Here is a 57,671-nt window from a genome sequence, read left to right on the forward strand (position 1 = left end):
CGGCTGGATCACCTCCTTTCTAAGGATAAGAGTTTGGTTTGAACGGTTGGCTTTGGCCAGAACAAGATTCAAAGCAACGGAGTATCCGATGGTCGATACTCATAACCATACTAACGCTTGCACTGTTTAGTTTTTAGAGAAACAAGAGGTTGGAGGACTTCCAACCTCTTTTTGCATGGTGCAGACACATGGTTGCAGCCCCTAACAAGTCAAATATCTGCGCTGTTGTTGTCACATATCACCCCGACAACAATTTCCCGAAAAGACTTCTTGCTGTGGCGTCTCAAATTGATGCTGTGGTCATCGTAGACAATGCGTCTGGTGAGGATGCTGTAGAGACGCTCAGGAATGCGGTTTCGGATGTTGGTGCACATATCCTGCAGAACCCCAAAAACATAGGTATTGCGTCAGCATTGAATCGAGGTGTGATCTGGGCAAAAGAGCACGGCTATGACTGGGTTCTGACGCTGGACCAGGACACGATATTGCTCGATGATGATGTTGTAGGTACATTTGCCGATGTCTATGACTCCTGCGGCATGAAGCTGAATATTGCATGCATAGGCTCAAATTATATAGATAAGCTCCAAGAGAAGCCTTTTATAGATGAAAAGGGCGAGGATGATGAGCCTTGGGCGGACGCACCGACGGTCATAACCTCCGGCACCCTCTTATCCATTGCAGCAGCAGAGAAAATCGGTCCTTTCAGGGATGAGTTTTTTATCGACCATGTGGACGATGAATACTGTCTACGAGCACGTCGATTCGACTTTGTCTGCATAATGACAAGACGTCCGTTGATGGTCCACACATCCGGTGCTCCCAGATATCACGAATTTCGCGGCAGGCGACTAATCACTTCCCATCTACCGGCAATACGGCGGTATTACAGGACCCGCAATTTGGTGACCCTTATCCGCGAATACAGACATACAAACCCGGACTGGATACGCTTTGCCGTCACTGTCCGCTACAAAGAGACTCTTCTGATGCTGCTGTTTGAGAGAGATAAGTTCCAAAAAACGTTGGCGGTGCTGCTGGGAATATTTCATGGTCTCATCGGCAGAACAGGACCACTGAACAAAAAATAATCCGATCACAGCCCACGTGACAATTGCAATGCATAGTGCTAAACTATTGAAGTTCACCAGGTCTATGTAACCTGGTGTTTATTTTTGTTAATGCTGTGTGCTGTCACAATATAATCGGCATGCTTGCACGAGGGTCTGTATACCGTGTAAACTGTGACAGTATAGTTTGGAGGTATTCATTCTTGTTATCCATAATCAGGCGGCTTCTTTTCGGCAGACCGCTGCCCACATCCAGGCAAAAACATGAGCGTTTGCCGAAGTTTTTAGCTTTGCCGGTGTTTGCTTCGGATGCGCTTTCATCAAATGCGTATGCAACTGAAGAAATTTTGCTGGCTTTCGCTCTGTTGGGAGCCGGCGCCGTAGCCTGGCAGGCGGTTATCTGGATAACACTGGCGATTGTTGCCCTTTTATGGATCGTCGTAATCTCATATAGGCTCACGATATTCTCGTATCCGCAGGGTGGCGGCAGCTATATAGTGACCAAGGAGAATCTGGGTCTGACGCCGGGATTGTTTGCAGCCGCTTCACTGCTTACGGATTATGTTTTGACTGTTGCCGTAAGTATTTCGGCTGGTGTTGCTGCGATTGTGTCGGCATACCCTCAACTTGCGGAGGATCGTGTGCTGATCGGAGTGCTGGCAGTAGCGATTGTAGCGCTGGCGAACCTCAGGGGCTTGCGTGAGTCAGGAGCGCTTTTTGCTGTGCCGACATACTCGTTTGTGCTCACTGTGGGCACGATGATTATTGTGGGTCTTATAAAGGTGGCTACCGGTCATGCGCATCCTGTCCATGAGACATTTGGTGAAGTCACCCGTCCCATTACAGGACTAGCGTTTTATCTTTTGATCATGCGGGCATTTGCAAGTGGGTGTGCGGCTATGACAGGGACCGAGGCTGTCGCAGATGGCATTCCTGCATTCAAGCCGCCTGAGTCCAAAAATGCTGCTGCCACACTGGTGATTATGGCCACGATTTTGGGATTTCTTTTTATAGGGATCAGCATTCTGGCAAAAGCATATCAGGCTGTTCCTTATGAGAGCGGTCATCCGACTGTCGTGTCACAGATTGCGCAGGGTGTTTTCGGCAGGGGCTGGTTTTATTTGGCCATCCAGATAGCTACGGCTGCTATTTTGATACTGGCTGCAAACACGGCATATCAGGACTTTCCGAGGCTAAGCTCGATCCTGGCACGTGACAGGGTTGCTCCAAGACAGTTTGCCGGCATCGGCGACAGGTTGGTTTTTTCAAACGGAATACTTATGCTGAGTCTTCTTGCAGCTTTGTTGATCGTGATCTTCCATGCAGACACATCGTCTCTGATCCCGCTGTATGCTGTCGGGGTATTCATATCATTCACGCTGTCGCAGTTTAGTATGAGCAAGCGTCTGAGGTTACTCAAGCAGCCACATTGGAGAATATATTCGAGCATCAGCCTGTTCGGTTCCATCGTAACCGGCATTGTGTCCGTGGTGATTGCAGTAATGAAGTTCACTGCCGGGCCGCGGATACCGCTTGGTCCAATATACATACCGACCGGCGCATATATAGTTCTGCTGCTGATACCTGCAATCGTGTATGTTCTGCTGAGGATCCATCAGCATTACATTGAGCTCGGCGATCAGCTCAGGATAACCGAGTTTGTTGAGCCGGAGCCGGTGCGCACGACTGCGATTGTGTTGACATCAGGCATTCACAAGGGAATTTTGCAGGCGCTGGAATATGCGCGAACTCTTTCTCATGACTGCCGTGCGCTATATATAGAGATCGACCCAAATGACACTCCGCTCATACGTGACCGTTGGGAGCAATTTGGTCTTGGGGTGCCGCTGGTCATTTTGGAATCTCCTTTCAGATCGGTTATAGGTCCGACTCTGGCTTATCTTGAGGAGGCGAAGAAGGAGCGTCCTGGGCATATTGTGACGGTTGTCGTGCCGGAGTTTGTGCCGCTCAAGTGGTGGCATAAAGCTTTGCATGGCCAGTCGGGATTTTTCCTTAAGGTTGCTTTAATGTTCAGACGCGATATCGTAGTGACCAACGTCAGGTATTATCTGGAGAGATAATGATTATTGAAGCAAGAGAAGACACAATAACCCTTCGTGGGAGCATAAAGAGCAACATATGGCCTGCCATCCAGGCTGCCGCTGCGCTTTTATTGGAGAATCATCCGACGGGGATAATAATCGACTGCTCTGCGCTGGTAAAGATTACTGCCAAAGGTGCGGAGACATTTGCTGATGCGTTCAAATACATCAGGGAGCGCAATGCACGCATAATTGTTGCGGCGCTTTCACCTGAGTCTATAGAGATAGGCAAGGAGGTGCCTGGTGTAAGGTCGCAGCTTCCCATAGCCGAGACGGTAGCAGAGGCACGCGCATCACTTGAGCTTGAGGAACTGACACCCGAGCGCGGCAAGGCAAGGCTGGCGGCTGTGGTGCCGATGCTGGGCTTATGGCAGAGCGCTGTCAGTCATGCATGCAGACTGGCTGTCGGGAAAAGCATTGAGGTGCATCTTGTCGATCTAATAAAAGTTCCGAGGTCGATGCCTATAGGCACTCCACTGCCCGAACGTGAGTCCGAGGGTCAGGAAAGATTGGATCAGGCAAAGGCAATGGTTTCGGAGTTGGGATTTAAGGTATTCGGACATGTTGAGCGTGTAAGAGCCAAGTCAACAGGCTTGATCGAGTTTGTTGGCCGACTCAACGCAGATTACGCGGTAGTCAGCATTGACGATTCTGATCCGACAGTGCCGCGAATGGATGAGTCTGATGCGATGTCTCTTGTTGAGGCCGCGAGTTTTGAAGTGTCTTTGGTCAAAGGGGCTGTTGCCGAAAACTCAGCTCATTCCAAACATGCCGTTGTACCTGCGGTAGGTTCGTGGGTTCATGCTCTTGAGCATGCTTGCAGACTGGCCAAGGGTGAGGGTGCGTTGATAACTGTTGTCTCACTGATAGTTGTGCCCCGTACGGAGCCCATAGACGCTCCTCGTCCGGATGCCGAGGCTGCTGCGGCGGATGCTGCCAGGGAATCGAGCAGAATCGGTAAGCAGTATGGTGTCAAGGTCGAGCATGTCATCGAGCGTGTGCGCGATCCCATTATCGGTTTTATGAAGATGTTCGATACGGGCAAGATAGACCTGACCGTTGTGGGGATTATGCGTGAGACAGTTGGGGACTATCATGTTGCCCATGCCATAGCACAGAGCTTGCTGCAGGAACCGCCGTGTGAAACAATTTTCCTTCGCACAGGCAAATAACCAAGACACTATGACGTTATGAGGGAAAGACAGTAGTCAAGAGGAAGTAATGACGCAAGACAGAACATGTGAAGAGTGGACTAAACTGGTGGAGACGGTTGCAAAACTGCGCGGACCCGACGGCTGCCCTTGGGATCGCCAGCAGACCCATGAATCTCTCAGAAAGTATGCAATAGAGGAGACCTACGAGGTCGTCGAGGCAATTGAGACAGGTGACCCGGTCAAAATTGAGGATGAACTCGGCGATATGCTGCTGCAGGTGCTTTTGCATGCCCAGATAGCGAGCGAGTGTGGTCAGTTCGATATCGCCGGTGTTTGCAAGGGTATTCGCGAGAAGCTCCAGCGCAGGCATCCGCATGTATTCGCCGATACGCAGATATCTGGTGTGGAAGATGTGCTCACAAACTGGGACAAGATCAAGCATACCGAACCGGGTTATGAAGACAGGAAATCGCTGCTTGATGGTGTTCCAAAGAGTCTTCCGGCTCTTATGCGTGCGGCCAAGATGAGTAAGAAAGCAGCCAAGACAGGTTTCGACTGGCCGGATGTACATTCCATTTTCGGCAAGATCGAGGAAGAGACCGACGAACTCAAAGAAGCGATTGCCGGCAATGATAAAGCAAAAGTAAAGGAAGAGATAGGCGATCTGCTCTTTACAATAGTAAATGTCGCCAGGCATGAGGAGATCGACCCGGAGGAGTCCCTTCGTGCAATGCTCGACAAGTTCAGGGAGCGCTTCACTCAAATAGAGGATCATGCCAGGCAGGCTGGTCTGAGTGTCAGTGACCTATCCTTAGAAGAGATGGACTGCATCTGGAATAAGGCGAAGGCAGGAAACAGGCAATAGGGGTTAGGAAATAGATTGGGATGGCAAGGCTCCTGCCGAGCCACTGATCGGGTGCGATATCTGATCACACCGGAAGTAGAATCCAATCCAGGAGGTGTAATTATGATTCCGCGGTTCCTGATTACAGCGTTTATTGTGCTGGGTTCGACTTCGATCCCTGCGCATGAGGCATATCCCAGTGGTTTGCTTCAGGGTGTCAAGACCTCTGCCGACAGCTATGCCGTGAGTGCGCCCGTTGAGTTCACATTTGTCGTACGCAACACCACCGACAAGCCGATCACATACACATTTCCAAGTAGTAAACAGTTTGATCTATGGATCACTCTATCAGACCGTGAAATATACACTCTGAGCAAGCACAGAGTATATCTTCAAATGTTAACGAGCCTTACTCTCCAACCCGACGAGGTTAAGACATTCACTGCCACCTGGGACCAGAAAGACGATAAGGGAAAAGCAGTTGGTCCAGGAACCTACGCTGTGAGCGTTCAGTTGACGCCTAATGGTGACAAACCGCCTGCAGTAAGCGTAAAGTTCACAGTGGACGAGAAGACGCCGGCACTGGTTCCATTGACTGTGAAGGAAGTCGTCAAGCGTGTAAAAGAGTTTGAGGGCAGACGAGTTCGGATAGACGGAACTTACAGAGGTTTCCGGCCTGATCCGAATGATGCAAACACAAAGAATGGCCCTCCGGTAACCAGAAGTGACTGGGCGGTATGCGATTCCACCGGCTGTATATATGTTACTGGCCGGGCTGAGCTTGACCCTGAGAATGACATCGGCAAAAAGATCAGCGTGACAGGCAGAGTCAAAAAGACCGAAAAAGGACAGGTCTATCTGGTTCTCGATAGCATAACTTGATTTAGTATTTGATATTGTATATTGATTATTGTTTTCATTTGAGATGCAAAACGTACGTATTTCCCGTCTAGTATTGCTCAGTATTGCAGGTGCACTGGCCGGATTGATGGTCTTTTTGATCTTCAATCCGTCATACGTCCAGCAAGAGTCAAGCACTAATATGCCGATGCCCGGTGCGGCAAAAAATGTGTTTATTAGTGCTGTGCTGCTTGGCGCATCTTTTGCGGCGATGCTTGGTGGGGTGCTGCTTGTCGCGGATGAACTCACCTCGCCACCCAAACGGGTCATCATTAAAATGGCGACTGCGGCAGCGATAGGCGCTCTGGCGGGAACAATCGCAGGCATCATCGGCCAGCTTGCATTTTCTGCTATGGCTCTCACTCTTCCTGTGCTGGGAGTCATAATCGGCAGGACAATCGGCTGGGCAGTGATCGGCGCGGGTGGGGGCATGGGCGTCGGGTTTGCTATGGGTTCATGGCGGCGCGCCAGGATGAGCATGCTCGGTGGTCTGATTGGAGGCGCTGCGGGTGGATTTCTGTTTGATATGATCGCTTCAGTGACCGACGGCGGCAGTGCAAGCAGGTTTATCGGGTTTATCCTTATGGGCGCTGCAACAGGCGCGGCAGTCGCACTTGTCGAGGATATAGCCAAGCAGAACTGGGTCACAGTCCTCAGCGGACCCAAGGAGGGCAAGAGCTTTATCCTTACCAAGCCGACCACCATTATCGGCCGCGACGAGCTTGCCGACATACCTCTCTTCGGCGACCCATCACTCGCCAAACAGCATGCATATTTGCTGCTTCAAAACAACGATGTGACCGTGCAGAGCGCGAATGGAGTGAGTGTGGGCGTAAATGGTTCTGTAACACAGTCGTCTCAACTCAGGGACGGCGATCTGCTCACACTCGGACGGTTCAATCTACGATTCCATCAAAAAGCGGGCGCATATACGAGTTCGCTAAAATCGACCCCGCAGTCCCAACAGAGGTGGTTCGATAATCAGCCTCAATCGCAGTCAATCCCGACATATACGGCTCCGCAGCAGACGATTGTCCAACCGACTGCGACAGGAAGCCTTTCCTTGACAGTGATCGGCGGTCCTCATATGGATCAACAGTTCAGGTTCGGACCCGGCTCGATCAAGATAGGCCGTGAGGCAGGATGTGATATACTGCTTATTCAGGACACTATGGTCAGCCGCAGTCATGCCGAGATCATCTGGGACGGAACAGCCTGGAATATCAAAGACCTCGGCAGTAAAAACGGTCTATGGGTCGGAGGCCGGAGAGTGCGGGAACACAGGCTGCAAATCGGCGATCAAATAGGTGTCGGCCAGAGCATTTTGAGGGTCGATTCTATTTGACGCTGTATCATTTCCAATGCTATCATGTCTATGGTAAAATTGCTCCACAACTTTAAGGCAGGCGCATATGTTGACTTCCGAGACAAAACAGGATGTATCCTCTCTGGGTTCGCCAGGCTGCGAAATCGATCCCGCATTCAAGCAAAAGATCGCTGAGATATGCGGCGAGAACGTGATGAGCTGCTATCAGTGCGGCGAGTGCACAGCGGGATGCCCGGCGGCATTTAGTATGGATATTGCTCCCAATCAAGTAATGCGTATGGCTCAGCTAGGCATGAAGGACGAAGTGCTTGAAAGCTCGACCATCTGGCTATGCGCCGGTTGCGAGACCTGTGCCACACGCTGTCCGCGTGGAGTTGCTCTTTCCAAGGTGATGGATGCCTGCCGCCAGATAGCCGTCAAAGAGGGCAAGCATATCAAGCAGCCGAATGTATTGAAGTTTCACAAAGAATTTTTGAGGCAGGTAACCTGGCATGGCCGTGCACATGAGATCGGCCTTATGGGAATCTACAAGGTCAGGACCCTCGACTTTTTTTCTGATGTTTTCTCTGGAATCATAATGTTTCTTAAAGGCAAGCTCGGCCTGATTCCCAGTAGAGTGAAAGGACTTACCGAGGTGCGAGGGCTGTTCAAGAAGAGCTGAGAGCCAAGAGCCCAGAGTGGAGAGTGGAAAGCTGAAAGTGGAAAGTCCGGACTAGAATGCGAGACGTCTCAGTTTCAGTCATTCTAAAGCTGGAAAGCGAGACGTTCCAAATATGTCATTCTGAGCGCAGCGAAGAATCTGCTTTGACCCAATGTGATGACTAAAAAGCAGTTCTATATATACATACTGGCAAACAAGTCAAGAACGCTTTATGTGGGTGTCACGTCAGACCTGCTAAGGCGTGTATATGAGCACAAACACAAGCTGATTGATGGTTTCACGAGCAAATACAATGTTGACCGGCTTGTTTATTTTGAAGAATGCGGCGATGCGATCAGTGCAATCGAACGCGAAAAGCAAATAAAATCTTGGATCAGGGCAAAGAAAATTTCTATGATAGAAAATGTCAATGCGACTTGGAACGACTTGAGTGATAGCTGGTATGAACAGCAGATTCCTCGTCGTTCCTCCTCGGAATGACAGAGGCAGGACGTCTAATTATACATTATTCGATTAGCAAATGATGAAACGTACCAAATAAGTCATTCTGAGCGCAGCGAAGAATCTGCTTTTGACCGACGACCGTCAACCGACAACTGAGGACTAACAATCGATGAAATACGCATATTTCCCAGGCTGCAGCCTGGAATCGACAGGAAAAGAGTTCAACGAGAGCACCAAAATTGTTGCGGAGGACCTTGGGATTGAGCTGATCGAGATACCCGACTGGAACTGCTGCGGTGCAACATCCGCTCACAGCCTCGACCACAGGCTCAGTATAGCTCTTCCGGCGCGAAACCTCGGAATAGCCGAGAGCATGGGTCTGGATGTGGTTGCACCATGTGCAGCGTGCTATAATCGCATGCGCAGCGCCGAGGTCGAGATGAAAGCGAATTCCGACCTTCGCGACCAGATCAATTCAGAGTTGGCAAAGCCATATACAGGCAAGATAGGCGTCAAGTCTGCTCTGGAAGTCTTTTCCTATCCAGAAGTGCTCGAAAAGGTTGCCGAAAAGACCAGCCGAAAGCTATCTGGACTTAAACCTGCGTGCTATTACGGGTGTCTGTTAATCCGCCCACCCAAGGTGCTTGGTTTTGACGATCCTGAAAGCCCGAAGAGTCTGGATACGGCCATGGAGATGGTGGGCGCGGAGCCTGTGGAGTGGTATTTCAAAAACGAGTGCTGCGGCGCCAGTTTCGGTATTGCCAAGAGCGATATGGTAGTCAAGCTAGTTGGCGACATTATTTCGAATGCCAAGAAGCACGGTGCGAACTGTATCGTGACTGCATGCCCATTGTGTATGACCAATCTCGAAATGCGTCAGGCAGCCGCAGGCAAACTTCGTGGAGAAGACCTGACCATGCCGGTTTTCTATTTCACCGAGCTTTTGGGTCTAGCGATGGAGTCGCAGGGCGTGAAGAAGTGCTTTGCGAGTCACTTAGTGGATGTGAACTCTGCGCTGGATGCTATAGGCAAGTCTGATAGTCTGATGGTTGGATAGTTAGGAGGTAGCAATGAAGTATACTGTTATTCTGGAACGCGAAGATGATGGCGGATTTCATGCATTTGTTCCTGCACTTCATGGCTGTCACAGTCAGGGCGATACATTGGAAGAGGCTGTCGAGAATATACATGAGGCCATGGAAGCCTATGTGGAGAGCTTGAAAGCAGCTAACGAACCGCTGCCTGATGAGGATATATATGTCAAGCCTGTGGAGGTAGCTGCTTGAGTCCGGCGATACCGGCTATTACCGGAAAACAAGCTTCGGGAGCTGCAGAACGGGCAGGCTTCAGGCTGGATCGTCAAAAAGGGAGCCACAAGGTTTATTTGCGGGATTCGGATAAGAGGCGTGTGGTTATTCCCGACCACGCCGGCAAAATACTCAAGCGTAAGACTCTGACTGGTATTATTCAGGATATGGGCTTAACCGTTGATGACTTTATCGCTCTGCTTTAGCTTTGGCGATTTCGGGACTGAAGTCCCGAAACACCTCAATATAGCCAGCATTATTAGGCAAGCCGGCAGCAAGCAAGAGTTTGAAAAGGCCAGGAGGGAAAAATGAAGCGGTTTACGGTTGTGATTGAGCGAGACCCATCGGGCACGTTTACACTTACGGTTCCCGCCTTGCCGGGATATGTAGCCTGCGGATGTTCGGAAGAAGAAGTACTGGAGTTGGCACACGAGGGGATCCTATTCCATTTGGAGTGTCTGGCTGAGGAAGGTATTGAGCCTCCGTCTGCCGATAGTGCTGCTGCTAAGGTGATAAGTTTGGAGGTTGCGGCATAGCTCGTTCAGTCCCGAAACGAAACAATTGGAGGTAAGAGATGTCAAATGATCTTGAATCACGTGTTGCCTCGCTAGAGAAAGAACTGGAAATGCTGCGCAAGGCTGTGACATCGTTATCGCTGGATAGCGTCAGCGGTAACCTCAATGTGAGCTACAATATGCCGGCTGAGGAGTTTATTCTCCGAGTTAACGATGTCGGCGGTGACTCCAAAGTTGAGATATCTGGGAACGCGGAGCGTGTCAGTGTTGATTTAGATGATGTGGGAGGCGACTTTGAACTTAACTGTTCTGCCTCCGTTGAATCGATACATGTTTCGACTGAAGATGTTGGTGGCGACCTTGTATGCCATTCGAGTGGTAAAGCATCAGTAACAGCCGGAAGTGTGGGCGGTAATGTAACACAAAATGAATAGACTGCAGAAGCGTCTCGGCTGTTTCGGACTCACAGAATGTAGGGCTCGAGAGTAGAGTGTTTATCTGCGCTGGATATCCCTTGAACCAATTATCAACCTAGAACTAATAACCAAAAACTAAGAACTGAGAACTAATATGCGAATTGGCGTTTTTGTTTGCTGGTGTGGATCGAATATAGCTAAGACTGTGGATGTGGAGGCCGTGGCTGAGGCTGCGAAGGAATTTCCTGGGGTAGTATACTCGACGAACTACAAGTATATGTGCTCCGAGCCTGGTCAGAACATGGTCAAGGACGCGGTCAAGGAGCACAAGCTCGACCGGATTGTTATAGCTTCCTGTTCGCCCAGACTCCATGAGCCTACTTTTCAGCGGTGCATTGGCGATGCGGGTCTGAATCCGTATATGGTCGAGATGGCGAATCTGCGCGAGCACTGCTCATGGGTTCACGAGAAGACTCCCGAAACCACTGAAAAGGCTATCGAGCTTGTGCGGATGGCCGTGGCTAAGGTTTCCAAGGATCAACCTCTCTTTAGGAATGATATAGGCATTGAGAAGCGAGCACTGGTTATCGGCGGAGGAATTGCCGGTATTCAGGCTGCACTGGATATAGCCGATGCGGGTCATCCGGTGGTCTTGGTCGAGCGGACGCCATCTATTGGCGGGCACATGGCCCAGTATGATAAGACCTTCCCCACACTCGACTGCGCCGCATGCATTCTCACACCTAAGATGGTAGACTGTGCCAGCCACCCTCTGATCGATATATGGAGCTACTCCGAAGTCGAGAAGGTGGAAGGTTTCGTCGGCAACTTCGAGGTCACGATTCGCAAAAAGGCCAAGAGTGTGGACGAGAGCAAGTGCACAGGCTGCGGTCTATGTCTGGAGAAGTGCCCGATGAAGGGCATTCCGAGTGAATTCGACGAGAACGTGGGCACTCGCCGCGCGATATATAGGCCGTTTCCGCAGGCGGTTCCGAATAAGCCTGTGATCGACCGCGAGAATTGTCGTATGTTTCAAACCGGCAAGTGCGGGGTCTGCCAGAAGATGTGCCCGACCGGCGCCATTGACTACGAACAAGAGGATCAACTGCTCACTGAGAAGTTCGGCGCGATAGTGGTAGCGACCGGTTTCAAACTTTGGGACCATGCCAAGCTGGGCGAATACGGCTACGGTAAGTATCCCGATGTGATTTCAGCGATCCAGTTCGAGAGGATCATGAATGCATCCGGTCCGACCGACGGCCATATAGTGCGCCCATCCGACGGAAAGACACCCAAGTCGATTGCGTTTATATCATGCGTCGGCAGCCGGGATGACGAGCATGGCCACGCATATTGTTCCAAGGTCTGCTGCATGTATAACGCCAAGCAGGCACTTCTGGTCAAGGACAAACTGCATGATGTCGAGACTTATGTCTTTTATATGGACATCCGAGCCAACGGCAAGGGTTATGAGGAGTTCGTGCGACGGACAATTGAAGACTTCGGCGCAAACTATATACGCGGCCGCGTGAGCAAGATATATCCTGACGACGGTCAGATGGTGGTGCGTGGAGTCGATACCCTGCTCGGCAAGCCAGTTGAGGTTCGAGCCGATCTTGTCGTATTGGCGACGGCCATGGAGCCGCAGGTCGATGCCAAGGATCTTGCGCGAAAGCTGGGAATCTCTAACGACCAGTATAATTGGTTCAGTGAGGCTCATCCCAAGCTCAAGCCTGTAGAAGTATTGACAGACGGCATATATCTGGCTGGAGCATGCCAGTATCCGAAAGATATTCCCGATACTGTCGCTCAGGCATCCGGCGCTGCGAGCAAGGTTACAGGTCTATTCAGCAAGCCTGCCATCAAGAGCGAGCCTATGATCGCATATATTAACGAAGACACTTGCGCGGGCTGCGGTTTGTGCGTTGGAGTCTGTCCATTTGGAGCGATTGATCTTGTCGAGGTGATGGACAGAGCCAAGTCAACTCGCGAGAACAAGGTGATGAAGACAGTCGCGTCTGTCAACGAGGGCGTTTGCAAGGGCTGCGGAACATGTTCAGCGGCCTGCCGGTCTCTCTCAGCTCGCCTGCGAGGTTTCGAGGGCAGCCAGATACTTGCGGAAATAGATGCTCTTGCAGATATGGCGAAAGTGGAGAAGTAGCCTTACAGGTCGAAACCGGAAGGGCGAGGCTCCCACCGAGCCGGTATAGCTGAGAGCATGATAGTGGAAAGTGGAAAGCTGAGAGTGGAAAGTCCAGACCAGGAGACTCGCGTTTTATACTAAGTATCGTGGATGGGAGGGCGAGGCTCCTGCCGAGCCGGTTCAGCGTTCTGCATATAGTCATTCCGAGCGGAGCGAACGCGGAGCCTAGGGATCTGCGTTTTGATCGTACGGCAGACAATTACCGGGCTACTTGGCGCGGCCAATTTTGCAATGGGAGAAAGTGCAAATGAATACAGTTTTTCTGTTATTGGCATTTGCAGTTTTGATTCCGTTAATTGTGATACTGGTTGGTTTCTTGTTGGTGAACAACGCTAGTAAATTTGCTATGTGGACGCAAAAGTGGGAAGCGCGAAAGCGCGAGCGCAGAAGAATTGGTGGACTAGTCTATCGTATTTATTGTGATTTATTGGGTGTTGTAATATTTATGGTAGCTCTTTTAGGATTGTATGTTGTTCAACACCCACCCTTTTTGCCTGCAAGTTCCAGACTACACGCAGTGTGGATAGCGAGCACTTTGCTAGAGTTTGTGCTCATTGTTGGTTTATGGCTTATAAATATGGTTCTCGACTACATATCAGATCAGCAGAGATGCACAAGAGAAGACAGCTAATATGTGTTAGGTGTTTCGGGACTTTAGTCCCAAAACGGCTGATAGTTCATACACATTGAAGCAACTGCCATAACATCAAAAGCAGAAAAGGCTGACATTGTTTGTCGCTGTGTTGGTTGGAATCGTAAGGCTTTCTGCTTGCGGCAGGTCGGATGAATGGTAGCGATGAGTAATAGGAGCAATATGTTGTCCAATAAATCGTTCCGATACATATTAATCGGTCTGGTCATGTTTGCACTTGTGGTACCTGTATTCGCCACGCCTGTGCCGATTATCTGCACACCCGGCAATAAGTTGGAGTACGACCGCTGGAAGCTGCTAAACGCGAGTATCCAGATTGGCGGCAAGACAGTCGCCACTATGTATGATACAAGTTCAGGCTCATCCGTGTATGAGGTCATATCCCAGGACGAGGGTGCATCTACCGTGGTCTATAATTACCGTGAAACATTGGATATGAAGTCGACCAGCGGCAGCAATTCGACTGATAGATCTGATTTGAAGATAACCAGTGGTCCTGATGGGCTGCACATACTTTCGATAGTCGAGGATTCCGCTGGCGAATCTGAGCCGGATAATCAGACCTATGACCCGCCGCTCTTTTATTTCAACACAGTCGCGGCCAATTCAGGCAAGTCATGGGATGTCGGCATGATGCGCACCGGTGATATAAAGGCATTTGTTTCAGCAAAGGGTGCGGGTAAAGAGGCTGTTACGGTTCCCGCTGGCACATTTAAGGATTGCTTAAAGCTGGTTTATACCAGTGACGATATATCCGGCACAGTGGATATGTGGGGCAAAACTTTTACGATAACCTCCGGCCACAGGCGTGGTACCTACTGGATCGCGGATGGAGTGGGGGTTGTAAAGGAGATGGAGGTTGTCACTTCAGGAGCCGAGGGAACGGGTCCTGACGGCAAGCCTGTCCAGCTCAACACTTCGCTGTGCAGCATAGGCGAACTCAAACCCGGATATGTTGTGAAGAAATAGTCAGCAGTTAGTGGTTGGCAATTGGCGGCTAAACCGATGTCGACAACCGATTTTGACTGCCAACAGCCGACACCCGACAGCCGACATAACAGAGAGATAATATGACACAAGAAACAGCAGTTATTGAGAATGCGACCCAAGATGCTGGCGCAAAGAGTGAGTGGCAGCCGAGAATACTCGGCATACTATGCAACTGGTGCAGCTATGCTGGTGCTGACCTTGCCGGGAGCGCGCGATTGCATTATCCTGAGACTATAAGGATCGTGCGTGTGCCGTGCTCCGGCCGTGTCGACCCGATGTTCGTATTGAAGGGCTTTCAGAAGGGTTTCGATGCAGTGATGGTGCTCGGATGTCATCCGGGCGACTGCCATTACGCCAAGGGTAACTATTATGCCCGCCGCCGGATAGCGCTCGTCAAGGATTTGCTGAAGAGCCTGGGAATCCCGGAGGAGAGGTTCCATTTCGAGTGGGTATCGGCCTCCGAGGGAAATCGGTTTGCCGAGCTTGTGACCGAGATGACCGAAAAAATCAAAAAATTAGGGCCATTTGAAGGTGTCACACCTTAGTTATCAGTTGACAGTTGACGGTTAGCCGATGGGCGACTGCCGACTGCTAACTGCCAATTGCCAACCAAGGAAACAATATGTCTGATATAGAGAACAAGATTCGAGAAGAAGCAAAAAAAGCGCTTGAAAGCAGTGATCTCAGCGTTGTCATAGGCTGGGGCGCGGGCAGCGTGCCGTTCAAGACTACGCCTGTGTTCATAGATAAGGCCGAGGATGTAGACAAACTCGTCTGGAATCCTGCATGCGTCAACAACCTGGCTATATATCTGCCTAAGTTGGCTGCAGACAAGAAAGTCGGTATAGTAGCCAAACCATGCGACATCAGGAGCATAATTGCTCTCATCCAGGAAAAGCAGATCAAGCGTGAGAACGTGTATATAATTGGTTTGGGATGTGCAGGTGTTGTGGATGCATTCAATCTCGACAGCCAGGACTTCCATCTGCAGGATGTAACAGGTCTGGATTGGACGAATGAAGGCCTGAAAGTCAGCACGACGAGCTGCGACTATACGCTTTCCTGTTCAGACTGCCTGCGCGATATGTGTCTTGTGTGCACCAAGCGTGAGCCTGCAATGTTCGATGTCAAGCTGGGTGAAGCCGCCAAGCCATCGGAAATCCGTGAGAGCCTGATCCCGGAGCTTGCCGAGGAGCGCAAAGCGTATTGGAATGAACAGTTCTCGAAATGCATTAGGTGCTATGCATGCCGCCAGGTCTGCCCTGCTTGTTACTGCAAGGTCTGCTTTGCCGACCGAGTCGAGCCTAAGTGGACCGCGAAGAAAGCAACTGCCGAAGAGGCATGGATGTTCCATGCCACCAGGATGATGCACTTAGTGGGACGATGCATAGGCTGCGGTGAATGCGAACGAGTGTGCCCGGTTGGCATACCCATAGCCGAGCTAGCTCGTGAGATGGCAGAGGCTGTCAAGAAGACATACGATTATGAGGCTGGCGACCCGAATCAGGAATCTCCCGTGCTGGGTCAGTATAATGAAAACGATTTTGACCCTGCGCATCATGGGTAGGTGTGAGGTTTCGGGTGCCGGGTGCTGGTAATGGGTGAGCGGATAATAAAATAGATGGCTGAAAACATTAAAAGTTATCGAGACTTGAGGGTTTGGCAATCCGGCATTGACCTGGTGGAACTGATTTATAAGGTCACAAGTGACTTTCCAAAATCTGAGACGTATGGTCTGGCGAGTCAGATGCAGCGAGCGGCCGTTTCCGTTCCATCCAATATTGCCGAGGGGCAAGCTCGCGAGCATTTGAAAGAGTACCTACATCATAATCAATGGCTCAGGGTTCCATTGCCGAACTCGATACTCAGACAGAGATAGCACTCAGGCTTGGATATATTGCATTTGACATCTCACAAGAGATTACAAAGCAATCAACAATGCTTGGAAAGCAGCTTTATGCTTTGCGTAATGCTTTATTAAGAAATGCAGGCTGATTGGAACGGGAATTCTGACACCCGGTACCCGACACCCGGCACCAAGAAGGTACATATGAGCGAGAAAATCATCTCAAAAGATAAAACTCAGGATTGGATAGCTGCACTGATGCAGTCACATATAATTGTGGCTCCTATGGAGCGTAAAGACGCACCTGCTGAGTTCAGGGAAATCAAGGCCGGTGACGAGCCGATTATCGACGGCAGCAAATCCATGATGCCGCCCAAAGACTGGTTCCTGCCGCGCTATGAGACTTTGTTCAAGGTCTGCAGAGGCGCTGAGGGACCGAAGGTCGAACCGGCAGTTCCAGAGTGTAAATCTACGGTTGTGCTGGGTATGTGGCTGCCCGATGCTGCGGCAATTCGTGTGTTGGATCAGGTGTTTCTGGATGACAAATTCAAAGATCCGTATTATGCTGCTCGCCGCGAGAACACAGTGCTGGTGGCCGTAATGCCTGCCGAAAAGCGTTGGAGTTGGTTCTGCAATTCTGTGGATGATGTCGAGAAATGGAAAGACAGTGTCGATGTGCTTATGTATGACCTCGGCGACAAATTCTATGTCGAGGGCATCAGCGCAAAGGGTGAGGAAATTATCACGGGGGCATATTTTGGTGAGCCGAGTGAGGCTGATACGATAGCTCGCAATCAAGTTTGGGACCTCTTCGCCAAGTGCGAGAAGCTGCCGTTTGCAGGCAAGGCGTTGTATGACAATCTCGCTTGGGAAGACCCGGTCTGGGACGAAATTTCGCAGAAGTGCATTGCCTGTGGAATGTGCAGCTATATGTGTCCGAGCTGCTCGTGCTTCGATATACAGGATGAGACCTGCGGCTCGTGCACCGAGCGCTATCGCTGCCGTGACACCTGCCAGTTTGAAGACTTTACACTTATGGGCGCCGGTCATAACCCGCGCAACAATCAGCTCCCGCGCTCACGCCAGAGGCTATTGCATAAGTTCAAGTATCAGCATGAGCAGTTCGGTGTAGTTGGCTGCACGGGCTGCGGTCGATGCGTGGAGTTGTGCCCGGTGAACGTGGACATCCGCGACGTGCTTACTCGTACATGCTCGAAAGAGCGTGCTGAGGAGCCGGTAAAAGCAGATTGAAGCATTAATCCTAAAGTTTTTGTTCACACATAGTAATTCCGAACTTATAATCCGAATTGCAGTATTGTATTGATTGAGATGTATCAGCAATTCGGATTAGTGAGGAATCTGCTTTGCGCGTGGTGGACGTTCGCTTGGAACAGTTTGCGGAGATGCTTCAGAACATGTTAGTTTCATCAATTTGTATCGGGAACAAGTTTCTGCTACACCGAGCGTGGTAATCTGATTCATGGTGTATAGGAGCTACAAATGAACAGAATCTTCACGTGGTTGCTGATTATTATGACAGTCGTTGTGGGCTTATATCTAGTATTGTTTCCTGTCGCTTTGGATTCGCATGCTAAGGATCCATCGAACTTCCATGCGAGGGAGAATCTGTTTCGTTTACTGCCAACAGACGCCAATATTTGGTTTATCCGGTGCCTTGGCATAATATTATTCACTTTTGGCGTTTTCTTAGCGCGATCAGAGATTGCGCAGGCAAGACGTCGTTAGATTGGGTGTAATAACATGACACAAACAACAACTGAAAAATCAAGCACGCATGCGTGCACATGCAATCCGTACGAGCCGAAGCTGGCCGTAATCGAGAAGATAATCGAGGAGACTTGGGACACAAAGACTTTCAGGGTGGTCTTCCAAGACGAGCAGCTTTGCGAGAGCTTCCATTACGAGCCCGGTCAGTTTCAGGAGGTCTCGGTGTTTGGGGTAGGGGAGTCTACATTCTGCCTGACCTCCAGCGCCACCCGCAAGGGCTATATCGAGTTCTCTGTGAAGAAAGTGGGGTCTGTAACGGAGGCTCTTCATGAGATGAGCGAGGGCGATATAGTGGGAATCCGTGCGCCGCTTGGTAACTGGTTCCCATATAACGAGTGGAAGGGCAAGAACCTGCTCTTTATAGGAGGCGGCATCGGCATGGCTCCTATGCGCTCGCTGCTCAATTTCTGCCTGGACAACCGCGCAGACTATGCGGATATCATGACCATATACGGCGCTCGCACTCCCGGTGATCTTTGCTACAAGTATGAGTATGACGAGTGGAATACCAAGGGCAAACTGTATTTGACGGTAGACCAGGGCGATGACGACTGGAAAGACCATGTCGGCCATGTTCCCGGTTATCTCAAGGAACTTGCTCCAAAACCGGAGAACACGATTGCTATCACGTGCGGTCCTCCCATTATGATAAAGTTCGCATTGGTGGAACTGGCCAATCTCGGGTTTACCAACGAGCAGATTTACACCACGCTCGAGATGAAGATGAAATGCGGCATAGGCAAGTGTGGGCGATGTAATATTGGCAGCAAATTTGTCTGCCTTGACGGTCCAGTCTTCTCATATGCCGAAATCAAGGAGCTTCCGCCTGAGTTCTAGTTTACGAAAACGGTTTAATGGTCGGATAGTTCATAGTCTTACGATCAAAAACACCTCGATTTTACGAGAGCAAATAGAGCTCAGAAGGAGTTTCCCTTCCCGGTAAGCTTATTACTGGGAGGGCGAAGCTCCTGCTGAGCCGAACTGAAACCTATCAAACCGAAATCCGACGCAGTATTCTACAATACCTTATCACCTGAAATTGTTGGTCCCGCGCCCGATGTATTATTGGCCGATTGATAGTCGTGTATAAATTCGTCAACTACTTCACCCACGGTATCGCTCAGATGCCCGACATTCTCCGGACTGACTACAGCCACAATCCCGCTTGCCCAGGTTGTTGCAGGGCAGGGTTTGTCCGGGTTGCGGGCAAGTGTAGTGACCTGAATCAGCTCTGCGTCGATGCTGCAGGCGTGCACTCCGGTCTTGCTCTTGATCGAACTCAGTGCAATCAAAAGAATGCCGTCCTTTGACGAGAGTGAATCGCTCTTAGGCAGCATTTTTATTCCGGCAGTGTTAAGTTTTTTTGTAACCGCCGATTTCAGCATATCAACTGTAAGCCCATCTTTCATAATTTCTGGGCTGATAGTCTGGACGATCACATATACTCCGTTCAGTCCGCGTAGTGAATCGAGTTCAAAGTCAGTGCGTGCTCCCCAGGCCATTCCCGAAGCCATAAGCCCGAGGAAAACTATTATGATAACAGCCGTAAGGCTCGTCTTTGCCCCAGCCATTTTCCACCTCCACGAGACGACTGTGGACACATCTCCAGTCGTCCTACAAAGATAGGTTACCCAATGGCGGGGCATGGTTTCTATGATATTTCACATTTTTTGCAATACGCTTGCCGGTTGATGCCGGACGGACGTATAATGCTACATAAAATATTATATAATATAGTTGCAGGCTATATGGGTAAAGCGTTATGCTTTATAGTATATTGCGCCGGGTTACAGCTTGAACCGGGCGGCAGGTTTTTCAGGGGGGATTGTAATGATAGTAGGTGTTCCAAAAGAGACGAAAGAGGGTGAGTATCGCGTATCTATGGTTCCTGCGATAGTGGAGTCACTGGTCAGTGGCGGCCATGATGTTGTGGTTGAGACCGATGCGGGTCGAGGGAGCGGTGTGGCGGATGATGCATACACCGAGGCCGGTGCGCGTATGGTCAGTCGAGCTGAGGAAGTATTCGCGGCTGCGGATATGATCGTGAAGGTAAAGGAACCAATCCCGAGCGAATACCCTTTGATACGCAAGGGCCAGGTGATTTTCACATTCTTTCATTTTGCCGCAAGTGAAGAGCTGACACGCGCCATGGTCGATAGTGAGGCAGTATGCATTGCGTATGAGACAATCGAGGAATCAGACGGTTCTCTGCCGATACTGACGCCGATGAGCGAGGTAGCGGGCCGTATGGCTGTTCAAGAAGGCGCAAAGTACCTTGAGAGGCCGATGGAGGGCAGGGGCATCCTGCTTGGCGGTGTGCCCGGTGTCGCTCCTGCAAATGTGGCGATAATAGGCGGAGGCATAGCCGGCTCCAACGCAGCCAAGATGGCCGCCGGGTTGGGTGCGAATGTGACAGTGCTTGATGTCAACCTGGACAGACTCAGATACCTGGACGATGTAATGCCTGCCAATGTCCGCACGATCATGTCGGACAGCTATAACATTCGCATGGTTTTGCGTGAATCTGACCTGGTTATTGGAGCGGTGCTGCGCCATGGTGCGCGCACGCCGGTTCTTGTCACTCGGGATATGCTCAGGCTGATGAAACCGAGGTCAGTGCTGGTCGATATTGCAGTCGACCAGGGTGGGATATTCGAGTCGAGCCGTCCGACGACGCATGCGAACCCAGTTTTTGTTGAGGAGGGTGTGGTGCACTACTGCGTCGCGAATATGCCTGGTGCGGTGGCAGGCACATCTACTTACGCGCTTACAAACAGCACTGGCCGATATATCATTGAGCTTGCGAACAAAGGCTGGCATCGTGCGATGCGAGAAAGCAGCCAGCTCAAGGGCGGTTTGAACATTGCGTGCGGCAGTGTTATATTGTCCGAGGTGGCTGAGCTTTTTAGCTACGAGCGCGCTGAGTTGGGCAGTATATGCAAAAAAGTTGTATAGGTCATTGACAAACAGCCGTATTGGAACCATAATAAGATTACTGGGAAATGAGCATTGTTGTGTGATGTGAGTGCATTTGTAACACAAAATAACAATCCATATTACTATATATAGAGCATACTTTTGCACTCGGGAGGGTTTTGTTATGAAAAAAGGGTTTACCTTAATCGAGTTGCTGGTTGTTATAGCGATAATTGCCATACTTGCGGCGATACTCTTTCCTGTGTTTACCAGCGCAAAACAGACTGCGAACCGTGCGTCATGTTTGAGCAACATAGGTCAGGTCGGCAAATCAATCCAGGCGTATGCCAGTGATAATAGTGGCAGGATACCCAAGTGGTATGATGGAACGCATACTTGGGACAAAGCTATCTGGGATTACCTGAAGAACAAGAAAGTGCTCACCTGTCCTGTCAACAAAAAGCCCGGCTACGAATATGTCCGTTCCTACGCGATGCCAAAAAACATCTCGGGTGAGGCCGTGGAGCAGGCGCCGAAAATCTCTGCGACAGTGCTGCTTTTTGAAAAAGGTTCTCGGGTAATATTCGAGATGGGAGACTCCTGCGGTGAGTGGTTCAGTCAAACGACCGGCGCCGATTTGGACCCATCGAACAAGTATTGGCATAACGGTGGCAAGACATTTGCTTTTTGCGATGGGCATGCGGCGTTCTTCAAGTATCCGGGAGGGCCTTTCAGTTACAACTACGAGAATAATTTCACAGCCTGGTCAGGTAACTATGTTCACAATCCGGGCTATGGCAGTCCCGGTTACTGTGGCTTTGCAGACTCAACGGGCGCGGGTGACGTTGGATCAGTTACGGGTGCAAATTTGCCGAGGTAGCAATATCATTCCGGTTCGATCAAGGTAACGCCATTGCCCGTCCTGGGCTTGACGAACAGCGCCAACATCACAGTCGCGATCAGTGAGGTAGCTGCGCCATAATAGAACGGCGCGCTGGGTCCGATTTTATCCCACAAGAAACCGGCTATGATGCTCGCCGGCAAAAGTGCGACTCCAGTGAAAGTATAGTATGCTCCGACAGCGGTTCCTCGGAGATTAGCAGGTGCCAGGTCTATTGCATAGGCTCTCAGGATGCCTTCTGTCATACCGTAGTATATTCCGTATATAGTGAACCATATCCACACGCCCATAGTGGTGTTAATACGTGCCATTGCCGCATAGACGATTGAGAAGACCAGCCACCCTGCTATAATGACGGGACGCCTGCCGATCTTGTCCGATATTATCCCGCTCCTGAGTGAGACCAGCGCGGAGACAGCATTGAATACGACATACACCCAGAGAAACTCAAGAAACCCCATATTGATGGGTGCGCTTCTTGCACGCAGGACCAGAAATGCGTCGCTTGAGTTGCCGATAGCGAACAGGGTTACTATTACAAGAAACAGCTTAAATCGTCTGTCCAGAGATGAAAGGTTGATATCTGGCCTTGTTGTGCTGTCTTTATGAGCCTTTTCAGGCACGAAGATTACCAACACCAGCCATGCCAGCACTGCCGGGACAGTCGCTGCAAGAAATATGACGTGATATATGCTTCTATTGCGTGTGCCGAGTGCATGGGGAGTTGCCCTGCCTATCAGCATCCAGACAATAATGAGTATAATCAGCGGACCCAATGCAGCTCCGGCAGTATCCATAGCTCTGTGCAATCCGAATGCTCTGCCCCGATTCGACTCATCGACCGCATCGGCGATAAGCACATCCCTGGGAGCGCTGCGGATTCCCTTGCCGAACCTGTCTGCAAACCTGATCCCCAGCACATCCGGCCATGATGCAGCCAGCAGGTAAAATGGTTTGGTCAGTGACGAGAGTCCATAGCCAATTGCGGTAAGCAGTTTCGGCCTGCCGGACTTGTCGGCCAAATATCCTGCCCATACACGCAATATTGATGCCGTGCTTTCGGCAATTCCTTCAATTAGCCCGATGCTGAGCGTCGAGGCTCCTATAACGAATTTCAGGAACTGCGGCACAATCGGGATCAACATCTCGCTGGAGACATCGGTGAGGAAGCTGACGATCCCCAGTGTGAAAACAGTTTTGCCTACCCCTAAAATTTTGCGTCTTTCATTCATGGCATCAAAGCAATTTACGCTATGTAAATTGCACGTCTCGGTTTGGATTCCGTATTCAGAAACATGTCTCTGGCCGTAATTTACTTAACACCATCCATATTCATATCCGGCTTCATACATGGCGACAACACCCCCGACAGGTCCCACAGATTTGATGTTGTGGCAAGGAGCAAGTATATAGCCTCCACCCTGCCCATGAAAGACCAGCTTGTCACCGAAGTCATTTTCGGTCATTCGCGTTCCATGCCTGAGGTGTTACCAAGACTTGATTAATCATCTTGAGGCATTCCACCTTCGCTCATGCGGAATAATCCTTCGCTTAGATGTGTGTTATGGGAGTGCGTCCTTCCCGCCGAGCATTCTTCTGAACTGATTTGTTATTATTGTATTGCCTCTGTTGCCGTGATACAATATGCGGAACAGGAGGCAGCCTGCAATATGACACCTAGAGAACGCTTCACCGCAATCATGAACTTCAAACGGCCCGACAAACCGTTCATTTGGAACTTCCCGATCCGCCAGGCCACGATGGACGAGTGGCTGAAACAGGGTCACCCTGAGGGTGTGAAAACGGAGGATCTCCTGGACTATGATTGGTTCGAAGGTATCCCTCTGTATGTTTCTCACTATCCTCTCTTCGAGAAGCAGGTCGTGGAGGAAAAGGACGGCCACGTGACCTATTATGACGAGGAGGGTGCGCTGCGCATGGACGGCATCGATGCGCAGGACAGCGGGTTCGTCACGCGCAAATGGCTGAAGTTTCCTGTCGAGAGCCGTGAAGACTTCATCAAGATGAAGGAACGCTACAACCCTGAAGACCCAGGCCGGAGGATGGATGGTTTCGACGACGCGATCCATGCCACCCACACATCCGAGCGGCCGTATCTGCTTGCAATAAAAGGGTTTTATTGGACGATGAGGCAGTGGCTTGGCTTTGAGGGGCTGTCAGTTGCGTTCTATGATATGCCCGATCTGATCGATGATATGCTCGACTTCATCTTGGACTACAATATCCGTCTTCTTCGAGCGCATGTCGCAGGTGCGAGGATAGACAATTTTATAATTGGTGAAGATATGGCGTATAAGACCGCATCGATGGTGTCACCGTCCGTGGTGCGTGAGAAGTTTGTTCCCAGGTACAAAGAGCTTATCCAGGAAGCCAGGAGACTGTGCGCGGAGACCGTCACCGTTGACTGTGACGGTCACATATCCGAGCTTATTCCTTTGTGGATCGAGTCAGGCATCGATGGCACCAGTCCCGTGGAGATTGCTTCCGAGCAGGATCTTGTGTCATACGCGGAGCAATTCCCGGGATTTAGCTTTTTTTGTGGAATCGACAAGCGTGTTTTGAGCCGTGGACGCAGTGAGGTCGAGGCGGAGATCGTGCCCAAGGCGAAGGCGCTATATTCGCGCGGCGGCTGGATTCCGGGAATAGATCACGCCGTTCCTGCCGATGCCAAGTTTGAGAATTTCAGGTATATGATCGAGTTGCTGAAGGAGCTATGGTAATCTGAGCTGAGATGGCTATGCGCAATAATTACACTTGACAACCTCCAGCGTCATCCGTTAAGTTATGCATGAGCTTTTATGTGAAGAATATGAGCAATACGCACAGGAGGAATCACTTGAAGAATTGGTTGGCAGTATTGATGTGCATCACTTTTGCTGTTCCGGCGTGCTCTGCTGAGTTCAGCTATGTCGATCTCGTAAAGAGATACACCGACCTTGAGGGGCTTGCGGCGCTTCCGGTTATGGGTGAGAAGTGTCAGCAGGCTTCCAGCTATGACCGTGCAAGTAAGTATGACGAGTCGACCGGCAAGTATGTGGCATGGGATGCAAATGGTGATGGCGGCGGCGTCATCCGAATGGAGGGTGATGAGTCGGTCTTTGCCGAGATGGAAGGTCCCGGCTGCATATGGCGCATATGGAGCGCATTGGCAGGCAGGGGGAAGCTAAAAATATATCTCGATGGGGCTCCCGAACCTGTAATCGACATGCCGTTCCACAGCTATTTTGACTACAGTGTTGATGCATTTGATCTGCCTTCACTTATCAACATTGTTGCTCTGGGCAGAAACTGGTATGTTCCGATCCCTTACCAGAGGTCCTGTAAGATCATGGCCGAGAAGGATTGGGGAGGCTATTTCCAGTTCACGTATACAACCTTTCCCAAGGACACAATCGTTCCGACATTCAAGAAAGATATGTCGCCCGAAGACAAGGCTGCTCTCAAGCAGACGGACAAGTTCATGACGTTCAGGCTCGGCCGTGACCCGGCTGGTGTCAGAAAAGGCGAGACATCGGAGACCAAGTCTCTGATCCTTGCGCCCGGGTCCAACAATGTCGTGACCAAACTCACCGGTCCCCGTGCAATAACAGCCATCAGACTGGCTATAGACCCTGCATGGGGCGAAAATGCAGAAAAGCAGCTTCGCGAGGTTGTATTGAAGATAAGTTGGGATGGCGAGAAGCTGCCCAGCGTATGGGTTCCGCTCGGCGATTTCTTTGGCGCGGCTCCCGGTATCCAGAAGTATAAATCTCTGCCGATGGGTGTGACCGACAAGGAGATGTATTGTCTGTGGTATATGCCTTTTGCAAAGGATGCGGCGATCGAGCTTCAAAATGATGGCGCAAAGGCATTCCCGGTCAAGCTGAGTATAGCCAGCGCTCCCCTCACACGCGACATTAATGATCTGATGCGCTTCCATGCGAAATGGCACAGGGACGCATTTCTTCCGACGGAGCCTGAACGCGCAATAGACTGGACCATGCTCAAGACAAGCGGCCGGGGTCGTTTTGTTGGAGTGATGCTGGATGTGCGCAATCCCAAAGGCGGCTGGTGGGGCGAAGGCGACGAGAAGTTCTTCATCGACGGCGAAAAGTTCCCGTCCACATTCGGCACCGGTTCTGAGGATTATTTCGGTTACGCCTGGTGCTCACCGGACTATTTCCAGGATGCATTTCATAATCAGACTCGCCAGGCTCCAGATAACAGGTGGGCCAGTCTGAACCGCTGGCAGATAGCGGACAGTGTGCCGTTCCAGAGGAGCTTCGAGGGCGATATCGAGAAATACTGGCCGAATGATCGCCCGACGCTATATGCGTCCACTGCATACTGGTATCTTGCAGTCGGCGGCGAGGATCCGTATGAGCCAGTCGAACCTGTTTCGGAGCGTACGGACTATTGCTCGTTGGATGATACAAAGTAACACAATCACCTATATAGAAATGCCGCTGGAATGGCAGAATAATATATAGAGAGTTCGGCATCCCTCCAGATGTATGCTTGGAGGGATTGCATTTATTTTTATAGACAGGTTGTTGACAGTGTGCCCGGCTGGTGATATACTCAGCCCAGGTATACTTCAAAATCCGCTTTATCCCGCCCGTGGGAGACACGAAATGCTAAAAGGCATCACTAAGGCTGACGGCGGCAATTCGCCTGAGGACCGATATGGGATTGTAGTTGCTCTTTCCAATTTGTCCAAGACTCTTGATGCTGCCGATGGCAGTGTCGCGTTTCCTGCTGCTGCGGAGGCAGGCGCGACTCTGCTGCGTGTCTCCAAGACAGTAGTCTTCATAAAAGATCAAAATGGCAAGCTTGTAGCGGTAGGCAATAATGGCCTGAGTAATAAACCTGGCTTACTTGCCACTGCAAAGTCTGTTGCCCGTGAATCGCTTGACTCGTCTGCCCCGGTGATCTACCCAAACTCTTACGGTAAGAACCAGAATTTGACGCTGAACCTGAAGAAGCTAGGGATATCCGCTGTTTTGAGCGTGCCTATGAGGGTTGGTGAGACAAATTTAGGCGCTTTCGTTGCCCTGTCGGAGGACTCGAGGACATTTGCTCCCGGTGACATTGAGCTTGCCCATGTTGTAGCCAGCCAAGCGGCTCTTGCGGCGTGGAAAAACATTGGCCCGAGCGCAGAAATGTCTGGTGCGGAGCCGAGCGATTTGATCAGTCTGGCAAATCGCAAGATTCAAGAGCTTTCGCTGGTCAATCAGGTCAGCCATGCAGTAAGTTCAACTCTGGACCTCGACAAGCTGCTGGATATCGCTCTTGAGCAGTCAATGGCGGCTGTTGGGGCGGATGCCGGTTCATTGATGCTCATAAGTGAGGAAACCGGCAGGCTGGAGATTGTGGCTTCTCGCGGCATTGCCCGAAAGTGGGTCGAGAATACCAAACAGCCTGTTGGATACAGTATAGCTGGGTGGGTTGCAGAACACGGTGAGAGTGTTCTGGTCAGTGATGCGCACAGCGATCTTCGTTTCCATATGCCTTTCTTTCGAGATAATATCACCTCGGCTGCGTCCGTTCCGCTCAAAGCCAAGGGTGTGATAATAGGTGTGCTCAATGTCAACACGACCGACCCGGAGAGAGTTTTTGATGAGCGCGACCTTGAACTGCTCAGCACTGTCGCCAACCAGATGGCGGTCGCAATAGTAAATGCCCGATTGTATGCCCGTGTCAATCGCCGCACCAAACAGCTCGACAGCCTTTTGCAGATATCGCGCACTGTGACATCCACTCTCAATCTGGACGAGGTAATGCACAGGGTATCGGAGGTTATCTGCCGTGTCTTCCAGCTTGAGGTATGTTCCATACTGCTCATGGACGAACTCAGCGGTCGTTTCCGGCTCGGGCATGGCCTTGGATTAAAGAGCAGGCGCAAATTTGTATATTATGATGTTGCTGCTCCATTTGCTCATCGAGTCAAAAAGACCAATATGAAGTTCACCGTACGTGATGTCAACAAGTCTGATCTTTTGCGTACGGACATCTCACGTGCTGAAAAGTTCAAGACTGCCGTCGCAATCCCTCTCAAGCATCATGGAAAAATTGTCGGGGTTGCGGTCGGTTTTTCCCGGGAGACCCGCACATTTGTAAAGTCACAGCAGGACCTCATGCGTCCTGTCGGTGAGCTTGCGGGCATTGCGATACGTCATGCCCGCATCTACAGGCAGAAGTATAAGATTGCGGAAATCCTTCAGCAGCGTCTGGTGCCTGCCGAGGCGCCAAAGATAAAAGGGCTGGATATAGGCCACAAATTCCTGCCAGCTCAGGAAGTAGGCGGTGATTATTATGACTTTATCAAAGTCGGACCGGATATGCTTGGGATCGCACTTGGGGATGTAGCCGGCAGCGACGTTGAAGCCGCCGAGTATACAACGATGGGTAAGCACGTGCTTCGCGCATATGCTCACGAATACGCGTATCCGGCAGATGTATTGGTGAAGACGAACAACATTGTCTGTGAGGATACTCGTTCGGACATGTTCATCAGTCTCTTCTATGGCATAATTGATCTCAAGTCGATGAAGCTGCATTATGCCAATGCGGGCTGCGAACCGGCTATTCACTACAGCGTCCGTACAGGCGAGTGTAAAGTGTTGCTCTCGGACGGCATTCTGCTTGGGATCAGGAAAGGCACGCAGTATGCCCAGCAAGAGATCGATCTTGAGCCGGGCGATGTGCTGATGGTCTATACTGACGGCTTGACCGAAGCCGGCGAAGAGGGTGAGAGATTCGGGACCCAGCGCGTAATGGACCTGCTTGCAGACTTTGCCCCCCTGAGCGCCCAGGAGATTGTGAACGGCGTGTATGATGCGCTCCTCGAGTTTGGCCATGGCCGCATCACAGACGATGTCGCGATGGTCGTCACCAAGATTGTCTGAAACCCCGAGTCGTGTTATGAAACGGCTAATCCAGTAAAAAACTATCAAAGCCCAACGATCCACACCAACCAATCGGTAAAATATTGGGGCTTATCAATTGGAGGACTGGACTTAACGGGTGATAGACTGGAAAAATAGTTTGGTACGGGCGCAGCAGGGCGATCTAGCAGCTTTCGATGCGGTGGTGAAACAATTCCAGGGCATGGCTGTAGGATATGCCTATTCCATTCTCCATGATTTTCAGCTTGCTGAAGATGCTGCACAGGAAGCTTTTATACAGGCTTATATGGATCGCGAAATGCTGCGTGAACCGCAGGCTTTTCCGGCTTGGCTGCGAAAGCTGGTGTTCAAGCAATGTGACCGCATCACGCGCAAGAAAAGGGTTTCCACTACACCGCTTGATGATAACGTCGATCTTCATATAGCAAGCCCTACACTTCTTGAGACTGTTGAGCGGCAAGAGACTCAGAAAGTGGTGCTGTCCGCTGTTGATACTCTCCCTGAGGATCAGCGAATAGCCACTATGCTCTACTATATCGATGGGTATTCACTTTCCGAGGTAGGCGAATTCCTCGATGTTCCTGCTCATACCATCAAAAGCCGCCTTCACTGTGCAAGAGCCAAACTGCGCAATAAGATGATCGGCCTGGTAGAAGAAACACTGAAACAAAATGCTCCGGGTGAAAACTTCCATAACAGGATACGTAAGATTCTGGAAGGCATTGCGCAGTTTCCCTGGGAGAGCACATGGTTTTGTTTTGAGGGTTCACTCTATGGCTGTCTAAAGTACATCGACAAGGAGATCAATCTGGCATACTTGATGGGAGTATCCGGTGGAGCATTCAAGTTCTTTTGGCATCCTGATAGTTCACCGGCGATGTGCGATCTTTCATTGTTGGGCGAGGAACCGATCAAGCGAATCTGCAAGGCTCTGGGATACAGTTACACTTATGATGAGGACAGATATACAATTTGCCATAAGAATGGGGATCTCGGCGGCCTGCAAAAAGACCCCAGCCACACAGAGGAGTACTACACACAGAGAATAGTAAAAAGTATTGATGCCGGTCGACCGGTCCTGGCGAGGGGGATATTGCCTGTTCCTATTTTCGATGACAAGGTGTTTTTAGAATACTGTGTTATAACCGGATATAACGAAGGCGGTAAGGTCCTTTATGGTGCAAGTTATTTCCAGGCAATGTTACAACAAAGCGGCTACTTCCGTGTGGAAGACTGGTATGACAAGTGTTTTGGTGTCATAACTCTTGGACAAAGGTGCAAGCCACAGACCCCGCTGGAAATCGTCACTGACGCAGTAGCCTGGGCTATCGATCTTGCCCGCACACCAAAACGCAATACAACCATGCCGACCAGAGTCGGAACGCATACATGGCATTATTCCGGTCTGGCAGCCTATGACGTTCTGGCCAACGAACTGCTTAATGACAAGAGATTTCCCAATGACGATAAGGTTTTGTCCGCAGCAATTGAGTTGTTCATGTTCGATGGCATCTTCCTCCTGCTGGAAGAAAGGCAGAATGCCGCTGCCTTTCTGAGTCAGATGGCTTCAGGCGGACTGCCCGGAACAGGGCTGATACAGCATGCGGCGGATCTATACTCAGAAGAGGCAGCTATCTTGCGCAGTTCCACTGAGTATATTTCCTTCCAACCTCATACTCAGTTGGATGTGATTGCAGACAGGTCTGTGCGTCGGGAACTGTGTAATATTGTCCGGGAGGCGAAGATCAAGGAGGAATGCGCGATATCACAGCTTGAACTAGTTTATAAAGTGCTGACGAACTGCTAATGGATTTTTAGGGAGAAAATGGGATGAAAACAATTTTGCTCGTGGCAAGTGTAATGATTTTTGGATTGAGCCTGTCATCTTATGGAGCAGAGGAGAAACCGGTGCATCAGAAAAAGAACGTAATACTCGGGTTGAGTAAAGTTGACTGGAGTGATGTCACAAAACAAAATGAATTTATAAGCTGTGTGATATCGGCCATGGAGCACCTCGGCAAAAAATACACTTATGACGATTTGGCATGTGTATCGGGCTGCGCGTTCCGCGCCTGCTGCACTTCAAAGCAGAACATAAATCCGAGTTCATATCATGTGACCAGCGATATTGCGATAATACCGCACACTTTCAAGATGCTGGGGTACAGTTTCACATTGCACAAGAGAAGTGATTATGAGACGGATAAAAAGCTCATTATGGACAGCATAGATAAAGGCATCCCGGTACTAACCTTTCACGGCGTAGCTAATTGGTCGGAATGCTGCATAATCTCCGGCTATGATGATGATGGCGCTGTATTGCTTGGTTATAGCTCTTTTTGCGACTATACCAACGGGGCGCGCGACAGCGAATACTTCCGCTTTTGCGATTGGCATGATGGCTGGTTTGAACAGGGAAACGGCAAGATACTGATCATTGGCGAACCAACGAAGCTGCCTTGTAAGGAAGAGATCACTAAGGAATCGCTGAAAATAGCGGTGAAGCTGATCAGAGGAACTGCCTCAGAAAGCAAGGATTGGGTGACTGGATATGCAGGTCATACTAGGTATGCAGAGTTGCTATGCAAAGACACTGATGATTGGGATATGCACTACACTGCGATCGCAACCAATCTCGGTACCCTATATCGAGACAAGCTCTACGTGGCGCCATTCCTGCGTGAGGCCAAGGCGGTTCTAAAGGACAAGGATGACACGCTGGAGCAGTGCGCGAAACTCTATGACCAGATATCGGATCTGGTGCGTGAGATGCTTAAGCTCATTCCGGATGATCTATCTCTGGGCAAAGGTGTCCTGGACAAAGAGCTGCGCAAGCAGTATGCGCAGCGCGTATACAAGATAAGAGATTTGGAAAAGCAGGCTGCAGATTTGCTTGAGAAGATATAGGAATCGTGGCATGAACACTTTCGCGACTGCTCCGCGGTGTTGTTGTGTTCGCCACGAAGGGAACGAAAATGCTCCGCATTTTCGAAGGAGGATTCACTATGAAGAGGAACGTAATATCGGGCCTGCGCAAAGTCGACTGGAGTGACGTCACAAGACAGAGTGAGTATATAAACAGCGTCATCTCTGCGCTGTGCGGCCTTGGCGAGAGCCTGGATTATGATTATGTCTGTGCTGTTTCGGGAAGTGCATTCCGCACCTCGTTTTCAGCAGAGGGATGGAACCATGGCAATTATCATGTTATCAATACGCCGGTTATCCTTGAGCATACTTTCAAAATGCTGGGGTACAACGTTTCACAGCACACCCGGAGTGATTATGAGACCGACAGCAGGCTTATAATGGACAGCATAGACAAGGGTGTTCCAGTCATAACCGTTGAGGGTGTAGTCTGTTGTGCTGATGCATGCGTGATATCCGGCTACGACGATGACGGCCGAGTGCTGCTGGGCTGGAACCCGTTTATGTATATTAAGGACGATCATCCTGAAGCGCCGGATGAGACAGGTTATTTCAGAAAGACGGATTGGCACAACGGTTTCTTCGCGGACGGTAAAGGGAAAATACTCATCATTGAAGGCAAGTGTGAGAAGCCTGACAAACAAACCGTTTTATCGGAGACTCTGAAGCTGATCTCACGGCTTATTCGGGAAGAGAGCCTGGTGCCGGGTCAACATAACGGTCTCGCCGCACATAAGGCTTTTGCCGATGCGCTGCTTACGTATACATGGGATGACAACGACTTGGTGTATCTTAATGTGATGTGCAACTACAAACAGTATCTCGACCGGCAGTATGCAGTCAAGTTCTTCCGCGACAACGACAGAGACGATCTGGCAGATAGCTATGAAGAGATAGCAGCGCTTTGCGCAAAGCTCGGGCAGATTATCCCGCAGGACTTCACTGCGGGTGATATGTTCAGCGACAAGGAGAATCTGAGACCATACTGCGACGTTCTGCTGCAGATACGCGATCTTGAAGAGGGAGTCCTACCTCTATTTGGCTAACCTGTTGTCATTCATCCTGTATATTTATGCGATGGTTTCACTACGATAGCAGGATCAGCAGGAAATACGTAGAATTATGGTTTGACAAGTAAGTGTATTACGGAGGACATTATGGGGATTCTTCAATCTATTTTCGGCCCATCAAAGGATGAGATATGGAGTCAACTTGCAAATGATATGGGAGGTCTATACAAGAAAGGCGGATTCTTTGGTACCGATGTTCTTCGGTATCGCTCCGGTGAATGGGAAGTCACGCTCGATACATATACAACTGGTAAGAACAATACAGTATACACACGAATGAGAGCACCTTTCGTAAACAAGGACGGCCTCTACTTTAGGATTTACCGACAAGGTTTTTTTGCCACAATCGGAAAGGCTTTTGGTATGCAAGATATCGAGATCGGTGACCCGTATTTCGATGATGAGTTTATTATAAAAGGAAACAGTGAACAGAAAATTCAGATGCTTCTTGCAGACCCGGAACTCAAGGATAGAATCCGCAGGCAGCCCGACATATGTCTTCAAGTAAAGAATGACGAAGGCTGGTTTGGAGCTAAGTTTCCCAGCGGTGTAGATGAATTGTATTTTCAGTGTTATGGAGTTCTTAAGGACAAGGAACTTCTTAAGAATTTGTTTGAGATGTTTTGCATAACACTTCAGAGGCTTGTGCAGATCGATTCCGCATATGAGAATGATCCCAATGTCAGGCTATAAAGCTCTTTATTGTGCCAAGACAGTGTCACATTGAAAAGAACCCTCAAACCATCAAACCAGGTTGACAGACAGCCCGCGAAAGTGGTAAAAATGAGCGAGGCATTAGGAGCGAGTTTCTAACCTCTAACCTCTAAACGGCAAGGAGCGGAATCAATGATTAAAGTAGGTCTGGTGGGTTTTGGCTTTATGGGCCATATGCACACCCAGTGCCATGTAGCCGCCGGCGAGAGCAAGATAGCGGCAGTAGCCGATGTCGATCCGGCAAAGAGAGACGAAGCCAAGGAAAAGTTCGGCTGTGAGGTCTACGCGAGCATCGAAGATATGCTGGCTTCGGCAGACATCGATATGGTCGATATCTGCACTCCGACATATCAGCATGCCGGCCAGGTAATTGCAGCGGCCAACGCGGGCAAGCATATACTTTGTGAGAAGCCCATGGCGATGACGGTCGAAGAGTGCGACAAGATGATTGATGCTGTGGCTAAAGCAGGCGTCACATTCATGATCGCCCAGGTCATTCGGTTCTGGCCTGAGTATCAGGTTGTCAAAGAGATCGTCGATTCCGGCAAATATGGCAAGGTTCAGTGGGTAAGCGCCAGCAGGCTCAGCCCTCCGGCCAACTGGGCATGGGAAAAGTGGCTGTGGGACCCGAGCAGGAGCGGCGGCGGCGTCATGGATTTGCATGTGCACGACCAGGACTATATAGCCTATCTCATCGGCATGCCCAAGAAAATCCAGGCGCAGGGCACAAAGGGTCCCGGCGGCGGACTGGATGCCGTCCAGGCTCTGGGATGGGGTCATGCATCCGGCGCAAACAGCTATGCCGAGGGTTCGCTTATCATGTCCGAGACCTATCCATTCAACATGTCTTTGAAAGTAGTCTGCGAGAAAGCCTCAATCAAGCTCGACAGCGGCAGTGACCCATCACTGATGGTCTACCCCAATGAGGGTGAGGCATATGCTCCCGAACTTCCGAAGCAGGAAGTCGGCGAGTCCACCGAGACATCCGGCAATCTCTCATCACTTGGCGGCTATTATAATGAGATCAAATACTTCATCGGCTGTCTGAATGCAGGCAAAAAGCCTGATGTCGTTACGCCGGAGCAGGCGCGCGATGCGGTCAAGATATGCCTTGCAATCACAAAATCTGCCGAGACCGGACAACCCGTCGAATTGTAGATTTGGTATTTGAGATGTTGTATTGATTATTTGTCTATGTGTGCGGTAATGTTGGCCTAATTCCCTCTCCTGGGGGAGAGGGTTAGGGTGAGGGCGCAATATATCGCTGAACGACATCGTAAATAATCAGAACAGCGTCTCAATTCCAGTCATTCCGAGCTTGAAATCCGAATTGCAGAATTTTATTTGTAAGAATGTAGCTGCAATTCGGATTTGCGAGGAATCTGCTTTGCATTGACTGTTGGACAGCGGGTCTGGACTTTCCACTCTCCGCTTTCCACTCTCATCTTTTTAAGGAGGGGCTACGTTGATTAAAGGAATCAGTTATTGGTCGTTCGCGGGCGGGCTGGAAGGCACAAAGCCCATCGCGGATGCTTTTGTTGAAGCCAAGAAGGCGGGGTATGAGTCTGTTGAGCCTTGCCTTTCGGATACGGGCGATGTGAGCCTGCAGACCACCGAAGCCAAGGCTAAAGAGATTGTAAAGGCCGCATCGGATGCAGGTGTGAAGATATCATCTGTCGCCACCGGTCTTTTCTGGGGCAAGTCGCTTACGGCCGGCGACCCCAAGGTTCGCGCCGAGGCTCTTGAGATCGGCAAGAAGCTCATCGATGTGGCTGCATGGCTTAATGCAGGTGCCGTGCTGATAGTACCGGGAGCGGTCGATGTATTCTTCGATCCGACTTCAGAAGTAGTCGAGTTCAATGATGTCTGGGATCGCGCGACTGAGGCTATCGGCAAGCTCGAGTCTCATGCCAAGGCTGCAAAGATCACCATCGGTCTGGAGAACGTATGGAACAAGTTCCTCACGGGACCCTACGAGTATAAGGCATTCATCGACCACTTCAACTCAGAGTGGGTAGGTTCGTATTTCGATGTAGGCAACTGCCTGCTCTATGGCTATCCCGAGCACTGGATCAAAGCCCTGGGCAAGCGGATCAAGAGGGTCCACTTCAAGGACTTCCGCCGTGCAGTCGGCACAGGAGCCGGTTTTGTCGATCTGCTTTCAGGCGATGTAAACTGGCCTGCGGTGATGAAGGCGTTCAAGGAAATCGGTTATGACGGTTTCGTCACAGCCGAGATGGTCCCTGCCTACACGCATTATCCTGAAGCCTTGATAGACAACACCTCCCGCGCGATGGACGCGATTTTGGGAAGATAAAAACAAACCACAAATCTTAATATCTATATCCCTCCAGGTAGGATACCTGGAGGGATTTGAGTAAGTCTGGAACCTTAGTTTGCCGTGTAAGCGTAAACATTTATATACGCTGCGGAGATATAACATGGGGATCGGACTAAACATCAAGCATGTAGTTTCTACTCCAGTCAAGTTGCTGCTGATTGCAATCACGATTCTTCTTGTTGGATGCTCCTCAGGTACGCCACACGTTCCGTTTACAGGGTTGCGAGAGAAATCCGTGCTCTATGATGGGTGGACTGAGTGTCCGAACGGCGATGGCTCTTATATGAGGGCTTATCAGCTTTACCCGTTTGCTGTTAAGCGGTGGGTCGAAAGATGCAATAAGTTAGGTGAAAAATGGATATGTGGTCCAATATACGGTCCTACGTATATCAAGGCTTTTTGCTGGAGCAAAACATACAAGTTTGATCATGGCGGGCCTGTTCCTCAATGGCCGTATAAGCAATGGCTCAAGTCGGATCAGTATTATTTTTACCTGGAATACTACAAAGAATTTAGCTACGGTGGACTGGGTAGGAATGTGCACTATTCTTCAATATGGGTGCTTGATTCCAAATCATATCGTCTCTACCACGTTGCGGGCAGCATGTAGACTGACTGGTTCACCCCTCCTCAAACCGGGTAATAGACAGCCGAGAACTTCTATTCCTGGAGACCTCAATGAGACTGCTCCTCGGTATCATATTTTGTCTGATCTTACCGACGACGGCATCAGCATCGCTCACCAGCCAGCTCTACACAGGCGATGCGTTCACTGTTTCTCCCGGCAAAGTCCAGCTTAGGTCATACTATAATTCCAGCTTCGGTGGACCTCAGCGTGTAGTGGGAGGCTCTTTCACATTCGGCGCCACAAAGAGCGTTGACGCAAAGCTGAGTTACGGATATCTGTGGAACAATGCCGGCCAGGATGTGCGCATCGGTCCCAATATCGGTGTGAAATGGCGCTTTATAGGAGATGGGGTCCGCAAGCCTTCTGCGGCAGTCTCCACGCTTTATGCGATCAATGAGGGTATAGGCGGCGAGTCGCACAAGAACGATTTCGGCTCCTTGCTGATCGTGCAGTATCCGGTGGCGCCCATGGTCTATCTTGCCAATTTTGGGCATGTATGGGTCGGAGATGAAGATGCTTTCGACCTAAGATACGTCTCATTTGCTGCGGGCAGATTTTTTTCCGGTCGCAGACTCGGTGCTCTGGAATATTCACAGTTATCCCGACTCGGAAGACCGTATGGCCGGCATACGAACCAGGTAACCGCCGCATTTGCATATTCTTCAAATGAGTCTCTGACCTATACCGGCCAACTCGGCTATCTATGGTCCGGCCTGAACAGTAACTACAACCTGACTCTGGGCATCAGTTTGTATCTATAAGACCCGGTTTGAGTCGGAAGCGCATTCAGCCCTTGATCCCAAGAGACGAATACTCTTGCGCCGTCTCATATTCGATCTCGCTGTCCGGGTCGATATCCGCCAGCTGCGTAAACTTCTCGACAGGGTAGGGGAATGGCCCGTCAAATGGGATTTTGTCTATCCATTTCGATCGGAAATCAGGGTCTTGCATCCGGCAGCTATTCTTGTGATTGCAGTAACCATCATGACTGATCATCCGCTTCCATATTGTCTCGATGCTTTCATCTCTGGCGTTGCCGAAAGCAAGAGGCGTAAAGTCGCACGGTGTCACCTCACCATAGGCGGTCATATAGAACTGACACCACCCCGCATAACACCCTATGCCGGTCGGTCCATTCACATGAGCCTGCGTAATCACCTGCGGCAGCGGATGTCCCTCATTATATTTGTTTTCTATCCTGCATAGTTCGGCTTTGTCTTCGTCTGTAAGCAAATGTTTTCTGTCTTCGTGGAGAAGCCTGCCTGTCGGGACGACATCGAAGATGGTGATCTCATCGAACCCATATTTCTTTGTCATTTCGATCAGCTCGACCACCTGCCCGTTTCTTAGGCGCTCAGGCGTTGCATATGTGGAGATTCCAGTAAGGATTCCGGCTTCTTTAGCGCGAGTCAGCCCTTCGATTGCTTTGTCGAAACATCCCGGCACACGTCTCATCTCATCGTGCTGGCTCGCATTTGGTGAATCGATCGAGACATGGATGAACCATAACCCTGCATCCACAAGTCTCTTGATGTTTTCCTCGCTGAGCAACAGCCCATTAGAGAAAATTCCGACCACGGCCTCGCTCTTGTCGACCCAGTCGATCAGCTCGAATATGTCGGGTCTAAGCAGCGGCTCTCCACCGGTGAATATGATGGTGACTGCTCCCAGCTGTTCGGATTCGCGCACAATCCTTTTCCAGTCCTGAGTCGTCATCTCAGGCTCATGCTGGCGTTTGAATCGAGCGGCACTGCAGTGGATGCAGTTGGCCTGGCATCTGGTAGTGACCTGAAGAGTGCATACGGTTGGCTGGGGGTGCCCGTCCATTTCGAGTGAGAGCCTGCTGCCCAGCAATTTCATGGACGCATTTGTCGGCACAGGCGGCTGATATGAGGTATATACGAGAGTCCCATTACGCATCATCAACGGCTTGCCGCGGTTTCTGATAGCGTTCTGAACACCTTCAACGGCTTCTTTAGCTTGAGGAAGTTTGCCCATTGGACCGGTCGGTGACGCTGAAAACATTCCATCTTCAGCGATCACGGTCTTCATGCCCAGCAGTTCAATTTCTCTGCCTCCCTTAAGGGTGCCTGCCGCCGCGATTGCTTTAACCAGTTTGTTGTCTTTGAGGTGTGATCCAAAAACTCGTGCAATAGGACCTGAGAAATGCAATGGACTGCCCGGCTTGACTTTGAGGAGTGAAAAATGTTCTGTGCGCAATGGTCTTTCTCCCTCTACAAGTGGTATATGTAGTCACCCGGCTCTTACCCGGATCAAGGCTCACCCAAACGGCCAGAACACAATTAACTGTTATTTCTACGCCAGCTAGCTTGAATCCTCCTTTTTATGACAATATTGCCTCTGTTGGATCATATTGCACTGTTTGTTGTCAGATTCCTTTCGCCCAGTTTTCCCATTGCTCACGTATTTTGATCGCAGCTTGGCCTTCCGCGACCAGAGTCAGCCTGTCTCCAGCTTGCAAGATAGTATCGCCGCGTGGGAGTATAGCCTTGCCTCCTCGCTCGACTGATACAATCAACGCATCTTTTGATACTCCAAGATCAGCCACACATCTACCCTGCCATGGCGAATTATGGTCCAGTGTGAGAGTAAGTGGCGTAATACCCGGTGATTCCACATCCACAGAGAATGCTGCTGACTGAGTTGCTTTCTCACGTCTGCGCAGATTCGCCGCATATGCTTCGATAATATCGCTTCGGCGCAGTATTCCGATCAGCTTGTCCGGGTCTGAACGATCCACAACCGGCAGTCTGCCGACGTTGCCGACGCCGAACTGCTTTATGGCCTCATGCAGGCTCTGATCTGGTCGAACGGTTCTAGCCGGACAGGTCGCGATGTCGCGCACTGTGAGTCCATCGATCTGATCCTCGGATACCGATTCAATATCTTTGAGAGTCACGATTCCCCAGAGTCTGTCGTTATTAATAGTGACCGGGTAACCATGATGGCCGCTATCGGTAAATTTCTGAATAAGCTCACCCAGCGGCATATCGACGTCGACGGTCTCGAAATCTCTTGTCATAGCCCTGCCGACGGTTATATTGTCCAGCCGGTCGATTGCGCGTGACTTGGTGAGGTCAATACCTCGCTTGAGGAGTTTGAGGGTATATATATCTGCCCTATGCATATGATCGCATATAAGTGCGCTGATAACGACCGCGGCCATAAGCGGCAGCATTACGTTATAATCCTTAGTCATCTCGAATATGATTAGGATCGCTGTCATTGGTGCTCGAACCGCTCCCGCAAAGAATGCACCCATTGCCACGAGCGCATATGCTCCAGGTCCCGCGGTTATGTGCGGAAAGAAAACATTTGCGATATGGCCGAACGTGTATCCCAGCGCGCAGCCGATATATAGCGCTGGTGCGAACGTCCCGCCTGATCCACCCGATCCCAATGTCAGCGATGTCGCCACCATCTTTCCAAGGATCAAAAATGCCATCATAACCACTGCGGCTTTTCCAGCGAGCGCCCAGGTCATAGTATCGTATCCGCCTGCCAGGACTCTCGGCATCCATAGTGCCATAATTCCGACCATCGCGCCACCGATGACTGGTTTTATTGGCCACCATATGCGAATTTTCTGGAAGAGAGCCTCAGTGCCATGGAACATTTTGATGAAGAGTATGGCTGCAAATGCGCAGAATACTCCCATCAGTATGTAGAGTGGCAGTTCCCATGCGCTCTTGAGTGAATACTTAGGGACCACGAACGCGGGGTTGTTGCCGAGGAATGCATGCGATACTGTCGCCGAGGCCACTGTAGCCAGCACGACCCCACCGAACGAGCGTGAGTTAAACGTCCGCAGCACGACTTCCAGTGCAAAGAGTGCGCCACCTATTGGAGCATTGAATGCCGAAGCGATTGCTCCTGCCGATCCGCATGCAACCAGCAGCCTGATCTTCTCGTCACCGAGCCTGAGTATTTGTCCGACTGATGAGCCGATACATGCGCCCACCTGCACCATTGGTCCTTCTCTGCCTGCGGACCCGCCCGAGCCTATTGTAATAGCTGATGTGACGATCTTTGTGGCTATGAAGCTTGCGCGTATTTTCCCGCCATTTTCAGCGACTGCCGCCATAATCTCCGGCACACCATCGCCACCTTTACCTCCTGCCAGGTAATATACCAGCAGTCCGCACACGAGTCCGCCGAGTGAGGTTGACACAATTACCCACAGAGACCCGATTGTGGGCATCAGATTGTGTGTTCCTCCCATAAACAGCCACTTTGCCCATGCGATCATATGGACATAAAGCACTGCTCCCAGTCCTGCGCCTGCCCCGACAAGCAGTGACAGGGCTATCAGGCCGGTGGTTTCTGATGTCTGGAAGTAATCGCGTATTTTTGCGGCGGTGGGGAACAGATTTTCCGAATTGGTAACTTTAGGGTGCGTAGTTTTTTCATTAGGGCGCTGCTGCAGCGACATAGCAAAACATACTTTCCGAATGTATTTTAGGTGCAGATACGATCCACAATGCCCGGACGCACTTGATCCCGTGGAGAAATAATCGGGAATTCAACACGTGGTTTGGACACTTTTAGTATACGCTTTCGAGCCTGAGTGGTCAAGCAGACCATTTATATATAGTGTTTTGTATTTACTATTGACTATTAGTTATTGTCGTTCGGCAACCCAATTTGTGACGAGCATGCCGGGAGGGCAAGGCATATTATCAGCTTTTCTTGGTGAACCGCCCCATCTGTTCACTATACGTCTGCTTCATTTTGCCCATCAGGTCTTCGACGGTTACTTTGCCCTTTGCCATGGCGGCTTCAAATCGCTGTTTTATTTCTTCATTGGTGAGTTTGCGGCCTGTTCGGTAGTAATATGCTGCTGCATCGCCCACGGCCCATGTTCCTGCAAAAGCGATAGCGGCCTTAGGAACGATCCCTCCACCCAGCGGTATCATTCCCATGAGTTCCCGTGCGATGGACCTCCATCCGAATGCTGCACCAAGCACACTCATCAATTCCGGCATCTGTTCTTTATATCCCAATCTTCTATCATATGCGGCTGCGAGCTTGAAGACCATACGGAACTGATTTGCTGTCAGCACAACCATATCCCCGACCGATTCTGCGACGGAAGCCAGAGGCTGAAGCGGGTTTGGGATCACATTTCCCAGTGAAGTGGATATGACGAAGACGGTGTTTTCTACACTCACATTTTGTATCACCTGCACGCCCACTTCCGGTCTAAATGCGGGGAATGCTTTTGCAAGAGGCAGGTGAGCGTATTTGAGTGACGGCTCATGCAGTATATCCATTATTATGGATTCGATATCGCCTCCTGTGGCGAACTCAAATATCCTTTCGGGTGCGAGTGCCGTAATTTTCACTTTACAGTCCGTCCATTTCAGGATAATATCGCACTTTTTCAGCAGATCATTTGCCGCCGGGTCGATCGGTTCAGGTAGCAATAGCAACACATCTCCGGCTTTGTCATATGCTGCTGCATCGTCTTTGAGCAGATATGCCACTGCATCCTGGACCACGTTTTGCGAGCCGACGATCCCCAGCTTTACTTCACGCCCGGCTTCCCTTCCCACATTTGCCGGGTTAAGCTGCTTAAATGCTTTCCATATCTGCGATACCAGCTTCGTGCTGATTCTGCCCGCCATCTGTTCACCCCACAATCCGTCTTGTCAAACCAGACCGGCTCTGTGTTGAGCCATCAACTCAGCAGGAAATGCTCGACTGCCTGTGCATGAGCATTCTTGAGTGTGTTGAAAATATCCTCCAGCCCATGACAGCCGGTCCGAATTAGCGTACCCTGATATTTCGAGATACGAAACTGGATCAGAGATAGGGGAACACTGCTTCTACGATTACAGCAGCAGGGACACGGTTGTAGATTTCAAGGTGAGGTCTTATTGCCAGAGTTTCGGGAGTCGGTCTGGGTTCAATTATTCTGCGTACAGTAAACCCACGTGCTCCGAGGGCATTTACGTAGCGTGACAGGGTGCGATGCTTGACTTTCTTCTGTCCGCTCCTGATACTGGATGCGAGTTCGGATGGCCACCAAGTCTCAGTGTAGTAATTGTCGACCGCTTCATATGATTGCCTGCCTTCGGAGTCTTTGATCCAGCAGGCGTCGGGCATACAAAAGCAGGGGTGGAGCACTGAGAATATGAACCTGCCGCCGAGTTTGACCAGTCTGGCAAGTTCTGCGATTGTTCCCGCAAGGTCGTGAGTCATCATCAGTCCCATGTTGCAGACCACATCGTCAAACGTGCTGTCTTCAATCACGGAAAGGTCTGTCGGCTCGGCCACTGCGTATTTGATTTCTTCTTCTTCTCGCTCATTGATCTCACCGGCGATTCCGATAAGTCTTTCAGAGCTGTCCACGGCAGTGACATCCGCTCCAAGTGATGCGAGTCTTCTTGAGAGGTAGCCTGCTCCACAAAACAGGTCCAATATCTGCTTACCGTTTGCAGGTCCAATTACGTCGAGCATCGCGGGTGCGATAATATAGCGCTGAACATCGCCCCCCTGTTCACCGGCGTATGAGGCGATATCTTTTGCAATCTCTTCGTATGTAGCTTCTTGACTCATCTAGAGGATAAACCCATTTCCTCAGATTATAGGAGTTGCGAGTAAGCGGCTAATTTCAGCCAACATACACTTTCTCTCCGTGGGGGAGAGGTTCGAGGTAAGGGCGCAACTTCCCATTTATATGCCCCTCCTGATACTGACGTAATTATATTCCATTTTGTTCCGCCAATATCCTCTCATAATAAACGAATTGAGAAATGAGAAATGGAAAATTGGTAATGAAGTAGTTGGGATGGCAAAATCAGGCTTCGGCTGGTTCACTGATAATTAGCTGATCGCTCAGTCCAAGCAGATCAAGTATTCTCTTGACCTGTGGGCTGCATTTACGGAACCATAGTCTTCTACCGCATTGCGCGAAGTCTTTTCTGAGGCCAAGTACATACTTGAGAGTTTCACTGTCAATAAACGTCACTTCTTCACAATCGATTACATATTTATCGACATTCTCATCCTTTATATTCCTGATGGTCTTTATCAGGTGTGGGGTAGTGGCGAAATCCAGTTCCCCTCGCACATAAATGACGACCTGGTCATCCTCGTGCACATCCCACAATGTAAGTCCGTTTATGGCTTCCATGCTCACGACCCTTCGCTGATTCGTTGAGTATAATGCCGACTTACGATTGCAATACAGCTTATGGCTAAGTGCGTCCGGGAGATCACACCCCGGACGCAAAATGCCGAGATTTAGATATCAAGTGACCTTGAAACGCAAGGTGCTTACTATAATATCCCAATAATTGTTATTTGTCAACCCTGAATGTAATATTTTTTGTTAATGATGTATAATTTAGCGCATGTGGATAGCCAAATACTACTCATCGCTGTCTATGAAAGCCTGCGCCACAATTTCTTTTGGTAAAGGTTTGGTAATTGCGCTTACAATCGGAACAACTATAAACGGAAGTATAATCGCAAGCGCTCCAGCGATAGGCACGAAGTCCTTGCCTTTAATAATAAACAATCCGACCGATATGACCAGCCCCACAATCAATCCTGCAAATGCTCCGGCGCGTGTGGTCTTTTTCCAATACAGTCCATAGAGATAAGGAGCCGCGAACGAACCTGCCAGTGCTCCCCACGAGATCACCATCAAATTGACAATAGTGGCCGGCTTCTTGAGCGCTATAAAGAGTGAAGCGGCCACAAACACTCCGCACAGAACTCTCATCCACGTCATGACTGCCCGTTTCGATGCATTGGGGTTGATAATGCCATTATAGAGGTCCATTGCAATCGCTGAGCTTGATACCAGGACCAATGACGACAATGACGACATCGACGCCGAGAATACCAGGATCAGTATTACCAGGAATATTGATGGGGGGGTATGGTTGGTTATAAACGCCGGTATCAATTGGTCAAGGTGCTTGCTTGCAACAATCTGTGCCATCTCAGTGCCCGGCGTTGCGAACAGGTGGGTCAGCGCGCCGGTATAGTATGCGCCGAACGACATCAGTATCGAGAAGATAGTACATACGATCATCGCGCTTTTGATATAGTCCTTGCTTTTGATCGAGTAGAACTTCTGCACCATCTGAGGCATACCCCATGGCCCGAAGCTGGTCACTATCACCAGCGCCAACAGAGTCACCCATCCCGGAAAACCTGCTTTCATTCCCAGCAGTGCCGGTGAATGTTCAGGTTTCAGGAGTTCGTGTGTTGCGCTTCCGAACCCACCCACCTGCGATGCCAGGAAGTAGACCATTATCACGACTCCGAAGAGTTCGACGATACCTCTGATGAGGTCGGTGATTGTGAGTGCGAAGTATCCGCCCATAATCAGGTAGATTCCGGTGAGCGCCGCCAGGAACCCCAGCGCATATTCATATGGTATATTCAGGACCTTCTCAAAAAGGTAACTCAGCCCTGTGTAGACCGATGCCGAGTACGGCACCAGGAACACGAATATAATAAGGGCAGCGGCGATTTTCATCGGCTTGCATGCAAATCTTGCCGCCAGGAAGTCAGGCATCGTCATGGAGTTGAGCCTTGCAGTCATAGTTCTCGTCTTCGAGGCCAGTATCCACCATGCCAACAGGCTTCCGACTATGGAGTTTCCCAAGACGATCCACATTGTATGGATGCCAAAGCCCCATCCCAGGCTGCCTGCATATCCGATGAAGAGTACTGCGGAGAAATACGTTGTTCCGTAGGCGAACGCCGACATCCAAGGTCCGATTGACCTGCCGCCCAGGAAGAAGTCTCCAACGCTTTTGGTCTTGCGCATCGCCCACAGTCCAACTCCCAGCATAGCGAGCACATAGACAACAACAATAATAATACCAACAGAACCCACTCTCTTGCCTCCTCGCAATTTTCTGCATTTGCTGCAATGCATTGCTTAATATTCACTCAGAATATCATAACTGCAGGGCTTACGCAACATTCTGCTTCCTTGCTCTATGTTTGGGTAAATGGTATAATCCCGGCGTGGCTTCGGCTGATTGATTTTTCGGAGGATTTACGACTATGAGCAGACTGAAAACATATTTCTGGCCTATAGTGATTGCAATAATAGCGCTACTGCTTATATTTGGTGGTGCGCTGGTCGGCATGTATACCGATTGGCTCTGGTTCAAGGACTTGGGCTATGGCGATGTTTTCACCAAGATACTTGGCATAAAAGTCTTGCTTGGTGCCGTGATGGGTCTGCTTTTCTTTACCATTATATACGGCAACCTCTGGTATGCCCGTCGGATTGCTCCGCCTCCGTCACCGATGGGCATCGAGCAGCAGCTTCTTGAGCGACTCGGCAGGCTTGCCCGGCGCGGCATAGGTCTGGTGATATTTCTGGGCAGCATAGTCATATCTATCCTTGTCGGTCTTGAGGCTGCCACACACTGGGAGCAGTGGCTCAAATATATCCACTCTAGCCCGTTTGGTGTCAATGATCCCCGATTCGGCCTGGACATAGGCTTTTATGTCTTCAAGCTGCCTTTCCTTAATTATATATACAACTGGCTCTTTGTCGCTCTTGCTATATCTACAATCGCTGCCATAGCGCTGCATTATGCTGATGAAGCGATAGGGATCGTCGGCGACGGCGTCCAGTTCTCGCCTGGAGTCAAGGCGCACGTTGGGGTATTAATCGCTCTGATGTTTTTCCTAAAGGCCTGGGGCTATCGTCTTGGCATGTATCAACTCGTTTTGGGCAGGGGGAGCCTGTTCGATGGAGCCGGCTACACCGACATCCATGCCAGGATACCGGCGTTTTGGATACTGCTGGTCACCGCGATAATAGGCGGGCTGCTGGTCTTGTATAATATACGCAAGCGCGGCCTTGGATTTGCCGCGGTCGGGTTGGGGCTGGTAATCGGTGTATCCATACTTGTGGGCACAGTATATCCCGAGGTTCTGGAACGGCTTGTCGTCAAGCCGAACCAGCTCGAGAAAGAGATGCCGTATATCAAGCGCGCAATCAAAGCGACACAGGTCGCCTATGGCCTCGATCAGATAGCCGCAAGGCCGTTTGCAGCCGACACATCTCTGACTGCGGCGCAGATCGAGGCGAACGATACCACCATACAAAACGTCCGTCTCTGGGACCAGGACCATCTGCAGAGCGCATACAATCAGATTCAGACCCTTCAGCAGTATTACCACTTCAAGGATGTCGATGTAGACCGCTACTGGCTGACGGACAAGAGCACCGGCCAGAGGAGCTACAGACAGGTATGGCTTTCCGCGCGGGAACTTGATCAGGACACCCTGCCGGTCAACTCTCAGACCTGGATCAATCTGCATCTGCAATATACTCACGGCTATGGCTTTTGTATGAGCCCGGTAAACGAGGTCAGCAACGAGGGTCTGCCGGACTTTTTCGTATATGACATACCGCCCAAGACCACTGTCGATCTTTCTTTGCAAAGGATGGGTGTCTATTTCGGCGAGATGACCCAGGACTACGTCTTTGTCGATACCAGCGCGAAAGAGTTCGATTATCCCACAGGAGCCGGGACAAAAGAGGCTTCCTATCAAGGCAAGGGTGGGGTAGGCATAGGAGGGTTCTGGAGAAAGATTCTCTTTGCCCTGCGCTTCCAAGATTTGAATATTCTGCTCAACGAGAACTTAAAGTCCAAGAGCAGCATACTCTACAATAGAGATGTAAAGGACCGTGTCAGGACGATATATTCGTTCCTGCAGTTCGATCAGGATCCATATCTGGTGACTGTAAACGGCAGACTCTACTGGATGTGGGACGGCTACACAACCACCGACGCCTATCCGTATTCTCAGCATACGCCGTTGGATATGTCGGATTTCAATTACATCAGGAATTCGGTAAAGGTTGTTGTGGATGCATATACGGGCAGAGTCGACGCTTATGTCATCGACAAGCCTCTCGACGACCCGATAATCAAAACCTATCGGGCGATGTTCCCATCCGCATTCAAGCCGATATCGAAGATGCCTGCCGACCTGCGCGATCATATCCGATATCCCGAGGATTTCTTCCGCATCCAGACGGATATCTACGAGCGCTATCATCAGACCGACCCGACAGTTTTCTATAACAACAGCGATTCCTGGGAGGTTGCAAGCCAGGCCGACCTCACCGGCGGCACCGATGGCGAGTCGAGTCCGATGGAGCCATATTATGTAATAATGAAGCTCCCGAACGGCAAGAGTGAGGAGTTCATATTGATGACTCCATTTATTCGCGCGGGCAAGTTCAACATGGTTGCATGGATGTGCGCCAAGTGTGATGCTGCGGATTATGGTCGATTGGTGCTCTATCAGTTCCCGAGGGACAAGAATGTCTACGGCCCACAGCAGGTGGCGGCGCGAGCGCGTCAGGACACGGTAATCTCGCAGCAGATCACTCTCTGGAGCCAACAGGGCTCACAAGTGAGCAGTGGGAATCTGCTTGTAGTGCCCATCGATACTTCGCTGATGTATGTAATGCCTGTGTATCTAGAGTCAACCAGCACCAAGATACCTGAGCTTAAGCGGGTAATAGTGGCCCTTGGCAACAGAGTCTCGATGCAACCGACACTAGCTGAGGCACTATCCGATGTTGTCGGCGAGCAGGTTTCTCAGCCCACTCCCACCGCAAAACCTGTCCCGACAGGTAAGCCTGCAGCGGGCAAGCCATCGCCTGCAGTTTCCGGAGCAGCGGCAAATGAAGAAGTAAAGCGTCTGATAGACCAGGCCGTCACGCAATATAAAGCTGCCCAGGAAGCCCAAAAGCGCGGTGACTGGAGTGAGTATGGTGTCCAGGTCAAGGCTCTGGAGAAGACTCTCAGCGAGCTAAAGGCTAAATCGAAATAATAGTTGTGAGTCTATGAGTTTTGGGTTGTGAGTTGAGACATGCCTGTTCCCTCTCCTGGGGGAGAGGGCTAGGGTGAGGGCGCCCATGATTTAGTATTGAGTATATTGTATTGATTATTTGCCTATGTGCACGGTAATGCTGGCCTAATTCCCTGGGTGTCCAACTATGTCATTCCCGACCTGATCGGGAATCCAGAAAGTTGCACTGCAATATAGCTTAGGCGTCTGGATTTCCGCTTTCGCGGAAATGACAAGACATAGCACATTGGTTGCTGATCGTCCGAGGTATTCTTGCCTCGGACGTACTTTTGGGCAGCTTTCCTGTCCTGTAATTCTCCTGCTCGTTCACGATTCCAACGTATCTCTCTGCACTTCCAACCATGGTCTCTGCAGCAATTTTTCACAATCCACACTCATTTTCCAAGCTCGAATCCGTCATGCGAACAGATGTTCGTCACAAACTCGGTGCGCCTAGTGCACGCTCAAACCGCTAGTTAACGAAAAAATGTCCAGAAATTTTCTTACAAGGTCTTGACAAACACCATGTCTGCTGGTAAACTCTCTACTATCTGATCGGTTGGTGACTTCATGGAATATTGATGGGGTAAACAACCAGTATAATGGCGATATCTGATTGTTGATTGGGGTTTTGGTGGAGACAAGTCAGAGTCGCGCTGGAGACTACGCATGTTCGGTGGGTCATATACACACTCTCTGGACTCGGCGGGCAGGTTTGTAATGCCCAAAAAGTTTCGTTATGAACTCGGTGAAGAGTTCATCATAACGAAGGGTTTGGGCTGCCTGTGCGTGTTTCCGGTTGAGTGGAAAACCCAGCTCGAGGAGCAGCTCAACAGCTTCGGCGGGCCGCTCGAATTGCTTTTGAACCCGCATGTCACGCGGCTCCATCGTCATTTCTTTGGCGAGATGGTCACCACGGGTGCAGACAGTCAGTTCAGGGTCCAGCTCACACCCGAGCATCGCCGATATGCCGGCATCACCGATGATGTGGTTGTGTATGGGCGCGGGAAATGCGTAGAGCTTTGGTCTCCGCAGGAACTAGAGAAATATCAAAACGAAAACGACAGCGTAGCTGAATTAATATCCTCCGGCGCGGCGCTTTTGGGAGCGTTCGGCGATACCGGAGCGGGGGCGCAGGATGCCGGAGTATCACAAACCGGTCCTGGTTAACGAGATCATAACGCTGCTCGACCCACGGGAGGGCGGCGTTTTTCTTGATGCGACTCTGGGTGGGGGCGGCCACTCGGCGGCGATCCTTGAGAAAATCGGCAGGACAGGCATTTTAGTAGGGATCGACCGCGATCCGGAAGCGCTTGAATATTCCGGTGAACGCCTCACAAGCTATGGCGAAAGCGTCAAGCTGGTGCGCGGCAATTTCCGCGATATCAGCTCCATTCTCGAGTCATTGGGCATTCGAGAGCTGGACGGCGCACTTTTCGACCTTGGGGTCTCCTCGCATCAGCTTGATGCTCAGAGGGGCTTCAGCTTTTCCAGAGATGAGCAGTTGGACATGCGCATGTCGCGCCTGGAGGACACTCCGACCGCTGCGGACATTGTCAACTCATACAGTGAGATCAATCTAGCCGATCTTATATGGCGATATGGTGAGGAACGGTATTCAAGACGAATAGCCAGGGCGATAGTTGCCCGGCGTCAGAAGGAGCCGATCACACGGACAGCCGAGCTTGCGGAGATTGTAGCGGCGGCCATACCGGCCAAAAACAGGTGGCAGCAGGACATACATCCGGCGACTCGCACTTTTCAGGCTATCAGAATAGTCGTGAACCATGAGTTGGAAGCGGTGGAGCAGGGCGTTCCCGCCGCAATAGAGGCTTTGAAAATCTGTGGGCGCGTGGGCGTGATATCGTTCCACAGCCTGGAAGACAGGATTGTAAAGGACACATTTCGGCGCTATTCGGGGCACTGCACTTGCCCGCCGAGGCTTCCGGGATGTGTATGCGGAGCCAGGGAGATTATCAAAGTAATAACAAGGAAGCCGATAACTCCCGGCGCCGACGAAGTAAAGGAGAATCCACGCAGCCGCAGCGCGAGACTGCGGGTGGGAGAGCGGATTGCGGTATGAAGCAAGAGGTTATCCGACCTCTTACTTCTTACCTCTAATTTCTAGAACGAGGGACTGGGATGGCAGTTGCGCCTAGACAAAAAGTAAATACCGGAAGCGTTGTTCGCCGCAGCCCGAGGACGATGCGTGCTCGAACCAGGCGGCTTCGTTATGCGCGTTTCAAGCGGGTAATGAAGATTCTTATGCCTGTGGTTTGTGTTGCCATGCTCTTTGGATGGGTTGCTATTTATGCCAACGTGACCGTCACCGGCTACAATCGTAGCAAGCTCACTGCGCAGCTTCGTGCGGAAAGACTTCAGAACGAAAGGCTCAAGGTGGAGTGCTCTCGTTTGTCGAGTCCGCATATTGTCACAGTTGCTGCTGAAAAAGCCGGTATGGTCTATGCGACCCAGTATGATTACATTCACCAGCCGCAGACTGTGGCCAGTGCCGATGCATCCGGTGACTAACCGGTTGGCACTATGTTTGGGCGCGATCTGATCGCATCCGTAAAGAAATATGGCGATTTCAGATCGCCTGATGCAAACTGACATATGAGAGCGTGAGAACTGATGGCTCCGAAGCATCGAGGGCTTGTAAGAAAACGAACCACCTGGCTGTTCCTCGTGTTTTCGCTGCTATATGTAGCGATAGCGGGGAGGCTGTTTTTTCTGCAGGTCATGCGTCAGGATCACTTTATGGCTAAGGCCGAAGCCATACGCTTTCGAGAGATATCAATTCCTGCGTCAAGAGGATCGATTTGTGACCGCAACGGCAATCCTCTAGCGGTCAATATCGAGACAGCCTCTGTCTATGCAAATCTCAGAGAGATGTCTGATCCATCAAAGACGGCGGTTCAAGTAGCGGCGCTGCTAGACACAGATCCGTGCAGCATCGAAGCCAAGCTCGACGGATCACACAGATTTGTCTGGCTTGGCCGTCAGATCGACGCCAGGATAGGCGATGCAGTCTGGAAGAACCGCACGAAACTGCCGGGCATAGGTGTCCAGCGTGATGTGAAGCGTGTATATCCGAACGGCCCTCTGGCGGCGCAGATAATAGGCTTCACGAACATTGACAACACTGGTGTCGAGGGCATCGAACACCTCAATAACAGTATATTAAGGGGGATGGACGGTAAGTATCGTGCGGAACTCGATGGTGAGCGCAGGGTGATCCCCGAGACCCGCCATATCGAGCGTCAGCCCGAAGACGGAAAGAATGTATACCTTACCATAGATATGACGATACAGCACATAGCCGAGCAGGCACTTGCGAACATGGCGGAAAAATATCATCCGCAGAGTGCCTGTGCGATAGTAATGGATCCGTCTACAGGCGAGGTTCTGGCGCTTGCCAACTATCCGACGTATGATCCGAACCATGCTCGCAAGTCCGGCCCTTCGCTGTGGCGCAATCGAGCGGTTGCCGATCTATACGAGCCTGGCAGCACTCTCAAGACCGTCACAGCTTCTGCCGCGATAAACGAGGGTCTCAATCCGAACACTGTCATAGCGCACTGCACCGGCTGTGACAAAATGGCCGGCGGACGGATCAGATGCGTGCTTCACAGACCATATTTAAACGGTCATGGCGGAGTGAGCATGTTCAGGATGATCGAGCAGTCGTGCAACATTGCTGCGGCGCATCTAGCATTGAGATTGGGGTCAGAGAAGCTTTATAAATATGAAAAGGCTTTCGGGCTTCTGAACAGGACCAAAGCAGGGTTCGGCTGTGAGGCAGTGGGTTACATCAATCCTCCAGATGAATGGCGGCCTATCAGACTTGCAAATATCGGTTTTGGCCAGGGTTTGGCAGTCACTCCGCTCCAGATGGCGAGTGTATATGGGACAATTGCAAACGGCGGCGTGCGAGTTGAGCCGAGAATAGTCCGCGAGATTCGCAATCAGGACGGCTCGATATACAAGTCGTTCAAGTCGGGCAATAAGACCCGAGTAATATCCAAAGATGCAGCGCTTATGGTCACCAAGCTGCTCAGAAGCTGTGTAGAAAACGGCACTGGCAAGACTGCGCGTATTGCCGGGCGAACGGTGGCGGGCAAGACCGGCAGCGCACAGGTCGCCAGAGCGGATGGGCGAGGATATGAGCCAGGGTCGTTTATTGCATCGTTTATGGGTTTTGCACCGGCGACACATCCGAGACTGGTGATCGCAGTTGTCGCAAAATCGCCTAAGGGTTCACATTGGGGCGCGACAGTAGCCAGTCCGGTCTTTCAGGAGATAGGTGAGAAATCGCTTTGGTATTTGAAGGTCCCATCCGATGCTCCTGGCGGCGGCGAGACTAAGCCAAAGCGCTATGACGATCCTAAGCGCGTAGCATCCGTGCGCACTCATTTGTCATTTGTTTCAGCTTTCTAACTTTTTGACTTATCAGTTTGGGACAGCGGAATCCAGGGAGCGGAAGGGATCTTGGGCGAGCCCAACTCTTCCTCCGCGGTCCCATAAAGTGGTGGTGTTGGCAATATTTGACGGTGTTTCGGGAATTTACTCCCGAAACCAAGATTTAGACTCCTCGTGTCTGGGCGATTTGCGAGGAGCAGGCGGCTGGTCAAGCCGAATCTGACCATTCGCTCGTGAGGGGTTGTGTAAGGCCGGACAAGATGAATACGATTCTTGTGGGACCTCACAACCCCATTTTTTATTTAGTAATTTATATTTGGGATTTTATATTTTACTTGAGAGGTGCTGAATATTGGACAGGTTACAAACACCGACAATCCGTGATGTAATAAGCGTACGCATGCCGCGGCAGACGCGGCTGTCTCCTGATGGCCGTTTGCTGGCCTACACGGAAGTGTTTGCTGACTGGGAGCACAATATCTATAAGCATAAGATACTCATCACCGATTTGCATCAAATGAAAGAGATATTGACTATAGATGAGGATGCCTTTGCTTCCGGAGTCAAGTGGGCACATGATTCCATGTCTATTGGATACATAGTTACCCGGCAAGAGGAGATGGTGCTTCGCAAGCTAGATTGCACAGACGGTTCCGTTGTGAATATTGCAAGCAGTACAAACGGGTTTACCGATTTTGCATGGCATCCCTATTCTTCAAAAATAGCAATTGCCGAGAATGCGGCGGTGCCGGAAAATTTTGACAACGAACTTTTTTGTGTTCAAGGAGAATTTCCGCCTGGCGCTGGTCTGTTGCTCATTGACGAGAATGGCAAAATACGGCGCTTCGAGGGATGGGATAGAGTCTATGGTATATCGAGCCTGAGTTGGTCACCATCGGGTGAAAATCTTATATTTACTGCTATCCCTGAGCCTGACATTCGGGTACAAAGCCAGCACTTGTTGATGTTCGATGTGCGGACAGGCAGGCTCATGCCACTGATCGAAGGCAAACGTGCTATCTTCTATCCTGTGTGGAATGATGATGGGACTCAAATTGCATTTTCTGAGAGAAAGCAGTGCTGGGATGACATCCGGGGGGCAGCCATAAAGACAATAAGGCTCTCCGATCTTTCCGAGAGAGTCATTTTTGCCAATGTCGAACACCACTGCCTAGTCCAACACTGGAACAGTGATCGTATGCTTGTTTCCGGACAACTGAAGGATAAGTCACTTGATGTCTATGCAGTATCAATGGATTCAGGCGAGTACGTTAGAGCAACCATCGGTGATATGCCCCTAAGAACATCTGTATCGACCTCGAAATCGGGCAGCACCATTGCATACATCGCGCAGGAAAAAGATAGATTTCATGAGGTGACAGTTGAATCCGAAGCTGCGCAGGCTCCGATCCGAATCACTAACTACCACTCCCAGGTGCAAAGCTGGCCAAAACTGATCCAACAGACCGTAATCTGGAAGACGCCGGACGGCCACAATGCCGAAGGCATGCTGATCGATGCCAGGGGTAATGCCGAAACCGATCAACATCCTCTGATAGTTCTTATTCACGGTGGCCCTTCATCTTCCACAAACGCTCACGACCACTTTTTTCACTGGTATTTCGAGTTCCTGACTGCCAATCCGATCCGGCAATGGAACGAACAGGGAATTTCTGTCTTTATGCCTGATTACCGCGGTAGTTCTGGCTATGGATATGAGTTCAGGGCAGCGATAGCCGGCAAGCTGGGGGAGTATGAATCGGGTGACATCCTCAGTGGCGTAGACTACTTGCTTGCTGAGTATGACTTTGATCCCAGTAGAGTAGGTGTAGCAGGCATGAGCTACGGTGGTTATCTAACCATGCTTCTTGCGGCAAAGTATCCTTCGCGCTTTGCGGCGGCATCGGCGTTCTGCGGCTTTTCAGACCTACGACTGATGCTTTATTCATCTGCTGGAAACCAAGATGCTTATTTCAATGAAAATGACTGGAATCCTAATATTCCGTTGAACTCGCAGTCACCGCTCTCTTACATCAACAGTGATTGTCCACCAACACTGCTGCAGACGGGCGATGTTGACAAGCAAGTTATTCCCGCTCACTCTCAGGCGTTCTACAGGTTGCTCAAGAAACGTGAGGGCAAGGTGAAGTTGGTTACTTACAAGAACTGTGGCCACACAATCAATCACCCTAGGCAGCTCGCTACTGCTCAAGAACACAACCTAGAATGGTTCAGCAAATGGCTTCTATAGATGATGGTATTGAATCCAAATCTAAAATCCAAATACTCAATCCAAAATACTCAATACTAAATCGTGTCGGGGGCGTTATAATATAAGGTATGAGATTTTCAGAGCTTACAAAATCAATAACAGGCTGCAAAGTGATCAACGCAAATGATGTCGACGTGACAGGCATCGCGTATGACAGCCGCAAAGTAAAGCCCGGATATATATTCGTCGCTATGCAGGGCGGCTCGTTCGACGGTCACCAGTTCATCATGAGCGCGCTGGACTCCGGTGCCGTTGCTATAGTTGCCGAGCGCGAGGTTCCAGAGGTCGTGGATCGAGGCGTGCCGTGTGTGCTTGCCGATAATGGCAGGGTCGCAATGGGCGAAATTGCCGCTCCGTTTTATGGTTATCCTTCCAGAAAGATCAAGCTGATAGGAGTCACTGGTACAAGCGGCAAGACCACAGTCACCCACTTAATCCAGTCTATTTTCCAGACTGCAGGCATGAAATCCGGTCTGATCGGCACACTCGGCGCCAAGATCGACAGTGAGTTCATCGAGACCGAACACACGACTCCAGAGAGTCTCGATGTCCAACGGATACTTGCGCAAATGGTGGGTATGGGCGCTCAGGTGGTGGCGATGGAGGTCAGTTCACATGGCCTGTATGAAGGCCGCACTATAGGCTGCGAGTTCGACTGCGGTGTCTTCACAAACATTGCCCGTGACCATCTCGATTTTCATATTACTGAAGAAGCCTATCTTGATGCCAAGATCATTCTCTTCCGTGACTTACCGAAGACTTCGAGCAAGAGCTTTCATGCCGTAATCAATCTGGACGATTTCCAGGCTGATAAAGTGATAGCAGCATCCGAAGGCAGTGTGATCACATTCGGGATGGATCCCAAGTCGGATGTAGTTGCCGGCGAAGCGAAGGTCACCGAAAAGTCCGTTTCGTTTAATATGACCAGTAAAGGCAAGTCTGTCCCGATCAGAATGTCTATCGGCGGGGCATTCAATGTATATAATGCGCTTTCTGCCGCATCTGTCGGAGTTGCATTGGGTCTTGATTTGGATACAATCAGTAAGGGTTTGGCTAAGGCGGCAAGCGTACCCGGAAGGTTTGAGTCAATTGAATGCGGGCAGGATTTTGGAGTGATCGTGGACTATGCCCATACGCCGGATGAAATCGAAAACGTCCTTCAGACCGCAAGGACCCTTACAAGTAAGCGCCTCATCGCAGTATTCGGCTGCGGCGGCAACAGGGACAAGGGCAAGCGTCCGATCATGGGCAAGCTTGGTGTGGATTTGGCGGATCTGGTCGTAATCACGTCAGACAATCCCCGCAAAGAGGACCCGGACGCGATAATACGAGATATTCTGGCCGGCATTCCCGAGGACAAGAAGTCAAATGTCACAGTGGAGGCGGACCGTGCCCAGGCAATTTTAGAGGCTGTCAATATGGCCGAGAAGGGCGACCTGGTAGTGGTTGCCGGTAAGGGTCACGAGGACTATCAAATATTCGCCGACCGCACGATCCATTTTGACGACAGGGAACAAGCATCCCATGCCCTTGAGTTACGAGCTAAGAGTTGTGGGTTATAAGTTATGGGCTTTGTCCGGGCGCGATATCCGATCGTGGTTTATCTCTTTCGTGTTTTCGTGATTAAAATGCAGGCAGGCAAATATGCAGACAATAAAAGCTGAAGAAGTTGTGCAGGCGGTGAATGGCGAACTGCTTTCGGGCGATCCGAATACCAAGATCACCGGAGTCAGCACCGACACCCGCACCATCAAACCCGGCGATCTATTTTTTGCCCTCACGGGTGAAAGCTCCGAGGGGCACAAGTTCCTCGCGGATGCTCTGAGTAAGGGCGCATCGGGAGTTGTCGTCTCGCGCAAAGTCGAGGCGCGGTGCCTGGCTATCCGGGTGGATGATACACTGACTGCTCTCGGCGATCTGGCTGCGTATTATCGCGCAAAGTTTTCTCCGACCATGATCGGCGTCACAGGCAGCGTTGGAAAGACAACTACAAAAGAGATGATAGCCGCGGTAATGGCAGCCAACGGCACTGTCCTCAAGAGCGCAGGCAATTTTAATAACGAGATCGGCCTGCCACTCACACTTTTCGAGCTTTCGCCCAAGCACAGAACTGCCGTGGTCGAGATGGCCATGCGCGGCGCGGGTCAAATCACATATCTTGCCAGGATTGCGAAACCGTCAATCGGTGTGATTACCAATATACATATGTCTCACATTGAGCTTTTAGGCAGCATGGATGCCATCGCCAATGCAAAGGGCGAGATACTGGATTATTTGCCGACCGACGGCGCAGCGATCCTCAACGCGGACGATGACTATTATGAATATCTGGCAAAACGCGCCAAGTGCAGGGTCATATCGTTCGGTGAGAACCCCAAGGCCGATATAAGCGCCGCCTCAGCAGGTCTCGATTCCAAAGGCTGCTGTGCATTCGAGGTGCGCACTCCCAGCGGTTCATTTGATGTGCGGATTCCGGTTCCG

The 57,671-nt window shown here is 50.6% G+C and carries 50 protein-coding genes and 1 pseudogene (1 of these 51 running past the window's edge); 42 read left to right on the forward strand and 9 right to left on the reverse strand.

From position 1 onward, the window contains the following. Positions 1–188 precede the first annotated feature (188 nt). From LLG46_12395 to LLG46_12495, 21 genes and pseudogenes are all read left to right on the forward strand, one after another. Positions 189–1,091, forward strand: a complete 903-nt coding sequence (locus LLG46_12395) for a glycosyltransferase family 2 protein (protein ID MCE5324097.1) — start codon at positions 189–191, stop codon at positions 1,089–1,091. 182 nt (positions 1,092–1,273) lie between these two features. Then, positions 1,274–3,151, forward strand: coding sequence for an APC family permease (locus LLG46_12400; protein ID MCE5324098.1), 1,878 nt, complete (start codon positions 1,274–1,276; stop codon positions 3,149–3,151). Continuing rightward, complete coding sequence (locus LLG46_12405; protein MCE5324099.1) at positions 3,151–4,344, forward strand: universal stress protein; 1,194 nt, start codon at positions 3,151–3,153, stop codon at positions 4,342–4,344. The genes LLG46_12400 and LLG46_12405 overlap by 1 nt, the downstream gene beginning before the upstream one ends. 49 nt (positions 4,345–4,393) lie before the next feature. Next, complete coding sequence (gene mazG, locus LLG46_12410) at positions 4,394–5,191, forward strand: nucleoside triphosphate pyrophosphohydrolase (protein MCE5324100.1); 798 nt, start codon at positions 4,394–4,396, stop codon at positions 5,189–5,191. Positions 5,192–5,293: 102 nt separating this feature from the next. After that, the gene (locus LLG46_12415) at positions 5,294–6,052 is read left to right on the forward strand and encodes a hypothetical protein (protein MCE5324101.1); all 759 of its coding nucleotides are present in this window, start codon (positions 5,294–5,296) and stop codon (positions 6,050–6,052) included. 106 nt (positions 6,053–6,158) lie between these two features. Further along, entirely contained in the window at positions 6,159–7,415 is a 1,257-nt protein-coding gene (locus LLG46_12420) for an FHA domain-containing protein (protein ID MCE5324102.1), read from the forward strand. 67 nt (positions 7,416–7,482) lie between these two features. Further along, positions 7,483–8,058, forward strand: coding sequence for a 4Fe-4S dicluster domain-containing protein (locus LLG46_12425; protein MCE5324103.1), 576 nt, complete (start codon positions 7,483–7,485; stop codon positions 8,056–8,058). 156 nt (positions 8,059–8,214) lie between these two features. Then, positions 8,215–8,538 carry a GIY-YIG nuclease family protein gene (locus LLG46_12430; GenBank protein ID MCE5324104.1) on the forward strand — a complete coding sequence of 108 codons (324 nt, stop codon included), beginning with the start codon at positions 8,215–8,217 and terminating at the stop codon, positions 8,536–8,538. Between the two features lie 133 nt (positions 8,539–8,671). After that, positions 8,672–9,559, forward strand: coding sequence for a CoB--CoM heterodisulfide reductase iron-sulfur subunit B family protein (locus LLG46_12435; GenBank protein MCE5324105.1), 888 nt, complete (start codon positions 8,672–8,674; stop codon positions 9,557–9,559). Positions 9,560–9,572: 13 nt separating this feature from the next. Further along, positions 9,573–9,788: a type II toxin-antitoxin system HicB family antitoxin gene (locus LLG46_12440; GenBank protein MCE5324106.1), complete on the forward strand. Its 216-nt coding sequence runs from the start codon at positions 9,573–9,575 to the stop codon at positions 9,786–9,788. Next, complete coding sequence (locus LLG46_12445; GenBank protein MCE5324107.1) at positions 9,785–10,015, forward strand: type II toxin-antitoxin system HicA family toxin; 231 nt, start codon at positions 9,785–9,787, stop codon at positions 10,013–10,015. The genes LLG46_12440 and LLG46_12445 overlap by 4 nt, the downstream gene beginning before the upstream one ends. 102 nt (positions 10,016–10,117) lie before the next feature. Further along, positions 10,118–10,345, forward strand: a complete 228-nt coding sequence (locus tag LLG46_12450; protein ID MCE5324108.1) for a type II toxin-antitoxin system HicB family antitoxin — start codon at positions 10,118–10,120, stop codon at positions 10,343–10,345. Positions 10,346–10,383: 38 nt separating this feature from the next. Continuing rightward, positions 10,384–10,758, forward strand: coding sequence for a hypothetical protein (locus LLG46_12455; GenBank protein ID MCE5324109.1), 375 nt, complete (start codon positions 10,384–10,386; stop codon positions 10,756–10,758). Between the two features lie 136 nt (positions 10,759–10,894). Further along, the gene (locus LLG46_12460) at positions 10,895–12,901 is read left to right on the forward strand and encodes a CoB--CoM heterodisulfide reductase iron-sulfur subunit A family protein (protein ID MCE5324110.1); all 2,007 of its coding nucleotides are present in this window, start codon (positions 10,895–10,897) and stop codon (positions 12,899–12,901) included. A gap of 289 nt (positions 12,902–13,190) precedes the next feature. Continuing rightward, positions 13,191–13,574 (forward strand): hypothetical protein, encoded by a 384-nt coding sequence (locus LLG46_12465; GenBank protein ID MCE5324111.1) that lies wholly within the window; start codon positions 13,191–13,193, stop codon positions 13,572–13,574. Positions 13,575–13,739: 165 nt separating this feature from the next. After that, positions 13,740–14,564, forward strand: coding sequence for a hypothetical protein (locus LLG46_12470; protein MCE5324112.1), 825 nt, complete (start codon positions 13,740–13,742; stop codon positions 14,562–14,564). A 101-nt stretch (positions 14,565–14,665) separates the two neighbouring features. Further along, positions 14,666–15,130: a hydrogenase iron-sulfur subunit gene (locus LLG46_12475; GenBank protein MCE5324113.1), complete on the forward strand. Its 465-nt coding sequence runs from the start codon at positions 14,666–14,668 to the stop codon at positions 15,128–15,130. Positions 15,131–15,207: 77 nt separating this feature from the next. Further along, the gene (locus LLG46_12480; GenBank protein ID MCE5324114.1) at positions 15,208–16,152 is read left to right on the forward strand and encodes a Coenzyme F420 hydrogenase/dehydrogenase, beta subunit C-terminal domain; all 945 of its coding nucleotides are present in this window, start codon (positions 15,208–15,210) and stop codon (positions 16,150–16,152) included. A 54-nt stretch (positions 16,153–16,206) separates the two neighbouring features. Continuing rightward, positions 16,207–16,580, forward strand: a pseudogene (locus tag LLG46_12485) (four helix bundle protein). 55 nt (positions 16,581–16,635) lie between these two features. Continuing rightward, positions 16,636–17,682: a 4Fe-4S dicluster domain-containing protein gene (locus LLG46_12490; GenBank protein MCE5324115.1), complete on the forward strand. Its 1,047-nt coding sequence runs from the start codon at positions 16,636–16,638 to the stop codon at positions 17,680–17,682. Between the two features lie 510 nt (positions 17,683–18,192). Next, positions 18,193–19,056 (forward strand): FAD/NAD(P)-binding protein, encoded by an 864-nt coding sequence (locus LLG46_12495; GenBank protein MCE5324116.1) that lies wholly within the window; start codon positions 18,193–18,195, stop codon positions 19,054–19,056. A gap of 179 nt (positions 19,057–19,235) precedes the next feature. Here the strand turns inward: LLG46_12495 and LLG46_12500 are convergent, their stop codons facing one another. Then, on the reverse strand, positions 19,236–19,790 hold the full coding sequence (locus LLG46_12500) for a hypothetical protein (GenBank protein ID MCE5324117.1): 555 nt from the start codon (positions 19,788–19,790) through the stop codon (positions 19,236–19,238). 259 nt (positions 19,791–20,049) lie between these two features. Between LLG46_12500 and ald the strand changes: the two genes are divergently transcribed. Continuing rightward, complete coding sequence (ald, locus tag LLG46_12505) at positions 20,050–21,174, forward strand: alanine dehydrogenase (protein MCE5324118.1); 1,125 nt, start codon at positions 20,050–20,052, stop codon at positions 21,172–21,174. Positions 21,175–21,319: 145 nt separating this feature from the next. Next, the gene (locus LLG46_12510; protein ID MCE5324119.1) at positions 21,320–22,015 is read left to right on the forward strand and encodes a prepilin-type N-terminal cleavage/methylation domain-containing protein; all 696 of its coding nucleotides are present in this window, start codon (positions 21,320–21,322) and stop codon (positions 22,013–22,015) included. A 5-nt stretch (positions 22,016–22,020) separates the two neighbouring features. Here the strand turns inward: LLG46_12510 and LLG46_12515 are convergent, their stop codons facing one another. Next, positions 22,021–23,268, reverse strand: a complete 1,248-nt coding sequence (locus LLG46_12515; GenBank protein ID MCE5324120.1) for an MFS transporter — start codon at positions 23,266–23,268, stop codon at positions 22,021–22,023. Positions 23,269–23,352: 84 nt separating this feature from the next. Then, positions 23,353–23,502, reverse strand: a complete 150-nt coding sequence (locus tag LLG46_12520) for a hypothetical protein (GenBank protein MCE5324121.1) — start codon at positions 23,500–23,502, stop codon at positions 23,353–23,355. A gap of 204 nt (positions 23,503–23,706) precedes the next feature. Between LLG46_12520 and LLG46_12525 the strand changes: the two genes are divergently transcribed. From LLG46_12525 to LLG46_12575, 11 genes are all read left to right on the forward strand, one after another. Beyond that, complete coding sequence (locus LLG46_12525) at positions 23,707–24,777, forward strand: hypothetical protein (protein MCE5324122.1); 1,071 nt, start codon at positions 23,707–23,709, stop codon at positions 24,775–24,777. A gap of 116 nt (positions 24,778–24,893) precedes the next feature. Next, the gene (locus LLG46_12530; GenBank protein MCE5324123.1) at positions 24,894–26,477 is read left to right on the forward strand and encodes a DUF2961 domain-containing protein; all 1,584 of its coding nucleotides are present in this window, start codon (positions 24,894–24,896) and stop codon (positions 26,475–26,477) included. 193 nt (positions 26,478–26,670) lie between these two features. Continuing rightward, positions 26,671–28,944 (forward strand): SpoIIE family protein phosphatase, encoded by a 2,274-nt coding sequence (locus LLG46_12535; GenBank protein MCE5324124.1) that lies wholly within the window; start codon positions 26,671–26,673, stop codon positions 28,942–28,944. A 118-nt stretch (positions 28,945–29,062) separates the two neighbouring features. Continuing rightward, a complete protein-coding gene (locus tag LLG46_12540) occupies positions 29,063–30,751 on the forward strand; it encodes an RNA polymerase sigma factor (GenBank protein MCE5324125.1) in 1,689 nt (562 codons plus the stop codon). 23 nt (positions 30,752–30,774) lie between these two features. Continuing rightward, the gene (locus tag LLG46_12545) at positions 30,775–31,851 is read left to right on the forward strand and encodes a hypothetical protein (protein ID MCE5324126.1); all 1,077 of its coding nucleotides are present in this window, start codon (positions 30,775–30,777) and stop codon (positions 31,849–31,851) included. Between the two features lie 98 nt (positions 31,852–31,949). Next, complete coding sequence (locus LLG46_12550; GenBank protein MCE5324127.1) at positions 31,950–32,915, forward strand: hypothetical protein; 966 nt, start codon at positions 31,950–31,952, stop codon at positions 32,913–32,915. 111 nt (positions 32,916–33,026) lie between these two features. After that, a complete protein-coding gene (locus LLG46_12555; protein MCE5324128.1) occupies positions 33,027–33,632 on the forward strand; it encodes a DUF3137 domain-containing protein in 606 nt (201 codons plus the stop codon). 153 nt (positions 33,633–33,785) lie between these two features. Continuing rightward, positions 33,786–34,811, forward strand: a complete 1,026-nt coding sequence (locus LLG46_12560; GenBank protein ID MCE5324129.1) for a Gfo/Idh/MocA family oxidoreductase — start codon at positions 33,786–33,788, stop codon at positions 34,809–34,811. Between the two features lie 307 nt (positions 34,812–35,118). Next, a complete protein-coding gene (locus LLG46_12565; GenBank protein ID MCE5324130.1) occupies positions 35,119–35,970 on the forward strand; it encodes a sugar phosphate isomerase/epimerase in 852 nt (283 codons plus the stop codon). A gap of 124 nt (positions 35,971–36,094) precedes the next feature. Beyond that, entirely contained in the window at positions 36,095–36,604 is a 510-nt protein-coding gene (locus LLG46_12570; GenBank protein MCE5324131.1) for a hypothetical protein, read from the forward strand. Positions 36,605–36,672: 68 nt separating this feature from the next. Then, positions 36,673–37,383, forward strand: coding sequence for a hypothetical protein (locus tag LLG46_12575; protein MCE5324132.1), 711 nt, complete (start codon positions 36,673–36,675; stop codon positions 37,381–37,383). Between the two features lie 25 nt (positions 37,384–37,408). On the opposite strand, the gene LLG46_12580 is transcribed toward LLG46_12575, so the two are convergent. The 6 genes from LLG46_12580 to LLG46_12605 all read right to left on the reverse strand — a co-directional run bounded on the left by LLG46_12580 (position 37,409) and on the right by LLG46_12605 (position 45,503). Then, on the reverse strand, positions 37,409–38,842 hold the full coding sequence (locus LLG46_12580; protein ID MCE5324133.1) for a radical SAM protein: 1,434 nt from the start codon (positions 38,840–38,842) through the stop codon (positions 37,409–37,411). Positions 38,843–39,011: 169 nt separating this feature from the next. Continuing rightward, a complete protein-coding gene (locus tag LLG46_12585) occupies positions 39,012–41,075 on the reverse strand; it encodes a chloride channel protein (GenBank protein MCE5324134.1) in 2,064 nt (687 codons plus the stop codon). A gap of 247 nt (positions 41,076–41,322) precedes the next feature. After that, positions 41,323–42,270, reverse strand: coding sequence for a hypothetical protein (locus tag LLG46_12590; GenBank protein ID MCE5324135.1), 948 nt, complete (start codon positions 42,268–42,270; stop codon positions 41,323–41,325). A 178-nt stretch (positions 42,271–42,448) separates the two neighbouring features. Further along, complete coding sequence (locus LLG46_12595; protein ID MCE5324136.1) at positions 42,449–43,204, reverse strand: class I SAM-dependent methyltransferase; 756 nt, start codon at positions 43,202–43,204, stop codon at positions 42,449–42,451. Positions 43,205–43,445: 241 nt separating this feature from the next. Beyond that, positions 43,446–43,781: an STAS domain-containing protein gene (locus LLG46_12600; GenBank protein ID MCE5324137.1), complete on the reverse strand. Its 336-nt coding sequence runs from the start codon at positions 43,779–43,781 to the stop codon at positions 43,446–43,448. A gap of 237 nt (positions 43,782–44,018) precedes the next feature. Continuing rightward, on the reverse strand, positions 44,019–45,503 hold the full coding sequence (locus tag LLG46_12605) for a sodium/solute symporter (GenBank protein MCE5324138.1): 1,485 nt from the start codon (positions 45,501–45,503) through the stop codon (positions 44,019–44,021). Positions 45,504–45,676: 173 nt separating this feature from the next. Between LLG46_12605 and LLG46_12610 the strand changes: the two genes are divergently transcribed. The 8 genes from LLG46_12610 to LLG46_12645 form a co-directional block, all read left to right on the forward strand. Beyond that, a complete protein-coding gene (locus LLG46_12610; GenBank protein ID MCE5324139.1) occupies positions 45,677–48,478 on the forward strand; it encodes a UPF0182 family protein in 2,802 nt (933 codons plus the stop codon). Positions 48,479–49,165: 687 nt separating this feature from the next. Beyond that, on the forward strand, positions 49,166–49,666 hold the full coding sequence (locus tag LLG46_12615) for a division/cell wall cluster transcriptional repressor MraZ (protein ID MCE5324140.1): 501 nt from the start codon (positions 49,166–49,168) through the stop codon (positions 49,664–49,666). Further along, positions 49,635–50,579: a 16S rRNA (cytosine(1402)-N(4))-methyltransferase RsmH gene (rsmH, locus tag LLG46_12620; protein MCE5324141.1), complete on the forward strand. Its 945-nt coding sequence runs from the start codon at positions 49,635–49,637 to the stop codon at positions 50,577–50,579. Before LLG46_12615 ends, rsmH begins: the two co-directional genes overlap by 32 nt. Before the next feature lie 59 nt (positions 50,580–50,638). After that, the gene (locus LLG46_12625) at positions 50,639–51,028 is read left to right on the forward strand and encodes a hypothetical protein (GenBank protein MCE5324142.1); all 390 of its coding nucleotides are present in this window, start codon (positions 50,639–50,641) and stop codon (positions 51,026–51,028) included. Between the two features lie 102 nt (positions 51,029–51,130). Beyond that, complete coding sequence (locus LLG46_12630) at positions 51,131–52,936, forward strand: penicillin-binding protein 2 (protein MCE5324143.1); 1,806 nt, start codon at positions 51,131–51,133, stop codon at positions 52,934–52,936. A gap of 334 nt (positions 52,937–53,270) precedes the next feature. After that, positions 53,271–55,169, forward strand: coding sequence for an alpha/beta fold hydrolase (locus LLG46_12635; protein MCE5324144.1), 1,899 nt, complete (start codon positions 53,271–53,273; stop codon positions 55,167–55,169). 89 nt (positions 55,170–55,258) lie between these two features. Further along, positions 55,259–56,752, forward strand: coding sequence for a UDP-N-acetylmuramoyl-L-alanyl-D-glutamate--2,6-diaminopimelate ligase (locus tag LLG46_12640; protein ID MCE5324145.1), 1,494 nt, complete (start codon positions 55,259–55,261; stop codon positions 56,750–56,752). A gap of 82 nt (positions 56,753–56,834) precedes the next feature. Further along, positions 56,835–57,671: the 5' portion of a UDP-N-acetylmuramoyl-tripeptide--D-alanyl-D-alanine ligase gene (locus LLG46_12645; protein MCE5324146.1), read on the forward strand. It continues 534 nt past the right edge of the window; the window shows 837 of its 1,371 coding nt (coding positions 1–837); its start codon is at positions 56,835–56,837; its stop codon lies off the right edge, out of view.

The sequence above is a fragment of the bacterium genome (assembly GCA_021371935.1).
Classification (GTDB): Bacteria; Armatimonadota; UBA5829; order UBA5829; family UBA5829; genus UBA5829.

Coding starts and splice junctions, on each gene's coding strand:
- LLG46_12395 (MCE5324097.1), top strand. CDS start 189: ATGGTTGCAGCCCCTAACAAGTCAAATATCTGCGCTGTTGTTGTCACA.
- LLG46_12405 (MCE5324099.1), top strand. CDS start 3,151: ATGATTATTGAAGCAAGAGAAGACACAATAACCCTTCGTGGGAGCATA.
- mazG (MCE5324100.1), top strand. CDS start 4,394: ATGACGCAAGACAGAACATGTGAAGAGTGGACTAAACTGGTGGAGACG.
- LLG46_12415 (MCE5324101.1), top strand. CDS start 5,294: ATGATTCCGCGGTTCCTGATTACAGCGTTTATTGTGCTGGGTTCGACT.
- LLG46_12420 (MCE5324102.1), top strand. CDS start 6,159: ATGGTCTTTTTGATCTTCAATCCGTCATACGTCCAGCAAGAGTCAAGC.
- LLG46_12425 (MCE5324103.1), top strand. CDS start 7,483: ATGTTGACTTCCGAGACAAAACAGGATGTATCCTCTCTGGGTTCGCCA.
- LLG46_12430 (MCE5324104.1), top strand. CDS start 8,215: ATGACTAAAAAGCAGTTCTATATATACATACTGGCAAACAAGTCAAGA.
- LLG46_12435 (MCE5324105.1), top strand. CDS start 8,672: ATGAAATACGCATATTTCCCAGGCTGCAGCCTGGAATCGACAGGAAAA.
- LLG46_12440 (MCE5324106.1), top strand. CDS start 9,573: ATGAAGTATACTGTTATTCTGGAACGCGAAGATGATGGCGGATTTCAT.
- LLG46_12450 (MCE5324108.1), top strand. CDS start 10,118: ATGAAGCGGTTTACGGTTGTGATTGAGCGAGACCCATCGGGCACGTTT.
- LLG46_12455 (MCE5324109.1), top strand. CDS start 10,384: ATGTCAAATGATCTTGAATCACGTGTTGCCTCGCTAGAGAAAGAACTG.
- LLG46_12460 (MCE5324110.1), top strand. CDS start 10,895: ATGCGAATTGGCGTTTTTGTTTGCTGGTGTGGATCGAATATAGCTAAG.
- LLG46_12465 (MCE5324111.1), top strand. CDS start 13,191: ATGAATACAGTTTTTCTGTTATTGGCATTTGCAGTTTTGATTCCGTTA.
- LLG46_12470 (MCE5324112.1), top strand. CDS start 13,740: ATGAGTAATAGGAGCAATATGTTGTCCAATAAATCGTTCCGATACATA.
- LLG46_12475 (MCE5324113.1), top strand. CDS start 14,666: ATGACACAAGAAACAGCAGTTATTGAGAATGCGACCCAAGATGCTGGC.
- LLG46_12480 (MCE5324114.1), top strand. CDS start 15,208: ATGTCTGATATAGAGAACAAGATTCGAGAAGAAGCAAAAAAAGCGCTT.
- LLG46_12490 (MCE5324115.1), top strand. CDS start 16,636: ATGAGCGAGAAAATCATCTCAAAAGATAAAACTCAGGATTGGATAGCT.
- LLG46_12495 (MCE5324116.1), top strand. CDS start 18,193: ATGACACAAACAACAACTGAAAAATCAAGCACGCATGCGTGCACATGC.
- LLG46_12500 (MCE5324117.1), bottom strand. CDS start 19,790: ATGGCTGGGGCAAAGACGAGCCTTACGGCTGTTATCATAATAGTTTTC.
- ald (MCE5324118.1), top strand. CDS start 20,050: ATGATAGTAGGTGTTCCAAAAGAGACGAAAGAGGGTGAGTATCGCGTA.
- LLG46_12510 (MCE5324119.1), top strand. CDS start 21,320: ATGAAAAAAGGGTTTACCTTAATCGAGTTGCTGGTTGTTATAGCGATA.
- LLG46_12515 (MCE5324120.1), bottom strand. CDS start 23,268: ATGAATGAAAGACGCAAAATTTTAGGGGTAGGCAAAACTGTTTTCACA.
- LLG46_12520 (MCE5324121.1), bottom strand. CDS start 23,502: ATGACCGAAAATGACTTCGGTGACAAGCTGGTCTTTCATGGGCAGGGT.
- LLG46_12525 (MCE5324122.1), top strand. CDS start 23,707: ATGACACCTAGAGAACGCTTCACCGCAATCATGAACTTCAAACGGCCC.
- LLG46_12535 (MCE5324124.1), top strand. CDS start 26,671: ATGCTAAAAGGCATCACTAAGGCTGACGGCGGCAATTCGCCTGAGGAC.
- LLG46_12545 (MCE5324126.1), top strand. CDS start 30,775: ATGAAAACAATTTTGCTCGTGGCAAGTGTAATGATTTTTGGATTGAGC.
- LLG46_12550 (MCE5324127.1), top strand. CDS start 31,950: ATGAAGAGGAACGTAATATCGGGCCTGCGCAAAGTCGACTGGAGTGAC.
- LLG46_12555 (MCE5324128.1), top strand. CDS start 33,027: ATGGGGATTCTTCAATCTATTTTCGGCCCATCAAAGGATGAGATATGG.
- LLG46_12560 (MCE5324129.1), top strand. CDS start 33,786: ATGATTAAAGTAGGTCTGGTGGGTTTTGGCTTTATGGGCCATATGCAC.
- LLG46_12570 (MCE5324131.1), top strand. CDS start 36,095: ATGGGGATCGGACTAAACATCAAGCATGTAGTTTCTACTCCAGTCAAG.
- LLG46_12575 (MCE5324132.1), top strand. CDS start 36,673: ATGAGACTGCTCCTCGGTATCATATTTTGTCTGATCTTACCGACGACG.
- LLG46_12585 (MCE5324134.1), bottom strand. CDS start 41,075: ATGTCGCTGCAGCAGCGCCCTAATGAAAAAACTACGCACCCTAAAGTT.
- LLG46_12590 (MCE5324135.1), bottom strand. CDS start 42,270: ATGGCGGGCAGAATCAGCACGAAGCTGGTATCGCAGATATGGAAAGCA.
- LLG46_12595 (MCE5324136.1), bottom strand. CDS start 43,204: ATGAGTCAAGAAGCTACATACGAAGAGATTGCAAAAGATATCGCCTCA.
- LLG46_12600 (MCE5324137.1), bottom strand. CDS start 43,781: ATGGAAGCCATAAACGGACTTACATTGTGGGATGTGCACGAGGATGAC.
- LLG46_12610 (MCE5324139.1), top strand. CDS start 45,677: ATGAGCAGACTGAAAACATATTTCTGGCCTATAGTGATTGCAATAATA.
- LLG46_12615 (MCE5324140.1), top strand. CDS start 49,166: ATGTTCGGTGGGTCATATACACACTCTCTGGACTCGGCGGGCAGGTTT.
- rsmH (MCE5324141.1), top strand. CDS start 49,635: ATGCCGGAGTATCACAAACCGGTCCTGGTTAACGAGATCATAACGCTG.
- LLG46_12625 (MCE5324142.1), top strand. CDS start 50,639: ATGGCAGTTGCGCCTAGACAAAAAGTAAATACCGGAAGCGTTGTTCGC.
- LLG46_12630 (MCE5324143.1), top strand. CDS start 51,131: ATGGCTCCGAAGCATCGAGGGCTTGTAAGAAAACGAACCACCTGGCTG.
- LLG46_12640 (MCE5324145.1), top strand. CDS start 55,259: ATGAGATTTTCAGAGCTTACAAAATCAATAACAGGCTGCAAAGTGATC.